This is a genomic window from Heyndrickxia sp. MSNUG (genome assembly GCF_049532715.1).
Taxonomy (GTDB): Bacteria; Bacillota; Bacilli; order Bacillales; family Cytobacillaceae; genus Mesobacillus.
Map to the genome: position 1 here is coordinate 415,515 of NZ_CP150978.1, position 57,487 is coordinate 473,001.

The following is a 57,487-nucleotide window of genomic DNA, read 5'->3' on the forward strand; positions in this document are numbered from 1 at the left end:
GGAGTGTGGGTTGTGCTCATGCTGCTCGTGATTTCTATGGCCTATGTCCTCCCAATCGTTGATATGATCATGAATGCACCTCCTGGATCACCGCCATTTAAAACCTGGTAATAGACTTCAATGGAGAGATAGCTCTTATGTCAGGGCTATCTCTTTCAAATAGGTAATGATCACATAGGCTTGTTAAAGAGTAATAATGAAAAAACTCAGCTGATCGGAGCGAAAATCAACAGTCAATTGTAACAGAGCCATCAGAAAAATAGATTTTGGGAAGTGATTTCCGTGATCAAAAATCGGCAAACCACCATTTCTTGTATTGTTGTGTTGGTGTTTGGTTTGAGCTTGTTTTATATAGGCACAGATGGTTTTACCGCTTATACAGCAGAAACGGCTAGAGTGACGAAGCTAATCGAGAATCAGCCCGAATTCCCTGATGTAACCTTTGAGGACAGCGAAGGCAGGAAATATTCGATTGATGAATTCGAAGGTAAATATGTATTCATTACCTTCATTTATACAGGCTGTACGACTATTTGTATCAAACTGGAAGAAAATATGGCTCAAGTGTACAATCAGATTCCTGATGAATATATAGGCAAGGATATTGTCTTTTTAAGTATTAGCTTTGACCCAGCCAGGGATGACCCCGCTACATTGGATAAGTATAAGGAATTATTTAAAAGTGACGGGGAGACATGGAGAATGGCTAGAATCCCAGATAAGAAGGAATTGGATTCCTTGTTAGGGAATTTCGGCGTCATTGTCGTTCCGGATGGGAATGGGAATTTTGCTCATAATTCAGCCTTCTATTTAGTAAATCCACAAGGCACTTTAGTAGATGTCATGGATTTTTCACAAGTAAATGAAGCGGCAGATAAGCTAATGAATACATTAGAAAGAGACAAGGGGGAGTGAACGATGAATCAATTTCTATTCGGTCTCGTCCTTTTAATCGGGTTAATGATTCCTCCGGTTGCTGACTTAATGGAATCCGTTATGATCATTCACATGCATATGCAAATGCCGATGCTGGTGATCGCCGGGTTTTTTATGGCTCGTCTTTTTCAGGAACGACTTTTTCGATTTTTTGATAAATATAATCAAAACGGAATACCTGGGATGCTCTTATTTCTTATCATCATGGCATATTGGATGCTGCCGCGGACGATGGATGAAGCTTTAACTGTTCAAAGCGTAGAGATCTTTAAGTTTATCAGTCTGCCATTTTTGGCTGGAGTTCCTCTCAGAGACTCCTGGAATAAACTTAGCAAGCACTGGAAAAACAATCTGATTACCCTGTTTACCGTCATGTTTTTAGTGCTGGGCTGGTTATATATTCAATCAAATGCCCAGCTATGTAACAATTATTTAATCATGGACCAAATTATCCTTGGGTGGGGATTTATTACGATGGCAATCTGTATGGTCATCTATTTGATTTATGTCTTGCTTGTGGATCCTTCACAATATGAATAAGAGTGAAAACTCTAGTAAATAGGATCGGTGGAATTCTATTGCTATGTGATATATAGGTAATTATTGCACGCCGTTCAACCCGAAAGACAAATGTTAGGGAAGGATGTGATCATATGATTCTATCTCAACGAAAATTTGACGAAGCGGATGAAATTCATACACAATGCAAACCGAACTTATTCTCTGATTTAATGTCTCTTTTTAAAGGAATTGTTCTAATTGCGAATGTCCTGCCTGTTTTTACTGGCCTGTGGTTAGCTATGTATTTTACCGATACAGTCTATTCAGACAACATCGATGTCGTTATATTAACGATTCTGGGCAGCACCTTAGTGATGGCTGGAGCGCTCGCCCTTAATAATTGGTACGATGCAGATATTGACGCTGTTATGGATCGAACGAAAACGAGGCCAACAGTAACAGGTACCATTCCACTTAAAGTCGTCTTAACGGCAGGAATTGTCCTAACGATCATCGGATTTATCCTTTTACTATTCACAACAGCTGAAACAGTCATTTATGCTGCGGTTGGCTGGTTCACCTACGTTGTATTGTATACAATGTGGTCCAAGCGCAGATATACTTGGAACACTCTTATTGGAAGTATTTCCGGAGCGGTTACTCCTTTAATTGGGTGGGCATCAATCGATTCAGCTTTTCATATTGTCCCGATCGTGTTGTTTTTCATCTTATTTATTTGGCAGATGCCGCATACTTTTGCAATTGCGATGAAGAAGTGCTCTGAATATAGAGCTGCAGGAGTTGCTATGCTTCCAGTTGTTCGCGGATTTGCCATCACAAAGAGACAGATTGTTTTATATATAGGCTGCTTGCTTCCGCTGCCATTTTATTTAGCACCGCTCGGAACAGCCTTTATTTCTTTAGCTACCCTACTAAATATAGGCTGGCTTGTGATGAGTGTCAGCGGGTATTTTAAAAAGGATGACCTAATATGGGCTCATATGAATTTTATCTATTCCGTCAACTATATAATGATTTTATTTTTGTTAATGATTATCTTCACATTTTTTAAATAGGGTGCAGGTATTGCTTCGTTCTAAAATATGGAAATTTATCCAATATAAACGTTTACAAATTTATGCAAACCTGAGATAATAAAGAAAATTTCAGAGGAGGGAAAGTAAGTTTATGGAACCAACATCTAATTGCTAATTATTAATTTTTAAAAAATTAATACGCGTTTTGTAATGAGTGTAAATCACCTAATTTGGTTAGGTTTATTTGTTATGCTCTTATGGAATGAAGGCAATTAGAAGGTAACTTACTTTACTGAACTCGGAATGATGATTGGGGATTCTTCAGGAGGTTTTGGAGATGGCATGGCATACGAATGTGCTTTTTTAGGCACGGGATTTTTTGTATGCTGACCCGGATCAATGATATTCACTGAGTATTCAAGACTGTAAGAAGACACCCTCTTCTTATGGTCTTTTTTAGTTTAATGACTGCTTATCAAGCAGCACTTTTTTAAAATGAATAGTAAAAGAAGTTCTTCTTTGTCCTGTCCATAAAAGCGTAGCTTACTATATGGATGAAAGAAGGAATTGGTATGTTTGAATTAAAGGTGCATGGCATTAAAAAATATATGGAAGCGACGCTTGTCGTAGAAAATTTTACAGTAGAAGCATTCGAAGGAGACCGGATTGGGATTGTTGGTGCGAATGGCAGCGGGAAGAGTACGATTCTCAAGCTGATTGCGGGGATTGAACACATGCACTATTATCCCGGATACCCGCAAACTTCAAGCCCTGGATATGATGAAGGCTTGATTCACAGTCCAAGAGGGGCGACGATCGCTTACCTTGAGCAAATCCCGTCGTATCCGGAAGGGCTGAAAGTTATTGATGTGCTGAATCTGGCGTTTGAAGAGGTTCACGAAATTGAGGCGCAGATGCGAGAAATCGAGGTGCAGATGCAGGTATTAGCAGATGCTGCTCTGGAGAAAGCGTTGAATAAGTACAGTGACCTCGTGCAGTTATATGAAGTGAAAGGCGGATATGACCAGGAAGAAAAGATGAGCAAGGTGTGCACGGGCTTGAAATTCAGCGAGAGCTTTTTAAATAAGGATTTTGATTTGCTGAGCGGCGGGGAAAAAACGACGGTGGGTCTGGGGAAGATCCTGATTCACCAGCCGGACATCCTGCTGCTTGATGAGCCGACCAACCACCTCGATATGGAATCGATCGAATGGCTTGAAGGCTTTTTGAAGAACTACAAGGGAATCGTGCTGATCGTCTCCCATGACCGCTATTTCCTTGATCATGTCGTGAACAAAATCGTTGAGATTGAGGATATGGAATCAATTTCTTATAAGGGGAACTATTCCGCTTTTATCAGCCAAAAAGAAGAAAATATGCGTATCCAATATGAGCATTTCCGTGAGCAGCAGAAAAAGCTTAACAACATGGAGAAGCAGGTCATGAGCTTGCGCGACTGGGCAATGCGGGCGGATAACAACAAGTTTTTCAAGCGAGCAGCAAGCATCCAGAAGAAGCTCGACAAAATGGAACGCATTGATAAGCCGGTTTTTGAACGAAGGAATATGAGGCTTCATTTTAACGATGCTGTAAGGTCGGGGAATGAGACGATCAAGGCGATTGGTTTGGAGAAAAGCTATGATGACAAGGTGATTTTTGATGGCGCCGATTTGATGATTCATTACGGAGAACGAGTCGGGCTCGTCGGTCCCAACGGCAGCGGGAAGACGACGTTCTTGAAGATGCTTTTAGGCGAAGAGCAGCCGGATAGCGGTGTGGTAGAGCTAGGTGCAAATGTGATGGCCGCCTATCTGCCCCAGAAGATTGTTTTTGAAAATGAAGAGCTTACCGTGCTTGAGTGCTTCCGCGAGGATATTTCAATCGTGGAGGGCAAAGCGCGTGAATACCTGGCAAAGTTCATGTTTTATAAAAAAAGCGTGTTCAAAAAGGTGAAGTTTTTATCAGGCGGCGAGCGGATCAGGCTTAAGCTTGCAATGCTGATGTTCCAGGATATCAATCTGCTGATCCTTGATGAGCCGACGAACCACCTTGATATCGATTCCATCGAGACCCTTGAGGCTGCGCTCGAGGATTTTAAAGGCACGATTTTCTTTATCTCGCATGACCGTTATTTTATCAATAAGATTGGTGAACGGGTTATCGCGGTTGTGGATTGTGGATTTAGGAGCTACGATGGGAATTATGATTTTTATAAGGGTGAGAAAGAGAAGGTCACTGTTGTTGAAGAGCCGGCTGCTGTAAAAGTGAAGCAGGAGCGGGTTCGGCCTGTTGATGGTAAGGCGGAAACTGTGAAAGAAAAGGCGCTGATCAAGATTGAAAGTTTGGAGAAGGAAATTTTCGAGCTGGATTTGGTGATGGCGCTTAACCCGATGGATTATGAGGAGGTTAATAAGTTATATTCTAAGAAGCAGGACTTGACTACGGAGCTGGATTCCGCGATGGAGTTGTGGCTGGGTTTTGGGGAGAGTTAGGACTTTGGTGTTTAGCGTTTGGCGGTGGATTGAGGAATGATGTTTGAGAGCTTGACGGGTTTTTAGATGAAATGCGCTTCTCCGGGGAGGAGCGCATTTTTGTGTTTTTCTTACAGTGAATTAGGAAAAAGTAAGAGAAACGAGGAAAGCAGGTGCATGGCGAATGAACATATTAGCAGTGGACGGCAAGGTTGAAAAAGGTAAATTGCTCAAGGAGATTTTGATCCCGGTTGTTGGCGGGATGGTGACCGGCATGGTAGCCACGAAAAATGCCAAGGAGATTTACAGCAAGCTTAAGAAACCTGCATATGCACCGCCATCCTGGGTGTTTCCAGTCGTGTGGACAGGCCTTTATGCAACGATGGGCCTTGCGAATTACCGGATATCGCTGAAAAAGAAACCAACCTCCACAGCGAATGCACTTTATGATATTCAGCTTGGCTTGAATTTCCTCTGGTCGTTCTTATTTTTCAGATGGGGATTGCGAGGAGCCGCCTTTGCCGAAATTGCGCTGCTTCTAGGCATGATCACATTAACCACTTATCAATATTTTCAGAAGGACAAAATCGCAGGCCGACTGATGATCCCTTATGTGGCTTGGGTTGCTTATGCGATGGGGCTTAATTATGGGGTTTGGCGGTTGAATGGATAGAAGTAGAAGGGGATCGACCCAAACTTGCTCTTCAATCGAGATTATTGGAACAATGAAAAGGGGAAAACTGCCCGCCCGATGTTCCAATAGTGGTCATTGGAACACTGAGCGGGTGAAAATGACTCATTTGATGTTCCAATAGGGGCTATTGGAACAATGAAAGGGCGAAAACGGGTCCTGCGATGTTCCAATAGGGGTTATTGGAACAATGAAAAGGTGAAAACTGATCCTTCGATGTTCCAATAGAGGTTATTGGAACAATGAAAAGGTGAAAACCGGTCCTGCAATGTTCCAATAGGGGTTATTGGAACAATGAAAAGGTGAAAACTGATCCTTCGATGTTCCAATAGGGGTTATTGGAACAATGAAAAGGTGAAAATCGGTCCTGCGATGTTCCAATAGGGGTTATTGGAACAATGAAAAGGTGAAAACTGATCCTTCGATGTTCCAATAGAGGTTATTGGAACAATGAAAAGGTGAAAACCGGTCCTGCGATGTTCCAATAGAGGTGATTGGAACAATGAAAGATTGAAAATGACTCAATCGATGTTCCAATAGAGATTATTGTACCGATAACATGATGAAAAATCGCTAACCGTATGTTCCAATAAGGGTTGTTAGATCGATAAAAGGGATAAGAAGCTGTTCAAGATTAAAGTTTCGATGCTTTAAAGGTTTATTCGTAATAAGTCCATTGACCATAGCCTGTTGCCTTAAGGTTCTTCTCTAGAATTGGCTTAATTGTTCTTTTAGGTATGATATAACCACTCCATTCAAATATAGTATTCGTGGTGATTTTTTCTTTTGGAAAGAGGAGTTTGTATTCTTCTATACTATGGAGAATCGCAGACTCTACATTTTCCTGAGTTCCGCATTTAGTACAAGTTAAACTCGGCCATTTATAGTCACTTAGAACTCCACCACACTCCACACAAAACACCCCCTTCCGCAACATCCCATACTCATACTCATGAATCCTTTCCATAGGTGACTCAGGTAAATGCAAGGACAATATTTTCTCTGCCAACTTGGTGTTTCGAACTGAAGTCTTGGATTTGATGTTATTGAGTTTTTTCATGAATCGGTTCAGTTGGGCGGGGAGAATGATGGGTTCGTCTTTGGGGGCGTGGAACAATGCGAATTCAGGATGGATATAGATGACGTCGCCTCTAAATGAGAAGTTGTAACCGAGGTTGTTCAGCAGCTGTCGCAACAGGGATTCGCTTCGTTTCAGCTGGAGGAGGGGGTCTTTGACCTCTTTGCCGCTAATGGTCCGCAGTTTCTCGCCATCGTAATAATAGTCCCCTTCGTAGTTTTTTACTTCAAAAAGGTAAATTGCGTCTTGAAAAATAACGAGGGAATCAATTTGGAATACGGAGCCGCTCACTTCTAACAGCAAATCGGTTAAAACAAGGTTTTCGGTTTCGAGTGCGGCAATACGGTGGTCGAATTGCAGCTCGCCTTCAAACCCTTTTTGCAGACTCCAATATTGCTGTTTTTCCTTTTCGGGCAAGTCCATGCGAGTGTTCAGTGCAGTCAGGATTTTTAGTTCTTTACTTTTAAAACGAGGTTTAATGAACATACTTCACCTTCCTATTCTCTCAAAATCGAGTACATTTTCATTGAATCATAAATAGTTAAAAGTGTGTGTGAATCTTTTTTGTCAAAAAATTTAAAGAAATCTGCAACATTTTCGAACTCGCCTGCGTCTAACTCTATGAAACCATAAATTGGTGGATTAAAAGATTGATAGGGTGGGAATACTATAACCAACAACAACAAAACAAGGAGGTCGGTTAAAGTGGATCATATTATCGAATTTATGAAGGAAGATGGTTTTGAGTTAAATGGCTACCTTTCACAACTGTTTGAAAAAGTTACAGATCATGAAGATAAACAAGAGAGCTGATCCTGATATGCTGATCAGCTTTTGTTCTGTCTAAAACTTCCTCTAAAGTCCTCACTTTTTTCCTCACATTATATTTTTTGTCAAAGGGAATTCTCAGGATAAATTATTTTTTAAAAGTGAATTTTAATTAATTCTTTCCTCAGGTTATATTATTTTTTCAAAGGGAATTATAATGAATATGAATTCATTTTGGAGGTGCTGTATGTCGTTTGAATTTGCAGAAGAAGTTGGTCGTTTTGTAGCGAAGGATGCTCAAGGTTTAGAAGTTGGTGAAGTTACGTTTAGCCGGGATGGAGAGAACGTGATTGTCATTGATCATACGGGAATAGATCCAGCCCAGCGGGGACAAGGACTGGCGGAGGAACTAGTGCGCCTTGTGGTCGAAAAAGCAAAGAAGGAAGGATTGAAGATTGTTCCTTTATGCTCCTACGCTAAAAAAGAATTTGATAAGAAAACAGAATACAAAGAGGTTCTCGCAGAAAAATAACCTTCGGGCCCCCCGAAGGTTTTTCTATAAATTGGGAGGATTAAAAGGTTAGTAGATTGGGAATAATATAACTAACAAACTAGTAAACGGAGGACAAACAAAATGAAACAGATTACTGAATTTATGAATGAAGAAGGCTTTGAGCTGAAAGGTTACCTTTCCGAGTTATTTGAGAAAGTGTCTGATGATAAGAACGAAGAACGCTGATTACGCGACTATAGCTGATCAGCGTTTTTTTTGTTCTTTTTTTACAATGAATGAGTGAGCGTATCTTGTTCAGCCTGTAAAAAGGTATAGATTGAATAACATTTGTTTGTTGGTCTATCTCAGATAAAAATCTCAAATTCGAGATATTTTCTAAAGGTTTGTTGACACACTAAAAAATACATGATATTATTATCTCGAATTCAAGATATTAAAATTTGAATTAAGTTGTTTTATCGAGTGCATGTTGGATAAAGTAAAGTTAGGTATTTTTTTATATAAATATCTCGATTTCGAGATAAAATAAAAGGAGAGATAATGATGAACCATTTAAAAGGGATCCATCACGTTACGGCGATTACGAGCAGTGCGGAGAAGAACTATGAGTTTTTCACTTTTGTGCTTGGCATGCGTTTGGTGAAGAAAACGGTGAACCAGGATGATATTCGCACGTATCACTTATTTTTCGCGGATGATAAAGGGTCTGCGGGTACGGATATGACTTTCTTTGATTTTCCGGGCATTCCGAAAGGATCTCACGGAACGGATGAAATTTATAAGACTTCATTCCGCGTGCCGACTGATGCGGCGCTTGAGTATTGGGTGAAGCGATTTGATAAATACAATGTGAAGCATACTGGCATCCAAGATTTGTTTGGCAAGAAGACGATTTCTTTCGCTGATTTTGATGACCAGCAATACATGCTGGTTTCGGATGAGTTCAATGAAGGGATTGCTTCTGGCACACCATGGCAAGATGGCCCGGTTCCTTTGGAGTTTGCGATTACCGGTCTGGGACCAATCCACATCCGTATCTCTCGCTTTGACTATTTTAAAGAAGTGTTAGAAAAAGTGATGTACATGCGGGAGATTTCCAATGAAGGTTCACTCCACCTGTTTGAAATGGGTGAGGGGGGAAATGGTGCGCAGGTTATTGTCGAGCATAATACCGTTCTGTCGGCTGGACGCCAGGGATTTGGTACCGTCCACCATACGGCATTCCGAGTGGAGGACACGGCGGTTCTGTATGAATGGATCGACCATATGAAAGGTGCTGGTTTCGGGGTATCTGGTTATGTTGACCGGTTCTTCTTTGAATCGTTATATGCACGCGTTGCACCTGGAATCTTATTCGAATGGGCGACAGATGGCCCAGGATTCATGGGAGATGAGCCGTACGACACGCTTGGTGAGAAATTGTCATTGCCGCCATTCCTTGAATCAAAACGCGAGCAAATCGAGAGTTTTGTCCGCCCGATTGATACAGTGCGCAGTACGCTCAACCTCGAAAAAGAGTATTTGTAATCATTCATAAAGGGCAACACCATAAGCTGCGTTGCCCTTTTAAAAAGAAGGTGTTTGATCGTGGAAAGGAAATGTACGAACCAGCCGTTCTTGCTGTTAATGCACACGTCAAAAGCGATTCAGGAAAAAATAAGAGACGGGATCAGTAAAAGCAAATTGAATATTACGGAGTTTTCGGTTTTAGAGGTTTTGTATCACAGGGGAAAGCAGACAATCCAGCAAATTGGCAGCAGTATCTTGATATCCAGCAGTTCGATGACTTACGTGATTGATAAGCTGGAGCAGCGGGGACTGTTGAGGCGGAGTCCGTGTCCGAGTGACCGCCGGGTGATCCATGTTGTGATGACTTCAGAGGGAACAGCATTAATGGATGAAATCATGCCAAAGCATCATGAAATGGTTGATTCAATGTTTGATTCATTCGATGATGATGAGGCACATGTATTAACTGAGCTTTTGAAAAAGATAAAGGTATAAATTTTTTATGGTTTAATATCTCGAACTCAAGATAAAATATTAGGAGGAAATAAAGATGATGAATATTGGTTTATTGATAATACGTTTGGTTATTGGAGTATTGTTCGTGGGGCACGGAGCGCAAAAGTTGTTTGGCTGGTTTGGGGGCTATGGCTTGAAAGGCACGGGCGGCTGGTTTGAATCCATTGGCATGAAGCCAGGAGTAACGATGGCGCTATTTGCAGGTTTGGCTGAATTGATTGGAGGATTCTTGTTTGCTTTAGGGTTATTGACTCCACTTGCAGGTGTGATGATTGCTGGCACGATGGTGATGGCAATCGTCAAGGTCCACGGTGCTAATGGTTTATGGTCAACATCAAATGGATATGAGTACAACTTAACATTGCTTGCAACAGCGATCGGAATTGCGCTAATTGGACCTGGTCTATATAGTCTTGATGCGTTTTTATTTTAATCAAACGTTTGATTAAAATAAATGCTGTGTTTTGGTAAAAGTATTAATGTGTATCGTATGAAAACGTCTAATCTAAGGAGTGTCCCGAATGAGCAAAAGAACGATGGGAATTCATCATATTACGGCTATTGTTGGCCATCCGCAGGAAAATGTTGATTTTTACGCAGGTGTTTTAGGCTTGCGCTTAGTGAAGCAAACGGTGAATTTTGATGATCCTGGCACGTACCATCTTTATTTCGGAAATGATGGCGGAAAACCGGGCACGATTATTACCTTTTTTCCATGGCCAGATGCATACAAAGGGAAAATCGGTGACGGCCAGGTTGGGGTGACATCATACGTCGTTCCGCCGGGGGCAATGGACTTTTGGGAAGAAAGATTGCAGAAGTTCCAGGTTGCTTTTACAAAAATGGAACGCTTCGGTGAGCAGTATCTCGAATTTGATGACCCGCATGGTCTTCATCTTGAAATTGTCGAGCGGACAGAAGGCGAATATAATATGTGGACGTTCGGGGGAGTAACACCTGAGGTTGCCATCAAAGGGTTTGGGGGAGCGACACTGTTGTCCGCACGTCCTGAACAAACGGCTGAGCTGCTGGAAAAGGTGATGGGGCTTGAAAAAGCAGGCGAAGCGGGAGATTTTGCCCGCTATCGTTCTGCTGCGGACATCGGAAATATTATTGATTTAAAATTGACCCCTATTGGCCGCGGGCAGATGGGTGTCGGCACGGTACACCATATTGCCTGGCGGGCAAAGGATGATGAGGACCAATTGGACTGGCAGAAGTATGTGGCAGCGAATGGGTATGGTGTTACTCCTGTCCAGGATCGGAATTATTTTAACGCGATTTACTTCAGGGAACATGGAGAAATCCTGTTTGAGATTGCCACTGATCCTCCAGGCTTCGCTCACGATGAGTCGCCTGAAACGATGGGGGAAGAGCTGAAGCTGCCGAAACAATATGAAAATCACAGAGAGACGATTGAGAATAGTTTGCTGCCAATTACTTTGAGGGAATTGGAGGAGGGATGAAGCAGTGATTTCAATCGATCCAGTCACAAACACTGAAAGGGATAATTATAAACTGCTGATCGGCAGTATTATCCCGCGTCCGATTGCATTCGTGACCTCCCTCTCTCAGGATGGTGTATTGAATGGAGCACCGTTCAGCTATTTTAACATTGTCTCCTCCAATCCGCCGATGATCTCTTTATCGATTCAGCGGGCAGAAGGAAGACAGAAGGATACAGCCAGAAACATCCTGGCGGCAAAGGAATTCGTCGTCCATATTGTTGATGAAGATAATGTTGAAAAAGTGAACGCCACTGCCGCTAGCCTCCCGCCAGACCAGAGTGAGGTTGAACTGGCGCAATTAACACCCGCAGCTAGTTTGAAAATTACTGTACCTGGAGTGAAGGAAGCGAAGATCAGGATGGAATGCAGATTGGAGCATGCTCTGGAACTGGGCGGCTCGGAGTCTCCTGGCTGCGATTTCATAATCGGAAAAGTGGTCCAATTCCATATAGACGAAGCCATTTATGAAAATGGAAGAATAGACCCTGCAAGACTGGCAGCTGTTAGCAGGCTTGCTGGCCAGGATTACGCAAAGATTGGCGAGATTTTTACGATTGAAAGACCGAAATGATTTTTTACCAGCAGTTGAAAGGAGGGGGAGCATGCTAAAGACAGCGGGAATCCATCACATCACCGCTATGGTGAACGACGCACAAAGGACGATTGATTTTTATGCAGGGGTACTAGGGTTGAGATTGGTGAAAAAAACAATCAACTTTGACCGTCCGGAAGTGTATCATCTTTATTTTGGCAATGAATCTGGTCAGCCCGGAACGGTGATTACCTTTTTTCCTTGGCCAAAACAGCTGAAAGGCCGGATTGGCATTGGGCAAGTAGGGGTGACGGGTTATGTGATTCCGGAGGGTTCTCTGGAATTTTGGAAGAACAGGCTCAAGAAATTCGGAGTAGAGTTTTCTGCGGATGTGCGATTTGGAGAAAAGTATGTAAAACTGCAGGATCCGGATGGTCTGGAAATCGAGCTGGTTGAACGCAATGGAGGGACAGTCAATGGCTGGAGCTTTGGTGCCGTGCGGTCCGAGGTGGCGATTAAAGGCTTTAGCGGTGCTACCCTCATTTCTGCACAGCCTCATAAAACGGCAGAGGTACTTGAGCATATTTTGGGACTTGAATGTGTTGGGCAGGAGGAGGGCTTCCTTCGGTTCAAAACGGATGCAGAGCTTGGTAATATAATTGTTATCAAGCTTACTCCATCTGTACGCGGGCTGATGGGCGCCGGAACGGTCCATCATATTGCCTGGAGAGCAAAAGATGAAGCTGAGCTTTTAAAGTGGAGAGCCCTGCTTCAGGAAAAAGGATATTACCCAACAGAGGTAAAAAACAGGAATTATTTTAACTCGATTTATGTTCACGAAGGTGGAGGAATCCTGTTCGAAATAGCAACGGACGCTCCTGGTTTTACAGTGGATGAACCTTTGGATAGACTGGGAGAAAGGATTATGCTGCCTTCCTGGCTTGAACCGAAAAGGGAAGAATTAGAAGCAATCTTAGCGCCTGTAGCGGTGCAGGAAATGGAGGAGATTGAATAGTGAAGCACGTTTTTAATAAGGGGACAAATGATAATAAGCCAACGCTGTTGCTGCTGCATGGTACGGGAGGAAATGAATTAGACCTGCTGCCGATCGCGGGAATGATTGATGAAAAGGCTTCTGTGTTAAGTGTAAGAGGGAATGTATTGGAGAATGGCATGCCTCGCTTTTTCCGCAGGCTTGCTGAAGGTGTATTTGATATCGAAGACCTGATTTTCCGGACGAAGGAATTAAATGAGTTTTTAGATGAAGCGGCGGTGAAGTATGGGTTTGACCGTCACAATGTGATCGCTGTTGGGTATTCGAATGGAGCAAATATTGCTGCTAGCTTGCTGTTTCACTACCAAAATGCTCTTAAGGGTGCGATTCTTCATCATCCGATGGTTCCTCGTAAAGGAATCGAGCTCCCGGATCTAACAGGGACGCCGGTATTTATTGCTGCCGGCACGAATGATCCAATCTGCCCTCCTTCCGAATCAGAAGAACTACAATCTTTGTTGGAAAAAGCAAATGCCAAAGTCGAATTGCATTGGGAGAACAGAGGCCACCAGTTAACGCTGCAGGAGGTTGAAGCGGCTGCACAGTGGTACAGGGGTTTGTAACTGCGAATAGAGTAAAATGAGAGTCTTATCTTTTTAAGGGATAAGGCTTTTTTTTGCCCAGAATGCTTAAAAACTGCTCATTCAGGTATATAGACTATGAGACAAAGAAAAGATAGCTTAGAAAGAATTTCATTGATAAAGGAGATGGATGAAATGGCGAATGTTAATCTAGCAGTGATTTTTTACAGCATGGGGGGAACGAACTTTCAACTGTCAAAATGGGCGAAGGAAGGGGCCGAGGAAGCTGGAGCGGAAGTGAAGGTTTTCAAGGTGAAGGAATTGGCTCCTGAATCGGCTATTGAAGGAAATCCGGCCTGGAAAGCGACGGTTGAGGCAACGAAGGATGTTCCTGAGGTTACACCAGAAGATTTGGAATGGGCAGATGCGATTATTTTCAGTGTGCCGACCCGCTTTGGAAACATGCCGTCACAAATGAAGCAATTCCTTGATATGACGGGCGGACTTTGGGCTAAAGGGAAATTAGTGAACAAAGTCGTGAGTGCGATGTCCTCCGCCCAGAACCCGCATGGCGGACAAGAAGCCACCATTTTATCACTTTACACAAGCATGTACCACTGGGGCGCGATTGTCGCTGCGCCGGGCTATACCGACCAGGTGACTTTTGCAGCCGGCGGAAACCCGTATGGAACAAGCGTGACCGTGGACCAGGACGGGAAAATGGTAGAAGATGTCCAGGCGGCTGTAAAATATCAGGCAAAGCGCACGGTTACTGTTGCGGAATGGGTTAAGAAGGGGAATCAGTAAGTTGGATTTTTAAAGGTAAATGGTGGAGGAGCACAAATCGGCTATATTTTTAGCCAACTGGTGAAAAAGAGTCCTAGCTAGTGAGAAAGCTAACTGGTGAAAAAGAGTCCTAGCTAGTGAAAAAGCTCAAACTGATGAAAAAAAGGTCCAACCGTGGATAAAAAAGGTCCCAACCGTTAATAAAAAGGTCCCAACCGTTAATAAAATAGTTCCAACCGTTAATAAAATAGTTCCAACCGTTTATAAAAAGATTCCAACCGTTGATAAAAAACCTCCGGCCATTGAAAAAAGTTCTAACTAGTGAAAAAAGCACCTCCAGCTGCATGTTGGGCTTTTACAATGGCAAGACAAATGGTTGGGATCACCATAAATCGCTAGAATAATGAAATTTAAATGATCCGACAGGTGGAAAATCTCCTACTGGTGATAAAACTTCATTTACTGGTAATAAAGCATCACTTACAAGTAATAAAGAATAACTTACTAGTAATAAATCTTCTCTTACTAGTAATAAACTTTCTTCAACTAGAAATAAAACGGTTTTCAGCTGAAATTACGTATTCAATCGAGCTGCAAAACTATAAAAAGAGCACATTTAAAGCATGAAGAGGCATATTTTAAATAAAAATAGACCAAAGATCTCATAAGATCGATGGTCTATTTTTATTTTAGCTTATAAATCTCACGGGCCATTGCTTCTAAAATATAAACAACGGGCACCTGTGTCGTGATGTTCGCTTCTTCGTGAAATTCCTCGGTTACATAGTATGCAATGTTTAAATCAGATATTTTTGCGATGGTAGAGAATTTATTGTTTGTGATGCTGATGATTTTGCTTCCTTCTTGTTTCAGCTGGTTGAGATGGGTGACGGTAAAGGGATTTTCTCCTGAGACAGATAATGCAATCGTGACACTGTTACTCCGCAATTTGGCGTGAATCGGAAAGTGGGGGTCCTTGATGTACATTGAAAAGGTGCCGAGGCTTGAGAAGTACCGCGCACCATATTCTGCGAGAATCCCGGAGCTTCCAATGCCGATGAAAATCACATTGTCTGCCTGGTTCACAAGATGGGCAGCCTGACTGATTTTTTCCTCAATATCGCCTTTTAATGTCCGCTCAAAAAACTCGACGACGGATTGCTGGGAGCTTTTAATGACGGTTTTTTTATTCTCTTCGAGATACATTTTCAGCTTCACTTTAAATTCAGTAAAGCCCTCACAGTTAAGTTTTTTGCAGAAGCGCAGAATCGACGCTGTTGATACATGGGTTTCATCTGCCAGTTCGCGAATCCGCATATAAGCGACTTTATCGCTGTTTTGGATGATGTAATTATATAAAGAAGTTTCTAATTCATTGAATGAGGCAATCATATCATTTGAGAACATGGGGGCTTATTCTCCTTTTAATAAGGCTCTGTAACAAGGCTGTTGATTTTCGTTCCAGGCGCTTCGCTTTCCGCGGGGCTGGCGCTGAGCCTCCTCGTCGCTTCGCTCCTGCGGGGTCTCACCTGCCCAGCTGAGCCCGCAGGAGTCTACGCGCCTTCCACTACAATCAACAGGGTATTAAAATCAACATTCAGCTTTAGCACAGCCTGTTATAAATCAATATCCTCATTTTATCATAAGTGATTCGCTAAGACACAAGGTGTGACATCTGTGAAACGAATGACTTCCTCTGTCATCCGAAACTAATTGCTCTGCGGTTATTTACTGCCTGGTCCGGCGAAGGTATGATTTTTTTATAGTTTGAAAAATGAGCGGGAGGTATTCAGATGAAGACATATCAATTTCCTGAAGGTTTTATGTGGGGCGGTGCTACGGCGGCCAACCAGATGGAGGGTGGCTTTTACGAAGGGAACAAGGGCTTGAATATCGCGGATGTCCTTCCTGGTGGGAAAGAAAGACTGGATATCCTGCAGACTCCTGGTTTCAATTTTGAAATTGACCGGGAGAAATATGGCTACTATCCAAATCATGAAGGCATTGATTTCTATCATCGCTACAAGGAAGACATTGCTCTTTTTGCGGAAATGGGTTTTAAGGTGTTTCGCATGTCGATCGCCTGGACAAGGATTTTTCCAAACGGGAATGAACTTGAAGCGAATGAGGAAGGGCTCGCGTTTTATGACCGGGTGTTCGATGAGCTGCACAAGCATGGCATTGAGCCGGTTGTGACAATTTCCCACTATGAGATGCCTGTCACTCTTGTAAAAGAATATGGCGGATGGAGAAATCGCGAAGTAGTTACTTTCTTTGAAAGATACGTCAAAGCAATCTTCAACCGTTATAAGAATAAAGTGAAGTACTGGATGACCTTCAATGAAATTAACAGCGGCTTGATCATGCCGATCATGGGACTTGGATTCGCCATCCAAAAGGAAGAGGATAAATACCAGCCTACCTTCCAGGCGTACCATCACCAGTTTGTTGCCAGCAGCATTGCGGTAAAAGCGTGTCATGAGATCATTCCGGATGCGAAAATCGGCTGCATGATTTTATATGCGCCGGCGTATTCCTATGATTCCAATCCGGAAAATGTCATGTATGCCCTTCAGGAGGAACGTTTCTTCAACTACTTCTGTGCTGATGTACAGGTTCGAGGGGAGTACCCTGCTTTTATCAAACGGTATTTCAAAGAGCATAACATCGAGTTGGACATTCGGGATGGCGACCTCGAACTAATCAAAGAGGGTACGGTCGATTACATTGGATTCAGCTACTATATGTCCAGGACTGAGATGAAAGACAAGTCTGGTTTTGGCAGCTCAGAAGGCAACCTGATTGGCGGAGTGAAGAATCCGTTCCTGAAGGCGAGCGATTGGGGATGGGAGATCGACCCGACAGGATTGCGTATCAGCTTGAATCAATTGTACGACCGTTACCAGGTTCCACTGTTCGTTGTTGAAAATGGATTAGGAGCCCGGGACCATGTGGAAGAAGACGGCTCGATCAATGACGACTACCGGATTGATTATCTTCGCGACCACATTAAAGCGATGGGTGAAGCGATTGAAGATGGTGTGGAATTGATGGGCTATACGAGCTGGGGCTGCATCGACATGGTAAGTATGTCAACTGGTGAGTTCTCGAAACGTTATGGCTTCATCTATGTCGACAAGCATGACGACGGCAGCGGGACACTGGAACGCAAACGGAAAAAGTCCTTCTTCTGGTATAAAGAAGTTATTGAAACAAACGGAGAAAAACTATAAGTGTAGGACCCTCAGTACATTTGCGTATTGAGGGTCTTTCTTTTAATAAAAAGGAATTCATGTTGGAATCAAGCTAAGTTTATTAATGCGTTAATTCAGGAAGGATTGACGCTCTTTATGTTGAAGTTACATTACAGTGCGAATGAATTGAACTGGGGTGGGAGGGCTCGTAGTGCCTGAGCTAGAGATAAGAAGACCAAAAATGGATGACATAAAGCAGTTAAATCAATTTTTTTCCATCGTGATCACTGATACGTTCATGAAAGAAGGGATCGGCGATAGGTTGGATGATATTAAGGCGGAAATTGAAATTAAGGAAAAATATATAAAAACCGATTTGGAAAGCAATGGCGAATTAAGATATTTTTTAATAGCGCTGGATGGTGATAAGGTTATTGGTTCGATTGAGTATGGACCAGCAAGCGAACTTATTAGGGATCATATTGACGACGCATCTGAAGAGATGTTCGAGGTAGGGACAGTGTTTGTCCATCCCGAATACCAACAGAATGGGGTAGCGAATTTACTATTGCATTCAATCTATCTTACCTTACAGGAAAAAGGCCTGGAGGAATTTTTTTTGGATAGCGGGTATAGGATTGCTCCAAAAATTTGGATCAAGAAATTTGGACAACCTGATTACTTATTAAAGGACTATTGGGGAGAAGGGTTTGACCATTTGATTTGGAGAATTAAAGTGAGCGATTGTTTGGGAGAGAAATAGAGACTCAAAAATTGGGTGCAAAGCTCCGGGGTCTAGTTTAGAAAAGAAAAAATATATTCCCATAAGGGTGCGCAATTATGGATATTGAGATAAGAGGTTATGAAGACAAAGATTATATGGAACTCTGTGGAATGGTGAACTCACTTTATAGTGAAGACACTGAAGGTCAGCCAATGAACACATCAAAATTGGCAGCAACAATGAATGAGTATAAGAAAAATCCAGAAAAAATTAGAATTGTCATTTTGGAAAAAAATAATGCAATTATAGGGTACTCCATATTTGTCTACCTTTGGAGCAATGAGTATGGGGGGAATATCTTAATAGTTGATGAGCTATACATTAAAGAGAAGGTTCGAAACGAAGGGATAGGCAGCTATTTTATTAAATGGTTAGAGGAAAGTGAAGAGTTCGTTGCGATTCAATTAGAAACTACTCCATCTAACAAGAGAGTATTTAATTATTATATTCGTTTGGGATTCAAAGTTGTGGAAAATGCTCATTTAATTAAGATTAGGCATTAATCTCCATTTTTGTTGAGATAAAGGATCGGGGCCTCCAATTAAACGAAGAAGCCCCTTAATCATTTTTTACTCGATTCTAAGAGCTTGGACATCACGACAGTCTACGAAAATAGTAGTACCTGGTTCTTCTTCTTCATCTCTAAAAGAAGCGCAGCAAGTATTGTTGTTAAAGCGCAGAAAAATGACATCTTCTAAGACTGTACCACCAGATAAAAATACGTCTACTTCTGTGCCGCGGCGCAACCTTCTTAGTTGATCGCACACACATTTATTGCATCGGCTGCTGCGGCTTGGACTAGTACGACTAGAATGGTCATCGTGAAATGAACAGTTATTACACATAGCAATTACCCCTTTCATATTTAATAGATTGTTTTGCATTATTAACATATGTAAGGAGCAATTAATAAGATTGGACAAAGAGTTTGGTGCAAGAGTACATTTTTATAGCGAAATGACGATGGACAGAGAGGGGACTTACTTTGAAAAAGAAATCGATCTTTGGGATGATCAGCTTTTTATTGTCATTCTTAGGCTTTTTCCTAATAGAAAAGATCTTTACGATTAAACCTGATGTGATTTCAGGTAATGGTAATCTCGGCCTCTTAATCATCATGCTTTTTTCACCTGTTTTCATTGCGAGTTACGTCTTAACGTTTAAGCTGGTAAAAGAAAAATCAAACCATGTTAACAATCGAAAAATTAACGCATGGATTTTACTTCTTTCGCTTATATTTTGTGTATTTTTGATAACAGCCATCGTAAATTACGCAAATGAGTTAGTCATTGCTTTAGGAGGAAGTCCAGCTGATCCTGACTCGAGGATTTATCGTTTCGGCTGGTTTAATCAATACACGAATAGTATGTATTTTAATGTTTATACCTTTCTAATGACTCATTTACTCGTTGTGATCGCAGCTGTGTTATCTGTAAAAAGTAACTTCAGTAAACCAGCTTCATTTTAATGAATGGCGGCCTGATTCTGGGGAAATGATCGTTGAAGGAAAAAATACTCGATGACAGGATGCGAAGGTTACGATGCACCGTATTTATTAGCAGAGAGTTTTTAAGGGAATCTCTGTTTTCTAATATGAGGCAGAGTTGATTTTTCAGGGGGAGGTTAAAGGAAATGGAAGCACTTTTAATAATTGACGTTCAAAATGGAATGTTTGAAGAAGGGGTATTCAACGGGGGAAACTTGCTTCTGAATATAAACCATTTAATTACCAAGGCACGGGCTGCGAATACAGCGATTTTTTTTGTGCAGCACAATGAAGCTCAGGGAGGGTCTTTGGAAAATGGAACAAAGGGGTGGGAAATCCATCCCGATCTTTCGCCTCAGACAGAAGATGTGATGATCCAGAAAACAACTCCTGATTCATTTTTCAAGACTTCCTTAGACGAAGAACTTAAAAGTCGCGGGATTGAAGAGCTGTATATTACAGGGATTCAAACGGAATTATGTGTTGATACTACGTGTCGGAGAGCTTTTAGTAAGGGGTATAAGGTAACTCTTGTTTCAGATGCGCACAGTACGTTTGATTCAGAGGAATTAGCAGCTCAGCAGATTATTAACCATCACAACAGTACTCTGCGCTGGTTTGCGGATGTTTATCCAAGCAGTGATATTCCTTTTAAGCATAGCGGCCCAGGTGAGAACTAGGAAAAATGATCTGTAAGGGTGGATCATTTCTTCCTAGGTCAAATTATCCCATCAGATTCCCCTCAGGAGCAAAGCGACGAGGAAGCTCACCTGACGCCCAAGGAAGAATACGATCTTTGAAAAAGCCGGCAGTAGGGCTTTTTCATATTTCTTCCCGCGGAAAACGAGTGCCTGGAGCGGAAATCAACATACCAGTTTAACACAGCCAAATATTAAAATAGTCTGTTAACTAAAGGAGGATTTACGACTTTTTTTTATATTTTTATTGAACAAACGGGGCAGTTGAAAAAACACACAGGGGAAAAGTAGATCCGCTGTGTGTTTTTTAAAATTAGTGCTACAACCTGCTTAGTTAATTTAAATATGTTGTGCAACTGTTTCTTTGCTTGAACGTTTATTTCCTTTATAGATAAAATAAAGGGCAATAATCATAAATAGTAATGCGAAAGCTCGTTTCATATCTAAGGCAATTACTAAACTATTAAACCACCCAAAATGATCAATAAGCACACCGATTACAAGCTGACCAGATATACCAGCAATATTGGTTGCTATGACACCGATTCTTGGTACCGCCATGACCGTGAGAAGTAAGTATAATGTGCCTAAAAACGCGGCACTTAATTGCCATTTAGGTGCTTCAAAAATTGCCAGCACATTTCCTTGACCAAAGAAAATGATAAAAATTGCTAAGAACATTGTCCCAGTTAGAAAGGTTAACAGTGTAGTTTCAAATGTTCCTGCTTTTCGACTTAATGTACCATTAATAGACGATTGAGCGCTTAGTGTAAGACCGCCGAATAAGGTGAATAAAATCATTATTATACCCATATTTAAAACCTCCTAATTTACTAATATAAGTGCTATTACCATTGAAATTACAGCATATATTTTTTCTTTATTGATTCTTGTTTTCTTGCTGCCAAGCCAACCATAGTGTTCAATAATCATGCTCATTACTAGTTGGCCGATGATTACTGCCACCATCGTTATCCCAACACCCACAAAAGGAACACTTACTACAATGGATGTTAAATAAATAACTCCTAACAAACCTCCAAGTAGTGTCCATTTAGGTGCTACACCCACATATGAAAGTTTACCTTTCCCAAAGAACAGCCATAATAGAACCAAAATTATTGACCCCATAAAAAAGTTATAAAAACTGGTCTCAAGCTGTCCAATAGTTTTCCCGAGTTCACCGTAGATCGCTCCTTCAAAACTTAGTGCAGCGCCTGCTAGTAACGCTAGTAAATATGAAAAGTAACGCATTTGATAGTTCCTCCTAAGCTGCTTATATTTAAATATCTAGAATAATCGATATAAGGTCTTTAATAAAAACAGAAATCACCAAACTTAGATTTCTGTTTGAAAATATTCAGCAAACTGACGAATAGTTTCTTCGTTTCTCCTATAATATGTCCATTGACCATGACGAACTGATTCAAGCAGACCAGCTTTCTGCATCATATTTAAGTAGTGGGACACCGTAGATTGAGAAGCTTTAGCCTTTTCTTGAATATCTCCTACACATACTCCGCCTTTGTAGCTTACCTCCTTTGGCAGGTGAGCGCCTTGTTTAGGGAAATGCTTCTCTGGTTCCTTCAACCACAGTAAAATGTTAAGTCGAGTTTCGTTTGATAAGGCCTTAAAAATATCAATTGGTTCCATGTTTCGTATTATATATCGATTTTTTTCGATATGTCAAATAGCAGACATTTCTTATAAAATAAACTAAAAGGGACGTGGATCCAAGAAGGGATTATTGCTTATTTTTGAAGAAAACTTTCTGCATGCTGGTTCAAAGGTCACATTCCCAACACAACAATCTTTTAGAAACAGCCTTTTCTATTGAATCATTTGAAGAATTTGCACATACTGCTTTCCTTTGAATAAGATTTTTCCCGTTACCGCAAGCTAAAAGAAAAGCTTTCATTGGTTTCGAAAAAAATGAGATTGGGGTACTCAATTATGACGGGAATTCTTTTAGCCCTGCTTGCAGCTGTTTCATGGGGCAGCATTGTGTTTGTCAGCAATAAGCTTGGCGGGGACGAAGACAGCCAGACGCTTGGCACGACAATTGGTGCCTTGCTATTTGCAATCGCAGTATTCATTTATAAAAGGCCGGATTTGTCTTCACTTATTTGGATCGTCGGTTTCATTTCAGGCTTGTTCTGGTCGCTTGGACAGAAAAATCAGTTTGGAGCTGTCCGGTACTTGGGCGTTGCTAAAACCGCTCCGATGTCGACCGGCCTGCAGCTGATTGGCACCACTTTTTTCGGCGTTTTTATTTTTAAGGAATGGGAAACAAGAATGAGCGTCATCATCGGCATTGCAGCATTAGTGCTGATTATTGCTGGTGCGGTGCTGACCTCGCTGAACCAGGAGAAGGATAAGGACAAATCGAAGAGCTTGAAAAAAGGCTTTCTCGTTTTGCTGCTTTCGACTGCAGGCTTTGTCGGCTATGTGGTGTTGATCCGCTGGTTCAATATTGATGGCTGGGCCGCAATCCTTCCCCAGGCAATTGGGATGCTTACAGGCGCGGTGCTGCTGACAATTCGAGAAAAGCCATACAATAAGTATGCAGTGAGGAATATCATAACCGGCCTGATGTGGAGTACAGGAAATCTCGGACTCCTGCTTGCATTGCCTAAAATCGGGGTAGCGACGAGCTTTTCACTATCACAAACGGGGATTGTCATTTCAACTATCGGCGGGCTGTTCTTTTTAAATGAACGAAAAAGCAAAAAGCAGGTATGGATGGTGCTGCTTGGCTGCTTGCTCATTATCGCAGGCGGAGTATTACTGGGTGTTACAAAAAGATAAGGGAGCGATTTGAATGTATCCAAGTCTTGAAGGAAAAGTTGTGGTTATTACTGGCGGTGCAACGGGTCTCGGGAAAGCGATGGCTGAGAGATTCGGGGCTGAAAAGTCTAAGGTAGTCATTAATTATTATAAAGAGGAACAGGAAGTACAGGCCATTATCGATACAATTGAAAGAGCAGGCGGAAGCGCGAGCGCGATCCAGGGGGATGTCACGAAGGAAGACGATGTGAAAAGGATGATCTCCCATGCCGTTAAGACATTCGGTTCCTTGGATATTATGATCAACAATGCCGGCATTGAAAACGAGGTCCCATCGGAAGATCTCACCCTGGAGGATTGGAACAAGGTCATTTCAACTAATTTGACAGGGCAGTTTTTAGGCTGCCGGGAAGCGCTTGACTACATGCTCGAAAATAAAATCAAAGGCTCGATCATTAACATGTCATCCGTTCATCAGAAAATTCCGTGGCCGCACTTTGTCCATTATGCAGCAAGCAAAGGCGGGGTCAAACTGATGACGGAAACGCTGGCGCTTGAATTCGCGCCACACGGAATCAGGGTGAACTGTATCGCGCCAGGTGCCATCGATACACCAATTAACGCGGAAAAATTTGATGACCCTGAGCTGACGAAAGGCGTTATCGAGCTGATTCCAATGGGGTATATCGGAAAGCCTGAAGAAATTGCCGCTTGTGCTGTATGGCTAGCTTCCAGCGAAGCCAGCTACGTCACCGGACTCACGCTGTTCGCAGACGGCGGCATGACACAGTATCCAGGGTTCCAGGCAGGGAAGGGATGAGGTTTCCCTTTTTTTAAAAAAAGAAATCCCTGGCAATGGAATTATTGCTTGGAATGCCGCGGTACGTGTGGGATAATACTTGTGCTCAATGATGGATGATTGAGCACGAGTTTTTTATGTAAAAACGATGGCGATGCTTTTAAAGTGATATAGAATGCGGCATTGTTAGGGAGGGTTATAAATGGAGAACAATGATATATTAATTCGATTACGATATGCACAAGATATAAAAAATATAGACATGGTCGAAATTTTTAAGCTGGGCGGCGTGAAAGTAACAAAAGAAGACGTGCTGAACATGCTCAGAAAACCAGAGGAAGTGTATGGCGAGATTGATGTGGAAGAAGACGAAGAGTACATAAAATGCAATAATCGGATGTTAGAGTCGTTTTTAAATGGCTTCATTACGTTTAAAAGAGGAAAGCAGGATCCGAAGCCTGGCCAGCCGGAAACACCGCCGCTGACGAATGAACATGTGAATAACATGCTTCTTAAGAAGCTGAAAATTGCGCTTTCAATGACAAGCGAGGACATGCTTGATATCTTTAAATTGGCTGGCATTACCGTTACAAAAGGTGAACTAGGCGCATTGCTGCGTAAACCAGGACACAAGAATTACAAAGAATGCGGCGATAAATTCGCCCGGAACTTCCTTAAAGGACTGGCCGTCAAGTATAGGGGATAGCTGGAACATGGGGACGGTTCTCGTGTTCCTATTTGGCTGGTAGTCGACATTGGGGGACTTATTGAAAATGGAAGTAAGTGAATTTCACGTGTTTCATTTCTTCTTATGAAAGTCAGTATCCGAATTATGACTCCAAAATAAGTGAATAAAGACAAACAAAACGCTTAGAATTCCCTAAGCGTTTTGTTTATTATCCGCCAATTGCTGGTACTGTTCGGATTCGAAGATATCATCTTCGATTAGAATATAAGGGTGTGTTTCCATCAAAATCCTTGTGAGGTAGTCTGGCATTTTCTCGCCTTTGTACGCACAAATTAATGGGAAGGACAGTAAGTTTACAGCTTCGTCTACAATTTTCTCGAAATCTTCTATTAAATGCAACGGATCTTCCATAGTGCTCCACTCCACATGTGCCCATGATCGGAAGGAGATTTTATTTTCAACGTATGGCTGGACCATTTTATTAAAGTATTCAGTGATGGCAGGCGGGTGATAACTGCCACTTGAATAATAGAAATCGTAGTTGTTTACCATGTGAACCAATTTCATTTGCTCAGCGGTTAATCGAGTGCTTATTTCTTTATGGATTAAAGGGTAAATCCGTTCATTTTCAATAAAAATAACGTAATCTCCCGATTCGACGCCATCTTTTATAAAACTTGCTGCCTGTTCAATGTAACTCTCCATTCCATTATAAGAATACAGAACATGAACACATCTTCGGTCGTCAAACAACTGGTTCATTTTGCTTCTCAAGTGATCACCCCTCTTCTTCTTTGTACTCTACAATTATACAGGGAAACAGTGATGAAAATGGTGATTATTTTAATTTGCTGAAACATGAGAACCGTCCCCATGTTCCTATGCATTAAAAAAAACTGCCAACAATTTTGGCAGCTTTTGATAAGGATTAGTTCATTTCTTCCTTTTGTGTCCATTTCCTGATTCCACCCATCAAGAACCTTACTGCTAAAAATGTAGAGGCGATTGAGGTAAAGCTATGGATTGAAGTCCAACTTTTTTTGTACTTTATTAAATCGGTTTTCTTTTCAATCCAGTGTTCCGCAATGGCGGAGGGAAGACTAAAGAGTATAGACTTTAAAAAAATCGCAATCAGTCCGTTGTTTTTTGTGACCTGGTTAAAATATATACAGGTTACAGGAAACAGAATATAACTGAATAACACGCTGATATCGAACGTTTTAAATAAGGAAACAGGATATTTCAAATAGCCTTTTTTCACTAATAAATTATCTAATATGGAGGCGATGTATCCTTTCAGCAAAAAGATCATGAGCCAATCTTTCAAAGGAGGCTTTTTTACTAGCTGGAAAAAGGAAAAGATACCGAAGATAAACAGTGCCCATAAAATATTCTTCTCATGGTTTCTTCCCAAAATCTGATGACCTCCTTTTTTGGCTAAGGACATTTTGTGTATTCCTGCAGTTGTTTTAAACTGATTTAAAAAGCCTGTCCATTATAGCGGAAGCTTTTGCTAAAAATGACCTATGTAAGTATTTTTCCTTCAACAATGGATATTATTCGGATGTAAGGCATGTATCCCCATGGAAAATAGTTTAATCAATTTTTGGCTATAATAACATGAAGATTCCTTTATTTGTAAAACAAGGGTTGTGTCTGGCAGTTATGATTAATTCATTATATGGATTGAGCTGGTTAGCCATTTTATTCATATGGGGAGATTGGAAAAATTGGAAGAGGTACTATCCAACCATCCTATTTTTCATTCTGGGGGATTTTCTATACTTATATTTATTGTCGGATGAATATCCAATGTGGAGGTATGCACCTCCTGCTGCGGATAAGGACTTGGGACTGACGAATACGCATATATCGTTATCAATCATCGCGATTAAATATCCTGCCACTGTCCTTGTTTATCTGTCCCATTTCCCGCAAGGCAAATTATTGAGCAAAGTTTTGTATTACTTTGGGTGGCTGATTTTATATCTTGTAAATGAAATGATTGATCTGCATTTTGGTCTTATTGACTATTTTAATGGCTGGAGCTTATGGTGGTCAGCGGTCTTTAATGCCGTGATGTTTTTCATCCTTAAAGTCCATTTTGAGAAACCGATTTACGCCTGGCTGCTATCCGCTATTTTTATAATCTTTTTGTGGAATCGTTTTGATGTCCCATTAAGAGTGTTTAGATAAAAGCAGTTGTCTAAAAAAGTAACGGGTTCTTTTTTGAACAGAAGATAGTAATGCAAATAGCCAACCAACTCGTATAAGAATTGGTTGGCTAATTTTTGTTGGTATATCAACGCTTATTTGATTTTTATCCTCACATTCACACATGAATTCGCCCCATTTTAGCAAGATGACAGTAATTATTGTCATACGGTTATTTGAAATGATAATTCACTTGCTAAGTGACTTACCAATTAACGTGCAAAATTAGGATGGAAAGGATTAAACGGTTCATAAATCGAATAGATAATATGATGATAATGAGCGGAACTTATTCCACTAACAGGCTGAATTTTAGAATAAGAGAAGACATTGCTTAATTAGATAGAGTGAGGTTAAACAAAATGAATGAAAATGAATTGGATTTTGTATTTGTAGACATTTTAGATTTATCTAGAATGTGTAAATTTACTAATTGCTCTCATACCAAAGAGCCACATTGTGCCGTTAAAAAAGCTATATCGGAAGGTGTCCTTTCTAAAGATAAATTCTATGCCTACTATAGAGAACAAAACGAAGAAGAACATATTTTGAAACAAAAGAATAGAACAAAAGCTGTTGATTATATGAAACAGAGGAAACTTTTTCAAGAACCTTAGATAAGATAATACTCCGCCAAATAAGTAATACTATTAAACAATCGGGTGCGATTACTTGATAAGCATAAAAAATTGGGAACAAATTTGATACACATACAAATGTTAAAAGCACTTCAAATTTCAGTGCTTTTTCACTTGAATTTATATGCGATTTACGATGGTTATTACCTTTTTGGACTTCTTAAGAGAACCGGTTACTAAAAAAGACTATTGCTTTTTTGTCGAATGAAATATTTTCTAATATATTGCAATTTTATAAAAAATAAAAATATAATAAACCATACAGTCGGTTTATTTACATCACCAATAAGCTGACTCTTTACTAGGTACTTATAAAGGGGGCAAAGGGGTTGCCATTTGTATGTTTTTTTGAAAAATCATCCCTTGGGTTTTACACACCATTTACAGTTCATAATAACGGGCTGTATTGATAAGGTTCAGGATGGCGCTATGAGTAATTCAGATAGGAAGAGATTCTAAGAGGGTCAATATAAAAAAATTTTACCTAAAAATAGACCGGTTAGTCGGTTTTCTGGAGGTTAAACCATGGACAAAAGGATTCTCGAAATGATGAAGGAATTAACGGAAGTGCCTGGGGTCGTTGGGGATGAGAGCAAAGTCCGAAAAGTAATGGAGAATCATATAAAGCCGTATGCAGATGAAATCCATCAAGATCAATTAGGCAGCTTGATCGCTGTAAAAAATGGAAATGTGCAAGGGCCCAAAATTATGATTACAGCCCACTTGGATGAGGTTGGTTTCATGGTGTCTGATATAACGGATGATGGATTCATAAAATTCATCCCGCTTGGGGGCTGGTGGTCCCAAGTTCTTTTAGCCCAAAGGGTCCACATTGCAGCCGAAGATAGACTGATTACTGGAGTAATAGGTTCGAAGCCGCCACATATTTTATCGAACGAAGAACGGAATAAGGTCGTTCAAATCAAGGATATGTTTGTTGATATTGGGGCGTCATCTAGGGAAGAAGCCTTAAGCTTTGGCGTGAAGCCGGGGGATACGATTGCTCCGATCTGTCCGTTCACGGTTATGGATAATCCTAAACTGTTGATGGCAAAAGCCTGGGATAACAGGCTGGGATGTGCGATTGCGGTAGAAGTTCTGAAGAGGCTGCAGGATAAGCAGCACGAAAATATTGTGTATGGGGTGGCAACTGTCCAGGAAGAGGTTGGAATCAGAGGAGCCAAAACGGCAGTGAATATGATCAATCCCGATATTTCTTTTGCGATTGATGTAGGGATTGCCGGAGATGTGCCGGGTGTTAACAGGAATGAAGCAAGAGGTGTGATTGGGAAAGGTCCTCAAGTTGTACTGTACGATTCTTCTATGGTCCCACATAAAAAACTTCGGGAGTTCGTAGTGGAAACAGCGGAGGAGTTGAATCTGCCTTTCCAATACGAAGCACTGACAGCAGGGGGAACGGATGCCGGTAATACTCACCTTCATGGAAATGGCGTACCTTCGCTGGCATTTACCATACCGACAAGGTATATCCACAGCCATGCATCCATCATTCATAGCGATGATTTTGAAAATACGGTCGAGCTTTTTGTTAATCTTATTGAAAAATTAACGTCCGAAACAGTGGAAAGCTTAATTAAATAATATGAATGCTATTAATTAAGTTTAAAATCACACATAGAAGTGATTTATTCCGGTGTTGTTCACTGTTTAGCTAACAAATTCTGCTTGTAAAAACTGGGGGAAAACGCATGCGAATTGAAATAAAGAGATTAAGTGATTGTCCATTAAATGATGGTGTAGAAGCTTATAATCGCGGGTTTGAGGGTTATTTTTACGATCAGACGAAGGATATTGATTCGTTTTCGAAGCGCTTTGGGCTGGATGAACTTTGTCCAGAGTATTCTGTTTTAGCATATTATGAGGGCCGGCCAGCTGGAATTGTATTGAGCGGAATCAAAAATATCAATGGCAAGCTGGTGGCCTGGAATGGAGGCACCGGAGTTGCGAAGGAGCTGCGAGGCAAGGGTGCAGGGAAAAAACTAATGAATGCGGTAATGGATATTTACAGGGAAAACAAGGTGGAAACAGCAACCCTTGAGGCGATCTCGAGAAATGAAGGTGCTATCGAGCTCTATAAAAAAATAGGGTATGACGTGAAGAAGCGATTAAAGTTTTTGCAATTTAATGAGGTTTTATATGCGGAGGTTTTTGATACTCCGAATTCAAAATATCAAATTGAATATGTATCGCCGCAAGAATTAACAGGTATTCCTTTTTACCAGCATCAATCACCGTGGCAAAATCAGAACCTGCATGATGCGAGTGCGATTGTTCTGCACGATGAACATAATCAAATAGCCGGTTACTCTCTCTATAAAAAGATGTACAAAGAAGGGGAGATTGCCAGTATTGGCCTGCTGCAGCTGGAAGCCGCTGAAAACAGGTCAGATTCAGCGGATATAATCAAAACTTTGCTGAAGCATTCATTTTTCCCATTGAACCGTGCTTTCCAGCGGACGACGGTCAATACACCTGACGACAAGACGCAACTGCTTGAAGTTTTACAAGAGTGCGGGTTTAAGGAATGGGAGGAGCAGGTGTGGATGGTGAAGGATCTTGGTGCTGAAAAAGCTTAATAATTATTAATATTTATTTTCACATTATTTACAATTCCTTAAAACCCCGTTAATAACAGTCTAGTAATCTTGTACTAGTAGGAACGTTATAACATTAGGGGGATTAAGGAAATGAAGAGACTTAAAAAATTAGGTATGTTCACAATGCTTGCCTCAGTTATGGTTTTTGGAGCTGCTTGTTCTGATGGTGAAAAAAGCGCAGAAACGACGAACGGAAACGACAGTCAGCTAGAGGGCGCGATCGCAATTGACGGTTCAGGGACAGTATATCCTTTCATGGCTAAAATGGCTGAAAACTATATGACAAATGAACAAGAGAATGTCTCTGTTGAAGTAAGCCGTGCCGGTACTTCTGCTGGTTTCAAAAAGTTCCTTGAGAAAGATGGCACAGACTACAATGATGCTTCCCGCCAGATCAAAGATGAAGAAAAGGCTAAAGCGGAAGAGCTTGGAATCGAAGTAAAAGAAATGAAAGTTGCATTGGATGGCATCACGATTGTCATTAATAAAGATAACGATTGGGCGAAAGACCTGACGAAGGAAGAAGTCATCGATATCTTCCTTGCTGAGTCTGGAAAGAAAAAATGGTCAGATGTACGACCTGACTTCCCAAATGAAGAAATCAAGACTTACGGTCCAAATGAAAACCACGGTACGTATGAATTCATGTTTGAAAATATTCTAGAAGAAAAGCCGCTTGTAGAAGGAATTAACTTGCAGCAGGACTACTCAACACTTGTGGACCTAGTATCAAAAGACAAGAATGCCATCGGTTTCTTCGGATATGGCTACTATGCAAATAACAAAGATAAGCTGTCTGCTGTAAATGTTGATTTTGGCAAAGGCCCGGTTGAACCTTCACTTGACACAATCAAAGAAGATGGCGACTACGCTCCATTCACACGCCCTGTATTCACATACTTGAACGTGAACAACGCGAAAGAAAAAGCGCAAGTATTAGACTATGCAATCTACACAATGAAAAATGCACAGGATGTTGCAAAGGAAACAGGATTTGCTCCATTAGCTGACGAAGATATCGATTCAGTTGTGAAAGAATTGGAAGAATTGAAGTAATTTCATGAATGTGAAAAGAAGGCCAATGTCCAGGTAATGGATGTGGCCTTCTTTTTTTTTCGAGAGGCGGGATGAAAATGGAGCCATCCAGGTGGGGGCTGGATTGCTCCGGTGTTGCAAGATCGAGTGAGGCCACAATTTAAAATGGCATGTTGAGGAGCAGTTCTGGTCAGGGCAGTGGCCAGGGTTATAAAGGAGGGCTCTGTTTTTCATCTAACGCTGAAATGAATTTAAAGCGCCGCTTTGCTTTATTCAGCAGCTGTTCAATTTCTTTGAGCGCGGAATGCCGCTCTGTTTCATTCTGTGTGTTGATCAGAAGTCGCTTTAACTCTTTTAATTTCAGGTTTTCTTCTGGGGAAAGACTACTTTTAGTACTCACGATTTCATCCTCCTTTAGGTTGGTAAAACAATTGATCATGAGAAGCCTTGTTAGAACCACTCAACTCGATATTTTGCTCGCGAATGGTCATGAGAAGACTCAACATAACATTCAACCCGCGGTAGTAGATTGATCCTGTCAATTCCTATCATAAATTCAGAATATTAATTATTTTATGGGTTTTTATTAAGTTATTTTTAAAAGTATAAGGCTGAAATAAATTAGAACATGAGAACCGTCCCCATGTTCACGCCCCATGTTCACGCAAAAAAAAGAACGCTCATTCATAAGCGTTCTTCCGAAGTTTTATAACATTTCCTTAGCCATCCCAATCATCTGCTTTTTAAGTTCTGCAGCTGATATATTGTCATTGTTATAAGCGATAGAGTAGTAGATTCCGTCTTTTATGAAAATAAGCGAGTTGCCTTTATAATTGCCTGTAACTCCATTCGTCAATTCAACGTCTTCTCCGGCTGGCTCGGCATATTCGACTTTGAAATTATGGACAGAGATGATTAACATGATTTTTTCCTCTTCATTTTTGGAAATGGAGTTGAAATCGACTCTTAATTCCTTGCCGTCGTGTTTAAAATCCTCGATCGAAGTCAATTTCAGCGGCATTGCATCAAAGGGCAGTTCTTCTGGCAGGTTTATTTTAAATGGAAGAGCTTCTAATCCTTCCTTGAGCGAAGGAGCTTGATAAACGATCGGAACATTATCTAATTCTTCTGCCTCTGGGTTGGTTTTCACCAGGTTAGTCGTGTCGAGCGATCCGTTGGCGTTTTGCTGGCAGCCGGTCAACAGTATAAGGAATATGAGAGCTGCAATCCAAATTTTTTTCATGAGCGTCCTCCCTTCTGTATTTCTATTTTATACGGATGGAGGCGTGAATGAGTTTCAATATTTGTAAAAATATAACAAATATCATAACGAAAAAACAGTAGCCATCGAACTTTGTACCTTACATTTTAACAGTTCCTTTTTTAAAGTCCCATTCTCTTAAAAACTCACAGAATGCTTTTATTACAACGTTATTAGAATATTCCTTTTTATAAATTAACCAAGTTTTTCTTGTTACTGGAGATCCTTGTTGAGTCAGGCAAGGTATTTTAAATAACTCTTCGTCTCCTTCGAGAAGTATGTTAGGCAGAATTGCGTATCCTAGGCCATTTAAAACCATTTCTTTGCAGGTTTCCATATTATCGACTCTCATTGTAATTGTAGGAGGTAACATATAATTTTCAGTCCACCAATTATCGATTAATGTTTTTAATGAGGTATCGGTATTGTAATAAATTCTCGGTAAATGGGCTAAGTTCTCCATATCCACTTCTTTTTTTGAAACAATTAACAGATTCTCTTCCATTAGTAATTGTTTTTCATGGGAAAAATTATGGCTGCCTCTCAAAATACCTATTTGAGATTGTTCCTTGTATATTGAATTTATAACTTCTTCGCTCCATCCAGTATTTAAATGAAATTCTACCAGCGGATATTTTTCGTTAAACTTACCTAAAATTGGGGGGAGTTTGTACCTGGAAAAGATACTGGAAGCACTAATTCTTAGTGTTCCTTGAATATTATTTTCGAAGTTTAAGACATCTTCCTTTACCTTCTGAAAATCTCTCTGCATTTTAGCTGCATATTCTGCTAAATATTCTCCCTGTGGAGTAAATGCAACTCCTCGGTGTCCACGATGAACGATTTTAATCCCAAATTCATCTTCTAATCTTTGTAATCTATAAGATATTGCAGGCTGAGAAATTCGAAGTACTTCGCTCGTCTTTGTAATATTTTTATATTCGAATAATGTTGTGAGTAAATTCCAATCTAAATGATCCATATTACACCTCAAAGAAAATATTTTACTATATTAATTTATTTGGATATAAAAAAATTTTATCGATTATAATAAAAAATTGATATTTTATTTATCTCTGAATATTCAATATACTCTTCTTATACCATGGTATCAATCTTTTTTATGAGGTGTTTTACCTGTGAACATTCACGGCCAGTTATATAAAGTACCAAGTGTTTTAATGAGAGGAGGCACCAGCAGAGGTTTAATCCTAAAGGATGTTGATTTGCCCAAGGATCCACACGAAAGAGATTTAGTCATAGCAAAAATTTATGGCAGCTCTAAGAATGGACAAATAGACGGGATTGGTGGCGGGACCCCTTTAACGAGTAAAGTGGCAATCGTAGGTGTTACAAACAAGTATAATTGCGATATTTTTTACACTTTCGGTCAAGTCAGTACTAATAGTCAGAAGGTTGACTATAAGGTAACTTGCGGTAATATGGCCTCAGCAGTCGGATTGTTCGCAGTTGAAGAGGGCTTAGTAGAGTTAACAGAAGGCATAACCAAAGTGAAAATCTATAACACTAATACTGAAAGAGTTATGGAAGTTGAAATTCCAGTTCATAATGGCCATATTGTGTACGATGGTGACTTTTCCATTTCAGGAGTTTCGGGCTCTGGGTCATGCATTATGGTGAATTTTCTGGATTTCGGAGGAGCTATTACAGGAAAGTTATTACCCACTGGAAATGTTATTGATTTTATAAAATTAACAGACGAGAGCAGTATTGGAGTTTCTATAGTAGATGTAGGAAATGTTTTAGTTTTTCTAAAAGCATCTGATTTAGGGTTAAACGGTACTGAATTATCTGATAAAATGAATAGTAAAATAATTCAAGAAAACATCGAGAGAATAAGAGTCAGATGTGGAAGACTAATTGGTTTATTTGATGAAAAAGAAATAGTAACCCCAGAAACTCATGCCTTACCTAAGATGGTTATAGTATCACAACCGGAAGACTATATTGGTGAAACAGGTGAAGAGATTACTAAATCTGACATTGATATTGTTGGCAGGTATATTGCAATGGGAACATTACATCGCGCTTTTGCAGTAAGTGGAGCAATCGGGCTAGGGGTTGCATGTAATATTGATGGGTCTATACCAAATGGATTAGTTTCCTCTGATGTTTCAAACAAAATCAGGATTGGACATCCTTCAGGCACTATTTTAGTTGATGTTGAAATAGAGGTAGAAAACTCCACTTCATATAAACTTATTAAAGGTGGAATTGGTCGAACTGCAAGAAGAATCATGGAAGGAAATACACTTGTTCCAATTGATTTAATGGGATCGTAATTTAGTCTACAAATTAAAAGCGCTTACAGTAAAGGGGAGAGACCATAATGAAGAGAAATACCCTACTTATCCTATTGGCAATTGCTAGTTTAGTATTAGGAGCATGTTCGAACGAGTCTGCAGCAGGTGCAGGTGGAAAAGATTTTCCAAAACGGCCGATTGAACTAGTTGTTCCATTCGGAGAAGGAAGTTCAAGTGATACATTTGCAAGAAAGTATGCGGAAATTATGTCTAAAAATATGGAGAAGCCTCTTCAACCCGTTAACAAAGATGGAAGCGGCGGATTAGTAGGTATGGTATATGCACATGGGCAATCTAATGATGGATATACCGTTCTTGAAGTAACACCATCCCACGTGATTGCAGATGTTCTCGGTAAGGGCAAAAACATGAAATTCTTAGAAGACTTTGAGCCCTTAGCTCGTATTCAGGAAGATATTTATGTACTTTCCGTTACAGCTAACAGCCAAATTAAAGATTTTGATGATTTATTAAAAATCGGTAAGCAAAAGGAAATTTCATTTGCAGGGGTAAGTCCAGGTGGACTAGATGACTTAACACTTAATGCACTGGCAGATGCAACTGGTATGAAAGTAAAGTTTATTCCTTATGGCTCAGGATCTGAAGTTAAGGCAGCAGTGCTTGGCGGGGAAGTTGATGTTTATTTGGATAAATTAATTAATACTGTAGGTTATATAAAAGATGGGAAAGTAAGGCCTATGGTAGTTTTAAATGATGAAAGAATTACTCAAATCCAAGAGTTGAAAGATACTCCTACAACAGTTGAAAAAGGTTATGATGTAACGATTGGGTCTTGGAGAGGATTTGTTGTCAAAAAGGGTACTCCAAAAGAAGTTAAAGACTATTTAATAGATCAAATGAAAAAAGCGTCTGAAACTGAAGAATATAAAAAGTTTAACGCTGAATCATTGACAAATATTCGCGAAGGTTTTTTAGGTCCTGATGAATTTAAAGCTGCTATGTTAGAAGACTATGAAATGTTTGATAAGGTAGCAAAGAAAACGGGACTAAAATAATTATAAAGGGCGGCTTCTATAGCCGCCCGTTTTTGAAGGAGGCAGGGTTATGGGAGAAGTATTGTTTCATATAATTTTGATTGTAATAATGGGGCTTTTCTTCAAAGAGTCTTTCGCAATTACATCCGGACGATCCGCCGATCCAATTGGGCCAGCTGGGTTTCCACAAGGGATTACGATAATTATTATAGTGTTGCTTCTTATTTCTTTATTTAACGCCTTAAGAAAAATGAAACTAAATGTACAAAAAGAAGATGCATTTAAGCTAAACTCTACTTATTATGGAATTTTAATTTCAATTGTTTTATTTATCATACTAAATGAATTAATAAGTTTTACTCTTGCTTCAGTTGTATTTTGTTTTGCTTTGTTCTTTTTGCTAGGTCAAAAAAAATATTTAAGAATGCTATTTAATTCAATAATTGTTGCAGTAGTATTCACATTTGTATTTGGAAATATTTTAACCGTTCCTTTACCAAGAGGGTTGGGAGTAATAAAAGAATTAAGTTATTTTTTATATTAATGTAAAGGGGGGACGACTATGGATTTCCAACTATTGACTGAAGGCTTTCTAACGACAATATCTCCAGCTAATTTGACGCTAGTTATTGTGGGTATGTTAATTGGTGTGTTTTTTGGTTCACTTCCTGGAATTAGTTCTTCTATGGGTATCGTATTAATGTTACCATTTACATATTACATGGGTATCATTCCATCCATTATTTTACTTGTCGCCTTATATGCGGGTTCATCTTACGGTGGCTCAATTACAGCAATTTTGTTTAACACACCAGGTACGCCCGAGGCTGTGGCCACAACTTTTGATGGATATCCAATGACGAAAAAAGGGCAGGCAGGGAAGGCTCTTAGTCTTGCTATTAGTGCATCAGCTTTTGGAGGAGTTTTCTCCGTTCTTATAATGTTATTTTTGGCTCCACCTCTATCCTCAGTAGCATTAGAAATACAGAGTGCTGAGTACTTTGCTTTAACTATATTAGGATTAACGATTATTTCATCTATTGGAACAAAGTCACCTACTAAAGCGATTGCTTCAGGAATGATAGGGATAATGATTGCAATGATCGGTATGGACCCGATTGTAGGCGCGGATCGTTTTACTTTTGGAAACATCGAACTTATGAATGGACTTGAGATGATTCCTATTATGATAGGTGCATTCGCACTGGCTGAAGTATTAAATCAAGTAACTGAAAATCATAAAAATTTAAACATAAGCAACAAAGTTTCCTTAGCTACAATAAAGTTTAAAGAATTACTTAAATTCAGATGGGTAATGTTAAAGTCTGCCATCATCGGAACAGTTATAGGTATTCTCCCAGGTACAGGAGGCTCTATAGCATCCATAGTAAGCTATGGAGAGGCTATGCGCTCAAGTAAGAATAAAAATAATTTTGGACAAGGAGAAGAGGAAGGTGTTGTGGCACCAGAGACAGCAAATAATGCTGCAGCAGGCGGAGCGATGATTCCTACTCTTGTTTTAGGAATACCCGGAAGTCCCACAACGGCTATAATATTAGCAGCACTTGCGCTTCAGGGATTACAACCAGGTCCACAATTGATGACTGATCAGCCTTTAATGTTATACGCTATTTTCTTTTCAATGTTAATTGCGAGTATAACTGTATTTATCGGAGGGCGTATAGGTGTTAAAGCATTTGCGGCCATCTTAAAACTTCCATATTCTGTCCTGGGTACATTGATTGTTTTATTGTCAATGGTAGGATCTTATGCAGTTGGTAATTCGATGTTTAACGTGTGGATTATGTTCATCTTCGGTGTTTTTGGATATTTCATGAAGAAATATCATTTTTCTCCTGCATCATTAGTTTTGGGCTTAGTATTAGGGCCAATGATGGAAGAGAATTTCAGAAGACATCTTCTTGTAACGGAAGGGGACTATTTATCCTTCATCACGCAGCCGATTTCAGGAATCATTTTATTACTGTCAGCGCTTGCACTAATTTATCCGTTGATAGTTAAAAAGTTTAAAAAGAAAGAATTTAAAGACCAAGAAAATAAAGCTGTCTAAAAAATGAAAATATCAAATTGATAGAAGCAGCCTTTTGGGCTGCTTTTAACGTTACAAGGGTTATGGGGGTAAACTGGGGGAAGCCTATTCTGAAGCTATGAATTTAGTTGTATTCTATAAGGGTTTTTATTCACCATCATTATCGAATAATAACTTACTAATCATGGACAATATAGCTTCACTATTAACTGGAAAGGGTATAATAATGAAGTTAATGTATACATTAATTGGAATGAAATATAGGAACTTATAGGTAGATAGAAGAGGAGGGATAAGATGCAAAACAATCATGCAGGCTGGAACTTTGATAACAGCTATTCCCGCTTGCCGGGAATATTTTATAAAAATCAACTCCCCACACCGGTTCGCGAGCCGAAGTTGATTATTTACAATGTATCACTTGCAGCCACATTGGGTTTGGATGCCAATGCGCTTAAAAGTAAAGATGGCGCAGCGGTGATGGCGGGCAACCAAATTCCTGAGGGCGCTGAGCCGCTTGCACAGGCATATGCGGGACACCAGTTTGGACATTTTACAATGCTGGGAGACGGCCGGGCGGTACTGCTTGGTGAGCAATTGACTCCACAAGGGGAGCGGGTAGATATTCAGTATAAGGGTTCTGGAAGAACACCTTATTCTAGGGGCGGTGATGGCCGTGCTGGAATAGGACCGATGCTGCGTGAATATATCATCAGTGAAGCGATGCACGGGCTGGGAATTCCGACTACGCGCAGTCTGGCGGTTGTGGAAACGGGGGAGGAAATCATCCGTGAAACGATGCTGCCTGGTGCGGTGTTAACCCGTGTGGCAGCCAGCCATCTGCGCGTCGGCACATTTCAATACGCAGCTAACTGGGGCAAAGAAGAGGATCTCCGGGCTCTGGCAGATTATGCGGTTGAACGCCACTATCCTGAAGTCAAGGCGAGTGATAACCGTTATCTATCTTTGCTTAAAGAATTGATCAATCGCCAGGCAGGATTGATTGCCAAGTGGCTCCATGTCGGCTTTATTCATGGCGTGATGAATACCGACAACATGACAATCAGCGGTGAAACGATCGACTATGGGCCTTGCGCGTTTATAGATACGTATGATCCGGCAACTGTGTTCAGTTCAATCGATCGGGATGGACGCTATGCCTTTGGCAATCAGCCTTATATTGGCGGCTGGAATCTCACTCGTTTTGCGGAATCGATTTTACCGCTGCTTCATGATGACGAGGACGAAGCTGTAAAACTGGCGGAGGGGGCTCTGTCCGAGTATTCCGACGTATTCCAGGCTCACTGGCTGGCAGGAATGAGAGCAAAGCTGGGAATGATGAACGAAGAAGCAGAGGACAAAACGCTTATTGCCGACCTTCTCAATATGATGCAGAAGCATCGTGCGGACTACACGAATACCTTCCGTGCTCTTACTTTCGATCAGCTGGAGGAAATCGATTTATTCAAAACCGAGGAATTTACCCAATGGCATGAAAAATGGCAGGCTAGGCTTGGCAGGCAGGAGGGAGCGAAAGACGCTGCTCATGAGTTGATGCGGAAAAGCAATCCTGCCGTCATCCCGCGGAATCACCGGGTAGAAGAAGCTCTTGAAGCTGCAGTGGAAAAAGGAGATTACAGCGTGATGGAAAAACTGCTAAAAGTACTTTCTGATCCATACGCACACTCCGAAGAACAGTCCGAATTTTGCACGCCGCCAGCTCCGTCTAAGCTTCCTTATCGCACGTATTGCGGAACATAAAATCATACTTTAAAAGCAGGGATCTTTAATGGTAACGGTTTCAGTTTTGAAGTACAAAACTCGGAAAAAGCAGTGTCTTTCGCATATGAAGTCGCATTAGAATAAACAAGCAATTCGGTAAGGAAAATAGCAAATAAAAATGCTTGGAGCTCAATGACTTCAAGCATTTTTTTCCAATCTTTATTGGAGATAAGCACTCGTTAGCTTAAGTGTAAATCAAATCTATTAAACGCAATATATAACTGTTGTAAAATGAAGGTTATCAGTTGAAACGTGTAAAAAACCTAAAAAATAAAACGCAGTACATAACTTGTTTTACTGCATTAAATGTTTGGTAAAAATAATACATTTAAAACTTTAATATAGAGTACACTTTTAAATCCTTATGTTCCCCTTTAACATACATTGCCTTTCTACTTATACCTTCGAAAGACATACCTAACTTTTTCATAACACGTTCTGAACCCTTGTTTTCTAAAAAACATCTCGCTTGAATACGAACTAAGCTCATACTTTCGAAACCAAAAGAAATGATTGCCATTGCTGCTTCGGTAATTAAACCTTTGCCCCAGTATTCTTTAGATAGAACATATCCAATTTCAGCACTATTGTGTTCTGGCTGCCACCAAACAAAGTGAACTGTTCCAATAAATTTACCGTTGTCTTTAAGCTCAATCCCCCAAAGAGCATCATATTGAGGTAAAAACGTATTTATAAATTCAATTGTATCTGATAATGAAGGATGAGTATCCCAAGTTACATATCTCGTTACTTCTTCATTCGAAGCATATAAATACATATCTTCTGCATCATCAAGTGTGATTTTTCTAAGTATGAGACGTTCCGTTTCTATTTTAGGTACATCAGCAAACTTCTCTAAAATTTTCATAAATCCACCACTTTACAAAATATTATCGACTGATAATAATTCTATCATTTATTAAAATTAATTTATTCAAATAAACTGCATTGTTTGTTCATTAGGGACTCCAACAAGAGCATTGTCCTAGGCAACAAACCTCATTAAAACCTTGGCCTTCACGGATATTCTCTTTAAGTGACTTTACTCTTCCCTTTATATCCTACTGTAAATTATGATTCTAAAAATTAATTCCTTCACAAAACCGAATAAGGTTATTTTTTTCGGAAACATTAAAGTTAATGAAAATGAAAGGGGTGAAATATGATGCTTAAGAGAATTCTTAATTTGTTTGTTGCACTTACAATTTCTTTTGTCATGGTATCTGAGTTAAATGTTAACGCGCAAAATAATAACAATAACAATAATACCAACGGAGTCGCTCGAATATCCCAAACAGGAGATGTTAATGATGACGATGATACCGATTGGGGTTGGGTTGGGTTACTTGGATTAGCAGGCCTGTTAGGATTAAGAAGAAGAGATGACAGAAGAGATTAAACATAGTTTAATTCTAACGATTAAATTCTAATCAAATTAAAATTAAACTCATATTAAAAAATGGGATCCTCTGGGTCCTTTTTCAATTTTTGCATTATCTTTATGAAACTCGATATTATTAATTGTAAATGCACCGCAGGACTATTTTTTTGACTTCAAGTATCCTGCACCGTACAAAACTGCCCCTATAGTTAAATAAGCTCACCTTCAATTTTAACATAAATTTCCAATAAACCTTCGTGTTAAATTCAGTACTTCATTTACCATTGCAATTAGCATAAAAATTAGAAAACGAACAAACCTGTCAAAAGGGATGCGAATGAGGGTGCTAGTTCGACTGTGAGGTGATTAAAAACCAGCTATATCAACAAAAATAAGCATTTCAGTTCAGTTGTGAATTGGAATGCTTATTGGTGTCCTAATATTGGATTTATGCTCGGTTACCGAACCCGTTACTTTAATGGGTTCCTGATTTTTTTCGTGTTTTGTTTAGGAACTCGAAAAAATAGATTGCGAGCAGTCTTGGGGAGATTTAAAATAAGGAGGAAAATGATAGAGAGAGAAGGATTCAGCATGTGGATGGCCGCAGCATTGGTCACGACTTTAAGCTTTGGCATGAATAATACGATTTTTAAATGGAGCACAGGGCACGGCTTGTCGAAAGTACATATTCAGTTTTTCTTTTATATCGTGGCGTTTATGCTGACGCTGGGGTACGGAATATCAGTGGATGCGTTGCAGTTCAACCTACTTGCTATCCTTCTTGGTGGCTTGATCGGCGTATTGAATGCGAACGGCAATATTCAAATGTCGAAAGCATTTGAGAAGGGTCCTGCCAGTCTGACGTCGCCGTTGATCGGTGCGAATGCTATTTTTCCGATCCTCGGCGCAGCGATTATTTTTCAAGAACACATCAGCCTTCTGCAGTGGATCGGCATTGTCTTTATTCTTGGCTCTGCGATCATGATTCAATATACACCAGGAGCGAAACGAAATACTGATTACGCGCCTTGGCTGATCAGGGTGCTCTTGGCGATCTTGTCCTTCGGAATACTGGGGATTTTGATGAAAACGACTTCGTATTTTCATATCAGTTCGCTGAATACATTAATTTGTATGTATGGTGGCGGGAGCATTTATCTTGGGATATCAAGCATCCGGGAAAAGGAACACTGGCAGCGGTCTGAAGCAAATATTGGATCTCTTGTCGGTTTGATCAGCGTCATCGGCTATAGCTGTTATTTCTATGCGCTGCATGAAGGGACCGCAAGTATTATATTCCCGATCGTCAGCCTGAATTGCCTCGTTGTTGTCCTTGCAGGCTGCTGGCTTTTTAAGGAGAAATTAAAGCTATATCAGCTTGTTGGGATTTTTTCAGCGCTTGTCGGCATTATTTTTACAAAAATTTAAGGATGTAAACAGCCGGACTATTTAACTGTTTCCTATAGAAATAAAATCCCTGGATACGATTCAGGGATTTTTTAATAGGTACTGCTTATAACAGAAATCGCTCGCTAACCTGGTCTGATCCTTATTCATTTTTATCAAGGGTGTGTCGGGTAAGAATAGGAGATACCTAAGGAATGAAGAAATTATGATTTATCCATGAATGGTAAGGAACAATAAGCACCCCGCATAATCGTGCACGAAATGTCGGATGGATGCATTTATATCCTGCTAATCTATTGATAAAGGAGGTCATCGAATTGGATTTGCTTAAGAATATGAACAGTGCCATTCGTTTTATCGAGGAAAATCTGACGAACGAGATTGATTTTAAAGAGGCGGCAAGGCGGGCTTACTGCTCGGAATATCATTTTAAAAGGATGTTTTCCTTTCTTGCAGGCATTTCGCTGTCCGAGTATGTCCGCCGCAGACGTTTGACGCTTGCAGCATTTGAGCTTCGGGAACCAGGCATCAAGGTCATAGATATCGCCGTGAAGTATGGCTATAACTCCCCGGACTCTTTTACGAGAGCGTTTCAGCATTTGCATGGAATCACGCCAACAGAGGCAAGAACGAATGGCCATTCCCTCAAAGCATTTCCTCCGATGAGCTTCCAATTATCCATTCAAGGAGGCAGTGAAATGAATTATCGAATAGAAGAAAAAGAAGCCTTTCGCATTGTCGGAATAAAGAAGCGCGTACCCATCATTTTTAACGGTGTTAATCCTGAGATCAGTGCCATGTGGCAAAGCTTAGACATGGATAAAATCAATGAGCTGAAAAATCGGTCGAATGTCGAACCGTTAGGATTGATCAGTGCATCGACCAATTTTTCAGAGGACAGGATGGAGGAAAAAGGGGAGCTTGACCATTATATTGGAGCAGCTACAACGAGCGAATGCCCTGAACATCTGACATCGTTAGAAGTGGCTGCCGGTACATGGGCAGTATTCGAAGCGGTAGGACCTTTTCCGGCCACACTGCAAAATATATGGGGACGCATCTATTCAGAATGGTTCCCGTCCTCTAACTATCAACAGGTTGAAGGACCAGAAATCCTTTGGAACGAAAGTAAGGATGTTTCCTCGCCAACGTTTAGAAGTGAGATCTGGATTCCGGTTTTGAAAAAGTAATGATCAAAAGAGCTGTATATTGCAGCTCTTTTTTTATCCAGTTTCCAAATACAGGCTTCATTCTGACAGGTCTGGAACACTTTCCAGCAAAGCTGTCCAAATACAGGCTTCATTCTGACAGGTCTGGAACACTTTCCAGCAAAGCTGTCCAAATACGGGCTTCATTCTGACAGGTCTGAAACACTTTACAGGAAAGCTGTCCAAATACGGGCTTCATTCTGACAGGTCTGGAACACTTTACGGGAAAGCTGTCCAAATACAGGCTTCATTCTGACAGGTCTGGAACACTTTCCAGCAAAGCTGTCCAAATACAGGCTTCATTCTGACAGGTCTGGAACACTTTCCAGCAAAGCTGTCCAAATACGGGCTTCATTCTGACAGGTCTGGAACACTTTACGGGAAAGCTGTCCAAATACGGGCTTCATTCTGACACAGGTCTGGCACACTTTACCGGAAGGCTGTCCAAATACAGGCTTCATTCTGACAGGTCTAGAACACTTTCCAGCAAAGCTGTCCAAATACGGGCTTCATTCTAACAGGTCTGGCTCCCTTTCCAGCAAAAAGCGGTTGTTCAATACACAGTAATGTTGAAACTTTTAGAAATGGTTAACGTCAATTTAAGAAAGGAGGAGTTTGATGAAGGATCAGGGGTATCTACGTTACTGTTTACTATCATTTCTATTATTAACCTCATTAGTATTGCCAGGTAAGTCCTCAGCAACCTCTTGGGCATATTCTTTTGTAGTTTGGAACGGTTATATTTATGTAGTAAGCGATGAGCATGTTACCGAAGTAGGAAGCGAGATTGGCCATGTCACTAAGTATTCTGATATGGAATCCTATCCCGGAAACTTCTCAAACTCCTTTGCTAAAGGGACGAAATATTATTCCATTAAAGGCATTAGTAAAAATGAAGCCATAGCTGTTGAAAAGTCAAAGGGACAATACATTAAGGCATATAGAGAAGCTGAGTATGAGGTAAGAGGTGCATTTGATGGCTATTTTGATGGACAACAGGGACCCATTAAAATTTTTGTTTTATTTATCATTGGCATTTTGGCTGTTATTTTCTTTTATAGAATGAAAGGCAAAAAAAACCCCTGATTTCCAAACAGGATTAAGGGGTTTTGCTATGTATGTGTTTAAGTATTCCGAAGCACCGTAATGAACCCATCAAGGATCTGGTGACTGACTTTAAAGCCTTTCTTCTGATAAAAATCCAACGCTGCATCATTTCCATTGGAAACATAGATGAAGCGGTCATCAGTATCCTCAAATGAATCCAGCCATTTCATGGAGCGGTTGAACAGTTCAGAACCGATACCCATGCTGCGATAGCCATCTTTTATGTAAAACTGTGAAAGGCAGCCGACATCCTCAGATGCAACAGAATCCATATCGAAAAAAGTAGCGAAATCATTGGAATAGACTTGTTTTGGGGAAATGTTGCTGTACACATAAGCAACGATTTCGTCACCATCATAAGCGGCAAGAATAAAATTGGCCTTCGCATTTTTAACGGAAGGAACCATACGTGTTTCAAAATTCATGCTGTCAAAAAGCTCGGGACGAATATGGGCCAACGATTTTTGATAGGCCATTAATTCATTGCACAATCCCTTGACGGAGCTGATATTTTCTTCTGGAATCAATTCGTAATGGATACTCATATTCCACATCCTTTCCATCATTTGTTTGATAGAATTATAGTTGAGTTTCAAAGACTTTTTCAAGAGTAAAAAGCCGGACATGAAGAGTTTCTTTTACCTGAAAGATATAATTTATCTAAGATAGTTTGCATATTTGTGAGAACTTTTTTCGGAAGGTAAATTGTGAATTTACGTTAATGTTAAATTATAGATGTTGAAACTATCAGTTTACCAAGGAAATAAATTGAACTTTTATCATAAACACTCGTCTAATTTGATAAAGGGGGATTTAATATGAAAGTAGAAGGTATATTCTTTGTTTTAATTACATTGGTCTTATTTATGATTACAGGATGCTCTAATAACGGAGGTACAACCGAAGTAACAATTGACAGTATCGATGCCGAAGAAGTCTTAACATTGGACCCTGATGCTGATATTTTTCAGTTTGATGGAGTTATCTACAAGACTAATATTGACTGGGTAGAAGAATTATCTTTAACAAAAAATGTTCAAATCGGTGAAATAAAAACAAGAAATGACGCTAATACAGATTTTAATAATGAAATGTCGAATAAACTTCCTGTTGGTGCAAAGATTTTTTCAGCAAAAGAAAGAGGAGATATTTTACTTGTTGAAATCAATGAAGATATCTTGAAATACCTTGCAATCGTTGAAGGATAATACAGTTCGTTAAAAAATTAAACCACTATATGTTAAAAACGCTTGGAGTTATCCAAGCGTTTTTATGTGATAAATATATTGCTAATTACGATGCTAATAGAAAACACTTTTTGAATGTGATTTCAATTATTAAATTTTGTTTTTCTCCACATTATCTGAACTACTTATTCAAAAGAAGACGTGCTTATTTGTGTTAATTGGAAGACGATTCTTTATCATCATTAAACTTATCCAGCATATTGATCGTTTCGACTAAATGGTTATTGAAGATCTGTCTGGCAACGGCCAGAAGGTCAACGATCATGGGGTCACGAAGGGTATAAATGACACGGTTTCCTTCTTTCGTGCCTGTAACGATATTTTTCCCGCGGAGGATGGTCAACTGCTGGGAAACGGCTGATCCTTCGCTTCCGGCGAGACTCTGGATTTCGTTCACACTTTTATCTCCGTCAGCCAGTAGCTCAAGGATCTTTATCCTGAGTGGATGGGCTAGTGCTTTGAAAAATTCTGCTTTAAATTGCTGCATCTCCAGGTTCAATCAAATTTCCTCCTTTCTCAATTTGGGAGCATGAGAAACGTCCCTGTGCTTCGGAGCATGAGAAGCTTCCCTGTGCTTCCGCTGCGCCTGAGAGGGTTGAACATTCTCTGAATGCAAAGTGTTTGCAGCCGAGGCACTGGTGTTTGTTTATTTGCGATAATCCGTGATTGATGGCGTCGCCGGTGTGTGCAAAGAAATGGTTTTCTCCTATTAATTGATATAGGCCTGTTTTTATTAATACTTTTTTAGGCTGAGGGTTGATCCCCGATATGAGGACCATTCCATTTTTTGAAAAATGGCGGACGATGCTTGATAAATGGGCTTCCCCGGTTGTATCCATGAATGGAACTTTTCCCATTCTTAAAAGAAGGATTCTTGGTTTGAAATGTATCGTTTCCATGATGGTTTGTTCAAATGTTTGCGCAGCACCGAAAAATAGCGGTCCTTCCACGTTATAGATACTGATTTGCGGACAATCATGCGTATCAGAAACGATCTGAGGCTGGACTTTATCTTGCTTGCTATTCGGGTTTGGCAAAGCCTTTGCCGTTACCATTATATCACTCATTCTTTTCGTGAAAATAATAACCGCTAAAACGAGACCTGCCTCGACAGCCAGCGTCAGATTGAAAAAAACGGTTAACAAGAAGGTAATGGCCAGGACGAGTGTATCTTCCGTGCGTGTTTTTACCATATGGAAAAATACGTGACGTTCACTCATATTCCAGGCGACGATCATTAAAATCGGTGCCATGCTAGCCAAAGGAATCCTTGAGGCGAAAGGTGCAAAAAGCAATAGAACGAAAAGCACGACGATTCCATGGGTAATCCCGGAAAGAGGGGAAGCGGCGCCATTTTTAATATTAGTAGCTGTTCGTGCAATCGCTCCGGTTGCAGGGATTCCCCCGAATAGAGGAGTGACCATATTGGCGATGCCCTGCCCGACTAATTCTCGATTGCTGTTGTGCTTGCTATTTGTCATGCCATCAGCCACTACAGCAGATAAAAGCGACTCAATCGCACCAAGCAAGGCAATCACAAATGCCGGACCGATAAGCGTCTGCACCCGATCGAAAGACATCTCCGGTATCGCAAACTTAGGCAAAGTGCTGGGAATGTCACCAAAGGTTGAACCAATGGTCGCGACATGCTGCGGGTAAAATAAGCTTGCAGCCAGGGTAGACAAAACCAGGCCAATCAGTGGTCCCGGGATTTTCGGAAATAGCTTGGGAGTAAGCAATACCGTGAACAAGCAAATTCCGGAAGTAAGGATACTGTAAAGATTAATCGTATCAATATGAATAATGATTTCATTCAGATTCTCAAGAAAGTATTCGTGTTTTTCAACACCGGTCAGTCCTAAGAAATTTGGGATTTGCCCAGCAAAAATAATCACCGCAATCCCTGAGGTAAAACCTATCGTTACCGGCCGGGGAATGAATTTGATGAGAGAACCCATTTTTAAAAGCCCCATAAGAACTAAAATGATCCCCGCCATAAATCCAGCGATCAATAAGTTCTCAAAGCCATAGGTCATAACGATCCCAAACAAGATGGGAATAAATGCACCAGTTGGCCCGCCAATCTGATACCTGGAACCTCCCAATAATGAAATCAGGATTCCTGCAATAATCGTCGTATAAATTCCGTGCTCGGGCTTAACACCTGAAGCAATGGCAAACGCCATTCCCAGAGGAATCGCAATAACGCCTACAACAATCCCGGATATAATGTCTTTTTGAAAAGACTGAACGGAGTAACCCTGATACCTTCCGCTAAAAACCCACTTACGATGCATTTTAACCCTTCCTTATTTTTAATATTTGTATATTTGATTATTTGAATATACTTAGTTAAAATCTACACCTGTTCGAGATTTATGTAAAGTCTTTTTTAGAAGGCTTATTGAAGTGATATTTTTGGTATTTAACATAAAAAGAAGACCATCTTTTTGATAACGGGTTCTCTTTTGTAGTACAAAACATTAAAAAGGAGTACAAATAGCCACCTGATTCGGATATGAATAGATGGCTGGTTTTTGCTGTAATATCAATGATTTTTGAGTTTTTATACTTAAATTTGCATCTGCATTTGCACGTGATTTAGCACGATGATCATATGCTCAAATTCTGTTGAAAAGGATTAAACGGTTCCTAAATCGAATATAAAATAAGGTTATGACGAGTGGATCTTATTCCACAAACTTAGCTGTATTGTTGAATAAGGGATTTTAAGGTTAATGTTTCTTTAAAAATGAGAAATGTCTTTTTTTATTGAAGCGAAGAGCGATAAGGTATGAAGCGGGGGTACAAACATTGGATAATAAAAATCAAATTGTAGGTAAAGTGAAAGAAATCCGAAGATTCCCTGTAAAATCAATTTTAGGGGAGCTATTACAAACCGTTTCAATTGATAAACGAGGACTCATTGGGGATCGTCTGTGGGCGATAAAAAATATGAATGGGAAATTTGGCAGCGGTAAAACAACACGGCGTTTTCAACAGATGGATGGTTTATTTAATTATAAAGCAAGATATGAAGATACTACTCCAATTATAACAATGCCCGATGGCACAGATTATCGAGGTGACGATAATGCCGTTAACGAAAAGTTGTCTGAGAGGCTAGGATATCGAGTAACTTTGGCACGAGAGGAGTCAATATCCCATTTTGATGAAGGTCCAATTAGCATCATTACTACTTCTGCGTTACGAAAGGTGAGTCAGGAACTAGGAGAGGCAGTTGACCCTCGACGTTTCAGAGCAAACTTATTGATTGATACAGAATCAACGGGATGCCTTGAAGATCATTTGGTGAATCAACTAATCCTAGTTGGCCCGTCAGTTATCCTAAGAGTTGTTGCACCTCTTCAACGATGTATAATGGTGAACAATTCTCAAGAGGAACTAAAACAGGATACACGGTTACTCCGATACTTGGTTAATAACCATGAATCTACTTTTGGTGTATGGGCAAAGGTTGAACGCTTTGGTAAGATAAATATTGACGATAAGATAATCTTAGTATAAGTCAATCGTTGTTCAACAATTGGGTGCGATCCCTGAATAAGCGTAAAAAAAATCATTTCACATTTGAACACATAAAAACGTTAAAAGCACTGCAAAATTGCAGTGCTTTTTTACTTGCTAATTTATACGCGATTTACGATGTTATTCACTTTTTGTACTCCGAAAGAGAACGCCGTTTTTTTAATAGTCTTCTTTAATTTTTGTTTGTCACTTTTTTAAAATATTATTTTTCCCGTAATCTATCCCGAATCCTACCAGCTTGTATTATCCTAAATATATGAAGTTTTCCAGGATGTTGAAAAAAATAACAATGAACGTGAACCTAATGGGCGTGTCTGCCATCTAATAGATAGAATTAAATGAGGAGGGGAACATTTGTCCAGTGAACGAGATGTGAAAAAAGCACAAAAGGGGGATAAGAAAGCCTTTGTGAGGATTGTGAAGGATGCCGAAGAAATGCTCTATAAGGTAGCAAGCTCCATCCTGCAGAACGATGATGACTGTGCCGATGCGATCCAGGAGGCTATATTAAAAGCCTACAGTTCTATCACTACTTTACGTGATGTACGAATCTTCAAAACGTGGATGGTGAGGATCGTGATTAACTGCAGCTATGAGATTTTGAGGAAAAATAAGAAAGTCATTCCGATGCAGGAGTGGATGGAGCCTGCTTCGCCGGATGACCGTTCAACCTTTGAGCTGAAGGATGCCCTGAAATCATTGGAGGAAGACTTGCGGATCCCCGTAACGCTGTATTACCTTGAGGAATGGAATGTGCGGGAAATTGCAGAAGCAATGGAGATTCCGGAGGGTACCGTGAAATCACGACTCAGCAGGGCACGGCACAAACTATCGCAATATTTGGGTTCGGAAACTGAAGGGAGTGTTCAAAATGGCAGGAAATCATGATCAGAAATTGAGAGAAGCGTTACAAAAGGTGGAAAATAGTATGCCAGATCAAGTACGCCACCGAATTGATGAAACACTGTCAAGCCTTCCAGAACGGAATAAGAAATGGAAGAAGCCATCCATGATTGCTGGCGGAATTGCGGCAAGCTTAGCCATTCTTTTAGGAACCGGATTCACTAATACCACGATGGCGCAGGTGCTGCAAAGCATCCCGTTCGTGGAATCGGTCTTCAAGCTGGCAGGAGACAGTACATTGAAAACGACCGTTGAAAAAGGGCTCGCTGAAAAAGTGAATAAGAGTGCTGCGGATCAAGGGGTTACCGTGACCGTGAGTGAAGCTTTTTATGATGGGACGGGCATTTCTGTCGGGTATGTCGTTCAGTCCGACGCCGTTCTTGATAAAAACATGAATACCTCCATAGATTTTACCATCGACGGAAAACGAATTGAAAATTATGGTGTGGGTGGAAGCAGTGAACGATATGACGACCATGTCGTGCTCGGGGTCATGCACCTGGATGTATCAGAACCACTCCCGAATGAATTCGACCTGGGAATGAAGATCAAAAAGCTTGGTGAGAGTGAAGGGGAATGGAATGTTCAATTTCCAGTGAGAGAAATAAGTTCAGAGAACAAGGTCATTCTCCCAGTAGAGAAGAAATCAAGCGGTGACATCACGGTGATCCTTGAGAAGGTCACGTTTGCTCCGACGGCAACAGAGGTTGTTTATAAGCTGAAGCAGCCAAGCGACCGAGAAATGGAGTTGAGCTTCGAGTTGTTGGGAAGCAACGGGGAACACGTGGAACCACTTTCTCTGTTCAAAAAAGATGATACATTCAAGGTGTCATACGAACCATTCAGCACGATTCCTGAAACGATCACATTTCAGCCTCAATCCCGGCATGATAATGAAATAGATCAGATTCTTGAGAAACTGAAGATCACTGTAGGAGTAAACTAGGGGAAAAACCAAATCCGATGAGGGTTTGGTTTTTTTTCGTGTTCGAGACGATTCTATGCAACTTTATTGACAATCCCAGGAACCCAACCTGCCCGTTAGCCCTGAATTGGAGCTAAATGTAACCAAAGAAATTTGATATAATGAATCCAAGGAATGAACTGAAAGGAGCACGGCCAGAATGACAGTAAGAAGAATGTCCGCCGAGGAACTATATGAAAAAGTGAAGAACCATGATGACATCATGCTTTTAGACGTAAGGGCGGAGGAAAAATACAAAGACTATCATATAGATGAAGCAGGCATTAAGAATATCAACCTGCCGAAGAACTTCATTTTTGAAAACAATGAAGAATCTATCAAAGCATTGCCTAAGGATAAAGAGATCATTGTGACATGTACAACTGGGAATTCTGCTACAAAGTGTGCGAACATCTTGTCTGAAAAGGATTATGATGTGGTCGTACTTGATGGCGGGATTACTGCCTGGAAGAGTTTTTTAGAAACGAAGAGTGAATGATTAGCTAAAGGAGCAAATGAGATTCGCTCTTTTATGTTTTTGTTTTTGGTAAAGGGTAAGTTAAAAATAAGGTTTCATAAAAAAATTGTTTGTCTATATCCATTTTTTACATTATACTCAAAAGTGTAATTTTACACTAAAAGGGTGAATGGGTATGAGGAGATTATTCATTATTCTATTGTTCATTTTTATTGCATGGGGCGGGTACAAGCTAAACTTTTTACAGTATGAAAAACGGGCTGATGAAAGAATCGCAAAGGTAATCGAGTTGCAAAAAGCTACCATGAAAAATAGTGAAATACTTGTCGATGTATATGACTATAAAAATGAGTGCTGGTATCAACGAATCCTCTTTAAGGATGATCCGGAAATCACCTATGACTACGAATATACAAGATCAGAAAATAAAGTAAGAGTTTCTGCCAGGTTTCATAATATGTCGTTAGATTTAGCTAAGAAACACGCTAAATATCCTTTGTATGATATTTATTTTGATGAAGATAAAATAACCGATGTTAATGAGCGTTAATTTTGTTCATTTACCATTTGGCCAGCTTTATGAGTCCAAGAAATTACTACATAACATATCCCTTAATGGGGTGAATAAAACCAAGGAGGATCCGCATATGGCAAAGGGAAATAAGCAGTTGTCACCAGATCAAAGTGAAGAACTACTTGCAAGATTGAAAGACCGTTTTGAGAAAAACATGAACCGGCATAATGGTCTTGAATGGGCGAAAGTACAAGATAAGCTCGAAGCGAACCCTGAAAAACTATGGTCGCTGCATGAAATGGAAGGAACCGGCGGGGAACCGGATGTTATGGGCCTTGATGGAGAGACGGGCGAATACATTTTTTATGATTGTTCAGCGGAAAGTCCTAAAGGGCGCAGAAGTGTTTGTTATGACCGGAAAGCGCTGGAGTCAAGGAAACAGCACAAACCAGAAAATAGCGCTATGGATATGGCCGCTAGCATGGGCATTGAACTGTTAACGGAAGAACAATACCGGGAGCTGCAGGAACTAGGGGATTTCGATCTGAAAACGTCTAGCTGGGTGCAAACACCTGATAATATTAGAAATCTAGGCGGGGCCATCTTTTGTGATCGGCGCTACAACACTGTCTTTGTCTACCACAATGGTGCAGACTCCTACTATGCGGCAAGGGGTTTCCGTGGCTCGCTAAGAGTCTAAATTTGGCACAGACAGCTAGATCTGAAACAAATGGGACGGGTTAAGTGAAAAAAGAATAGATTCCAGAAGATCGCCATGAGTGGCGATCTTTTTTCTTTGTCACTGTTTTAGATAAGAGTTACTATTTTAAGCACGTTGGATCAGATTTATAGTGATAATATTTTACGGATTGGAAAAAATAGGATCAGGAAAGGAGGGATTACGAATGCCTGTGAAAAAGTGGTTAACTGGATTGGTCGTTATGCTAGCGATGACTGTGGTTGTAACAACTCAAGGATTACTAAGTGTATTTGCCGAATCGGGTGCCGTAACACAGCCTATTGAGCCAGTCAAAGCGATTGAAGTCGAGATAAACGACGATTATTTTAATCCGAAAGTCATCACCATTCCGAATGGAATAACGACAACGTTGATATTGAAAAACAAAGGTACGAAAGAGCACACCTTCACAGTGGAAAAACTCAGAATTGACGCCGAAATTCAGCCTGGAAAAGAAAAAATGATTACCGTGGAACCGAAAACGCCCGGTACATATGAACTGATCTGTCGGTTCCATTTTCAGCAAGGAATGGTTGGACAGGTAATAGTCAAATAACAAGCAGGGCCAATCGGGCTTTGCTTTTTTTGATAGGGTAAAGGAACGTACTTATGATTTATCCAGTTTGAGCCATGAAATATTAAGTTGAAATCTTTATTGTGCTAACCTGGCAGTTTGAAAGATGGCTTACAATATACAGAATGGTTTCGTTCCCTCAAAATAGAACCGTTTATTTTTTAGTGATTTTACCCTATAAATCGTTCGGATTTTTAGGCCATTCACACATTTCTGTCTGGCCATTTTCTATATGGCTTTATTACTGTGGTGGCTGGAGCAGAACGTATAAAAATCATATGTACGGGACACCTTATGTTTGTTCCATAAACAAACTAGGGGTGGAATTAATGGGATGGTTTGGCCTAGATAATACATCGTTTGATTTTGATATGTTTTCTAGAAGTCATTTTGTTGTATTGGCCCTCTTTTTTCTTACTATAGCGGTTATTTACCTATATCGAGAAAAAATGAAGGGAGACAAATGGAGAAGCGTTGAAATAGGAGTAACTTTTACTTTGATTTTAATAGAGGTCATAAATCACGTATGGATGTACATGAATGGAATCTGGAAATTAGGTCGCTCCATGCCGTTGGAATTGTGTAATATTGGCCTTATATTATGTGTGATTTTGCTTTTGACTAGAAAAAAAGTAGTCTTTGAATTATTATTTTTTATTTCCTTATTTGGTGCTACACAAGCGATCATAACTCCTGCCTTAACATACGATTTTCCTCACTTTCGATTTTTTCATTTCTTCTTTGCGCACATGATGATTGTGTGGGTAACCTTATATTTTACCTGGGCAAAAGGGTATTACCCGACATTCCGCTCTGTGATCAAGCTTATTGTTTTTATTAATTTGTTATTGCCTGTCATTTTGTTCGTTAACAAACGAGTGGAAGGCAATTATTGGTTTCTGCGTCACAAACCTGAAACTCGTAGTTTCCTGGATGTGCTTGGACCTTATCCATGGTACATTTTTTCATTGGAAAGTTTATTAATCGCTTCAAGTGTAATCTCGTGGTTAATCATACGAAAAAGGGAGAAGAGCCATTTGAAACGTTCTCAAGCTGAGTATTAGGTCCAATTTTGTTTTGGTGTGTCAAAGTGCATAACGAATTTTAAAAGATGATTAAATAAAAGGATTCAGTACTGATAAGGTCTGAATCCTTTTTCTGTTCCATTCTAGACTGTCAGTTAAAATTTCATGGAAAAGCACTCAGAAAAGAAAGCGGAAATCGCTTAATACACGATTTCTGAAAATTACTAATATAATTACTTCAATTTATTTTGAAATCGTTTTCATACCTAAAAGCTTGGTAGCTGCCGCGTTTTTTCTCGGATTTTATTTCCCGTACTTTCCTTGAAACGACATGGAATCTTTGTTAGGTTAAGTAACCGTAGCCCCTTTGAGGCGGCAAAAGAAACTTGGACGGCATAATTAACATAAAAACTTTCGAGCGTGGTCGGCCGCATTCTTATAAAAGAATCTAATCGCCTGTGTACAAACCACTATGTTAATTATTTCGTTTAGGGAAAACGAAAAGGAGAGATTTGGTGAATTTTGAAGTATTTGTTTCTTTGGGAATTTATTTTATCGCGATGATCATGATTGGGGTATATGCTTACCGGAAGACATCTAACCTAAATGATTATATGCTTGGAGGCCGTGGACTTGGGCCATCTGTAACAGCTCTTTCTGCAGGTGCGTCTGATATGAGCGGCTGGATGCTGATGGGATTGCCTGGCGCCATGTATACGACTGGACTTTCAAGTGCCTGGCTGGCAATCGGGTTATCGATTGGTGCCTATTTAAACTACCTCATTTTAGCTCCAAGACTGCGAGCTTATACAGAATTAGCAAATGATTCAATTACGATCCCCGATTTTCTTGAAAACCGCTTTTCGGATCATACTAAGATTCTTCGATCGGTTTCAGCTATTGTAATTATCGTCTTCTTTACGCTTTATACATCTGCAGGTTTTGTCTCAGGCGGTACGTTATTCGAATCAGCATTCGGGCTGGATTATCGACTTGGCCTATTCGTTACAGCTGGAGTGGTCATTGTCTATACGCTGTTCGGCGGTTTCCTTGCGGTGAGTTTGACTGACTTTGTGCAGGGTTTGATCATGTTTGTTGCACTTATCCTTGTACCGGTCGTGGCTTTTACCGACCTTGGAGGTACAGCAAATGTAATGGATAGTGTTCAAAAGATTGATCCTACATTAATGGATATCTTTAAAGGAACATCCGTGATTGGCATTATGTCCTTTTTAGCATGGGGCTTAGGTTATTTCGGCCAGCCTCACATTATCGTTCGCTTTATGGCAATTAACTCTGTGGAAGAGCTTAAGCCTGCCCGCAGAATCGCAATGGGCTGGATGATCATTTCCATTATCGGCGCATTAGCTGTCGGACTTGTTGGTATTGCCTATGTTTCAAAGAACAATGTCGCACTTGAAAATCCAGAAACGATATTCATCCTGTTTTCAAATATCCTTTTCCATCCTTATATCACTGGTTTCCTGCTTGCGGCAATTTTAGCTGCGATCATGAGCACGATTTCTTCTCAATTGCTTGTAACATCCAGTGCATTAACGGAGGACTTTTACAAAGCGTTCTTCCGCCGCAAAGCATCGGATAAGGAATTAGTGTTTGTCGGCAGAATGTCCGTTTTGCTTGTAGCGTTAGTTGGGATCGGACTTTCGTATACGCCAAAGGATTCCATTCTTTCTTTAGTAGGAAATGCATGGGCAGGATTCGGCTCTGCATTTGGACCAGCTATCTTGCTAAGCCTTTACTGGAAGCGAATGAACCGCTGGGGTGCATTGGCAGGTATTGTCGTTGGTGCAGCCACAGTCATGGTTTGGATCAGCGTTCCAGCATTGAAAGGCTTTATGTATGAAATGATTCCTGGCTTCTTCCTTAGCCTTATTGCTGTAATTGTCGTAAGCCTTATGACAAATAGACCAGGAAAAGCCGTACGAGAAGAATTTAATGAAATGGAAGAGATTATGTCTAACTAATATGAACATGGGGACGGTTCTCGCGTTGTAAGTGAAACGCGAGAACCGTCCCCATTTTTTTACCCGTTTTTTTATGCAAAATGATTAAGAATGATGGATGCTAACAGGCCAAGGGCTGTGACAAGGCCTGTTATTGGTCCGCTTTCTTCGAAGGCTTCAGGCATCATCGTTGAAGCGATCATCGCGATGATACCTCCGCCAGCGAAGGCTGATATCCCGGCCATAAGAGCATCCGATGCGCCATCAAGGAAAAAGAATCCTGACCAAGAGGCAAAGGTGGAAATGGCCAGTACCGCTAACCACATGACCGTAATTTTTGTTTTGGAATAGCCGTTTTTCCTCATCCCAGCAGTACTAGAGAGACCCTCAGGGATATTACTGATAAAAATGGCGACTACGAGGAGGAAGCTCACCGTTTCCTGCTCAAGAAGGCTTGCGCCAATCATAATCGATTCTGGAACGGCATCGATGATTGTCCCAATGAATAAGGCAATTCCTGCACTCTCAGCAGCCTGTGTTCCTGATCTTTTTCGATGCGAAGCTCCCTTTTTGGAAACAATATAATCAAATATAGTAAAAACTGCAGCACCTGAAAGGAATCCAATAGCGGTGGAATTGATGCCGCCCGTAC

Annotated in this window: 63 protein-coding genes (2 of these 63 only partly in view); 47 read left to right on the forward strand and 16 right to left on the reverse strand. The window is 40.4% G+C overall.

Annotated elements, in window-relative coordinates:
* The 6 genes from AABM38_RS02065 to AABM38_RS02090 form a co-directional block, all read left to right on the forward strand.
* A protein-coding gene (locus AABM38_RS02065) for a cbb3-type cytochrome c oxidase subunit I (protein ID WP_423408900.1) crosses the window boundary here: on the forward strand, positions 1–111 show its end. The gene continues 1,575 nt to the left of window position 1, outside the view; only the last 111 of its 1,686 coding nucleotides appear in the window; the start codon falls outside the window, past its left edge; it ends in the stop codon at positions 109–111.
* Between the two features lie 171 nt (positions 112–282).
* On the forward strand, positions 283–915 hold the full coding sequence (locus AABM38_RS02070; protein WP_423408901.1) for an SCO family protein: 633 nt from the start codon (positions 283–285) through the stop codon (positions 913–915).
* A 3-nt stretch (positions 916–918) separates the two neighbouring features.
* Positions 919–1,476 carry a hypothetical protein gene (locus AABM38_RS02075; RefSeq protein WP_423408902.1) on the forward strand — a complete coding sequence of 186 codons (558 nt, stop codon included), beginning with the start codon at positions 919–921 and terminating at the stop codon, positions 1,474–1,476.
* Positions 1,477–1,589: 113 nt separating this feature from the next.
* The gene (cyoE, locus tag AABM38_RS02080) at positions 1,590–2,513 is read left to right on the forward strand and encodes a heme o synthase (protein WP_423408903.1); all 924 of its coding nucleotides are present in this window, start codon (positions 1,590–1,592) and stop codon (positions 2,511–2,513) included.
* A 533-nt stretch (positions 2,514–3,046) separates the two neighbouring features.
* Positions 3,047–4,966 (forward strand): ribosomal protection-like ABC-F family protein, encoded by a 1,920-nt coding sequence (abc-f, locus tag AABM38_RS02085; protein WP_423408904.1) that lies wholly within the window; start codon positions 3,047–3,049, stop codon positions 4,964–4,966.
* 163 nt (positions 4,967–5,129) lie between these two features.
* Positions 5,130–5,618, forward strand: a complete 489-nt coding sequence (locus AABM38_RS02090; protein WP_423408905.1) for a TspO/MBR family protein — start codon at positions 5,130–5,132, stop codon at positions 5,616–5,618.
* 676 nt (positions 5,619–6,294) lie between these two features.
* On the opposite strand, the gene AABM38_RS02095 is transcribed toward AABM38_RS02090, so the two are convergent.
* A complete protein-coding gene (locus tag AABM38_RS02095; RefSeq protein ID WP_423408906.1) occupies positions 6,295–7,200 on the reverse strand; it encodes a nuclease-related domain-containing protein in 906 nt (301 codons plus the stop codon).
* Positions 7,201–7,729: 529 nt separating this feature from the next.
* Here AABM38_RS02095 and AABM38_RS02100 point away from each other — a divergent pair.
* The 9 genes from AABM38_RS02100 (at position 7,730) to wrbA (ending at position 14,443) form a co-directional block, all read left to right on the forward strand.
* On the forward strand, positions 7,730–8,014 hold the full coding sequence (locus AABM38_RS02100; protein WP_423408907.1) for a GNAT family N-acetyltransferase: 285 nt from the start codon (positions 7,730–7,732) through the stop codon (positions 8,012–8,014).
* A 525-nt stretch (positions 8,015–8,539) separates the two neighbouring features.
* A complete protein-coding gene (locus AABM38_RS02105) occupies positions 8,540–9,523 on the forward strand; it encodes a ring-cleaving dioxygenase (protein ID WP_423410627.1) in 984 nt (327 codons plus the stop codon).
* Positions 9,524–9,583: 60 nt separating this feature from the next.
* The gene (locus AABM38_RS02110; RefSeq protein WP_423408908.1) at positions 9,584–10,000 is read left to right on the forward strand and encodes a MarR family winged helix-turn-helix transcriptional regulator; all 417 of its coding nucleotides are present in this window, start codon (positions 9,584–9,586) and stop codon (positions 9,998–10,000) included.
* A 55-nt stretch (positions 10,001–10,055) separates the two neighbouring features.
* Positions 10,056–10,454, forward strand: coding sequence for a DoxX family protein (locus AABM38_RS02115; protein ID WP_423408909.1), 399 nt, complete (start codon positions 10,056–10,058; stop codon positions 10,452–10,454).
* Between the two features lie 88 nt (positions 10,455–10,542).
* Complete coding sequence (locus AABM38_RS02120; RefSeq protein ID WP_423408910.1) at positions 10,543–11,487, forward strand: ring-cleaving dioxygenase; 945 nt, start codon at positions 10,543–10,545, stop codon at positions 11,485–11,487.
* A 4-nt stretch (positions 11,488–11,491) separates the two neighbouring features.
* Positions 11,492–12,100 carry a flavin reductase family protein gene (locus AABM38_RS02125; RefSeq protein WP_423408911.1) on the forward strand — a complete coding sequence of 203 codons (609 nt, stop codon included), beginning with the start codon at positions 11,492–11,494 and terminating at the stop codon, positions 12,098–12,100.
* 31 nt (positions 12,101–12,131) lie between these two features.
* Complete coding sequence (locus tag AABM38_RS02130) at positions 12,132–13,076, forward strand: ring-cleaving dioxygenase (protein ID WP_423408912.1); 945 nt, start codon at positions 12,132–12,134, stop codon at positions 13,074–13,076.
* Positions 13,076–13,678, forward strand: a complete 603-nt coding sequence (locus tag AABM38_RS02135; protein WP_423408913.1) for an alpha/beta hydrolase — start codon at positions 13,076–13,078, stop codon at positions 13,676–13,678. The genes AABM38_RS02130 and AABM38_RS02135 overlap by 1 nt, the downstream gene beginning before the upstream one ends.
* Positions 13,679–13,831: 153 nt before the next feature.
* Complete coding sequence (gene wrbA / locus AABM38_RS02140) at positions 13,832–14,443, forward strand: NAD(P)H:quinone oxidoreductase (protein ID WP_423408914.1); 612 nt, start codon at positions 13,832–13,834, stop codon at positions 14,441–14,443.
* A gap of 663 nt (positions 14,444–15,106) precedes the next feature.
* Here wrbA and AABM38_RS02145 read toward each other — a convergent pair.
* Entirely contained in the window at positions 15,107–15,829 is a 723-nt protein-coding gene (locus AABM38_RS02145) for a MurR/RpiR family transcriptional regulator (protein ID WP_423408915.1), read from the reverse strand.
* A 386-nt stretch (positions 15,830–16,215) separates the two neighbouring features.
* Between AABM38_RS02145 and AABM38_RS02150 the strand changes: the two genes are divergently transcribed.
* The 3 genes from AABM38_RS02150 to AABM38_RS02160 all read left to right on the forward strand — a co-directional run bounded on the left by AABM38_RS02150 (position 16,216) and on the right by AABM38_RS02160 (position 18,903).
* Entirely contained in the window at positions 16,216–17,655 is a 1,440-nt protein-coding gene (locus AABM38_RS02150; protein ID WP_423408916.1) for a glycoside hydrolase family 1 protein, read from the forward strand.
* Positions 17,656–17,827: 172 nt separating this feature from the next.
* A complete protein-coding gene (locus AABM38_RS02155; protein ID WP_423408917.1) occupies positions 17,828–18,379 on the forward strand; it encodes a GNAT family N-acetyltransferase in 552 nt (183 codons plus the stop codon).
* Positions 18,380–18,456: 77 nt separating this feature from the next.
* Positions 18,457–18,903 (forward strand): GNAT family N-acetyltransferase, encoded by a 447-nt coding sequence (locus tag AABM38_RS02160; protein WP_423408918.1) that lies wholly within the window; start codon positions 18,457–18,459, stop codon positions 18,901–18,903.
* A gap of 66 nt (positions 18,904–18,969) precedes the next feature.
* On the opposite strand, the gene AABM38_RS02165 is transcribed toward AABM38_RS02160, so the two are convergent.
* Complete coding sequence (locus AABM38_RS02165) at positions 18,970–19,245, reverse strand: hydrolase (RefSeq protein ID WP_335376954.1); 276 nt, start codon at positions 19,243–19,245, stop codon at positions 18,970–18,972.
* A 140-nt stretch (positions 19,246–19,385) separates the two neighbouring features.
* On the opposite strand from AABM38_RS02165, the gene AABM38_RS02170 reads away from it, so the two are divergent.
* Entirely contained in the window at positions 19,386–19,868 is a 483-nt protein-coding gene (locus AABM38_RS02170; protein WP_423408919.1) for a hypothetical protein, read from the forward strand.
* A gap of 164 nt (positions 19,869–20,032) precedes the next feature.
* Positions 20,033–20,566, forward strand: a complete 534-nt coding sequence (locus AABM38_RS02175) for a cysteine hydrolase family protein (protein ID WP_423408920.1) — start codon at positions 20,033–20,035, stop codon at positions 20,564–20,566.
* A 357-nt stretch (positions 20,567–20,923) separates the two neighbouring features.
* Here the strand turns inward: AABM38_RS02175 and AABM38_RS02180 are convergent, their stop codons facing one another.
* The 3 genes from AABM38_RS02180 to AABM38_RS02190 all read right to left on the reverse strand — a co-directional run bounded on the left by AABM38_RS02180 (position 20,924) and on the right by AABM38_RS02190 (position 22,237).
* Complete coding sequence (locus AABM38_RS02180) at positions 20,924–21,397, reverse strand: DMT family transporter (protein ID WP_423408921.1); 474 nt, start codon at positions 21,395–21,397, stop codon at positions 20,924–20,926.
* 12 nt (positions 21,398–21,409) lie between these two features.
* On the reverse strand, positions 21,410–21,838 hold the full coding sequence (locus tag AABM38_RS02185; RefSeq protein WP_423408922.1) for a DMT family transporter: 429 nt from the start codon (positions 21,836–21,838) through the stop codon (positions 21,410–21,412).
* Positions 21,839–21,922: 84 nt separating this feature from the next.
* On the reverse strand, positions 21,923–22,237 hold the full coding sequence (locus AABM38_RS02190; RefSeq protein ID WP_423408923.1) for an ArsR/SmtB family transcription factor: 315 nt from the start codon (positions 22,235–22,237) through the stop codon (positions 21,923–21,925).
* 300 nt (positions 22,238–22,537) lie between these two features.
* Between AABM38_RS02190 and AABM38_RS02195 the strand changes: the two genes are divergently transcribed.
* The 3 genes from AABM38_RS02195 (at position 22,538) to AABM38_RS02205 (ending at position 24,876) form a co-directional block, all read left to right on the forward strand.
* The gene (locus tag AABM38_RS02195; protein WP_423408924.1) at positions 22,538–23,392 is read left to right on the forward strand and encodes a GRP family sugar transporter; all 855 of its coding nucleotides are present in this window, start codon (positions 22,538–22,540) and stop codon (positions 23,390–23,392) included.
* A 13-nt stretch (positions 23,393–23,405) separates the two neighbouring features.
* On the forward strand, positions 23,406–24,191 hold the full coding sequence (locus AABM38_RS02200; protein WP_423408925.1) for a glucose-1-dehydrogenase: 786 nt from the start codon (positions 23,406–23,408) through the stop codon (positions 24,189–24,191).
* Positions 24,192–24,372: 181 nt separating this feature from the next.
* Positions 24,373–24,876 (forward strand): DUF1456 family protein, encoded by a 504-nt coding sequence (locus AABM38_RS02205; RefSeq protein ID WP_423408926.1) that lies wholly within the window; start codon positions 24,373–24,375, stop codon positions 24,874–24,876.
* A 174-nt stretch (positions 24,877–25,050) separates the two neighbouring features.
* On the opposite strand, the gene AABM38_RS02210 is transcribed toward AABM38_RS02205, so the two are convergent.
* Both AABM38_RS02210 and AABM38_RS02215 read right to left on the reverse strand, forming a co-directional pair.
* Entirely contained in the window at positions 25,051–25,632 is a 582-nt protein-coding gene (locus tag AABM38_RS02210; RefSeq protein ID WP_423408927.1) for an MEDS domain-containing protein, read from the reverse strand.
* Positions 25,633–25,786: 154 nt separating this feature from the next.
* Positions 25,787–26,272 carry a CBO0543 family protein gene (locus AABM38_RS02215; RefSeq protein WP_423408928.1) on the reverse strand — a complete coding sequence of 162 codons (486 nt, stop codon included), beginning with the start codon at positions 26,270–26,272 and terminating at the stop codon, positions 25,787–25,789.
* Positions 26,273–26,523: 251 nt separating this feature from the next.
* Here AABM38_RS02215 and AABM38_RS02220 point away from each other — a divergent pair, with 251 nt between their 5' ends.
* From AABM38_RS02220 to AABM38_RS02240, 5 genes are all read left to right on the forward strand, one after another.
* A complete protein-coding gene (locus AABM38_RS02220; protein ID WP_423408929.1) occupies positions 26,524–27,054 on the forward strand; it encodes a CBO0543 family protein in 531 nt (176 codons plus the stop codon).
* Between the two features lie 380 nt (positions 27,055–27,434).
* On the forward strand, positions 27,435–27,689 hold the full coding sequence (locus tag AABM38_RS02225; RefSeq protein ID WP_423408930.1) for a hypothetical protein: 255 nt from the start codon (positions 27,435–27,437) through the stop codon (positions 27,687–27,689).
* 546 nt (positions 27,690–28,235) lie between these two features.
* Entirely contained in the window at positions 28,236–29,312 is a 1,077-nt protein-coding gene (locus AABM38_RS02230; protein ID WP_423408931.1) for a M42 family metallopeptidase, read from the forward strand.
* 107 nt (positions 29,313–29,419) lie between these two features.
* Positions 29,420–30,307 (forward strand): GNAT family N-acetyltransferase, encoded by an 888-nt coding sequence (locus AABM38_RS02235; protein ID WP_423408932.1) that lies wholly within the window; start codon positions 29,420–29,422, stop codon positions 30,305–30,307.
* A gap of 111 nt (positions 30,308–30,418) precedes the next feature.
* Positions 30,419–31,384: a PstS family phosphate ABC transporter substrate-binding protein gene (locus AABM38_RS02240; protein WP_423408933.1), complete on the forward strand. Its 966-nt coding sequence runs from the start codon at positions 30,419–30,421 to the stop codon at positions 31,382–31,384.
* A gap of 187 nt (positions 31,385–31,571) precedes the next feature.
* Here the strand turns inward: AABM38_RS02240 and AABM38_RS02245 are convergent, their stop codons facing one another.
* From AABM38_RS02245 to AABM38_RS02255, 3 genes are all read right to left on the reverse strand, one after another.
* On the reverse strand, positions 31,572–31,763 hold the full coding sequence (locus AABM38_RS02245; protein WP_423408934.1) for a hypothetical protein: 192 nt from the start codon (positions 31,761–31,763) through the stop codon (positions 31,572–31,574).
* Between the two features lie 306 nt (positions 31,764–32,069).
* Complete coding sequence (locus AABM38_RS02250) at positions 32,070–32,606, reverse strand: hypothetical protein (RefSeq protein WP_423408935.1); 537 nt, start codon at positions 32,604–32,606, stop codon at positions 32,070–32,072.
* A 118-nt stretch (positions 32,607–32,724) separates the two neighbouring features.
* Positions 32,725–33,606, reverse strand: coding sequence for a LysR family transcriptional regulator (locus AABM38_RS02255; RefSeq protein WP_423408936.1), 882 nt, complete (start codon positions 33,604–33,606; stop codon positions 32,725–32,727).
* Between the two features lie 157 nt (positions 33,607–33,763).
* Here AABM38_RS02255 and AABM38_RS02260 point away from each other — a divergent pair, with 157 nt between their 5' ends.
* From AABM38_RS02260 to AABM38_RS02280, 5 genes are all read left to right on the forward strand, one after another.
* The gene (locus tag AABM38_RS02260) at positions 33,764–34,927 is read left to right on the forward strand and encodes a PrpF domain-containing protein (protein WP_423408937.1); all 1,164 of its coding nucleotides are present in this window, start codon (positions 33,764–33,766) and stop codon (positions 34,925–34,927) included.
* A gap of 47 nt (positions 34,928–34,974) precedes the next feature.
* On the forward strand, positions 34,975–35,964 hold the full coding sequence (locus tag AABM38_RS02265) for a Bug family tripartite tricarboxylate transporter substrate binding protein (RefSeq protein WP_423408938.1): 990 nt from the start codon (positions 34,975–34,977) through the stop codon (positions 35,962–35,964).
* Positions 35,965–36,013: 49 nt separating this feature from the next.
* Positions 36,014–36,487, forward strand: a complete 474-nt coding sequence (locus AABM38_RS02270) for a tripartite tricarboxylate transporter TctB family protein (protein WP_423408939.1) — start codon at positions 36,014–36,016, stop codon at positions 36,485–36,487.
* A gap of 18 nt (positions 36,488–36,505) precedes the next feature.
* Positions 36,506–38,014: a tripartite tricarboxylate transporter permease gene (locus tag AABM38_RS02275; RefSeq protein WP_423408940.1), complete on the forward strand. Its 1,509-nt coding sequence runs from the start codon at positions 36,506–36,508 to the stop codon at positions 38,012–38,014.
* A 276-nt stretch (positions 38,015–38,290) separates the two neighbouring features.
* Positions 38,291–39,754 carry a protein adenylyltransferase SelO gene (locus AABM38_RS02280; protein ID WP_423408941.1) on the forward strand — a complete coding sequence of 488 codons (1,464 nt, stop codon included), beginning with the start codon at positions 38,291–38,293 and terminating at the stop codon, positions 39,752–39,754.
* Between the two features lie 349 nt (positions 39,755–40,103).
* Here the strand turns inward: AABM38_RS02280 and AABM38_RS02285 are convergent, their stop codons facing one another.
* Positions 40,104–40,643 (reverse strand): GNAT family N-acetyltransferase, encoded by a 540-nt coding sequence (locus AABM38_RS02285; RefSeq protein WP_423408942.1) that lies wholly within the window; start codon positions 40,641–40,643, stop codon positions 40,104–40,106.
* A 294-nt stretch (positions 40,644–40,937) separates the two neighbouring features.
* Between AABM38_RS02285 and AABM38_RS02290 the strand changes: the two genes are divergently transcribed.
* The 4 genes from AABM38_RS02290 to AABM38_RS02305 all read left to right on the forward strand — a co-directional run bounded on the left by AABM38_RS02290 (position 40,938) and on the right by AABM38_RS02305 (position 44,857).
* Positions 40,938–41,174 (forward strand): WGxxGxxG family protein, encoded by a 237-nt coding sequence (locus AABM38_RS02290; protein ID WP_423408943.1) that lies wholly within the window; start codon positions 40,938–40,940, stop codon positions 41,172–41,174.
* Positions 41,175–41,723: 549 nt separating this feature from the next.
* Positions 41,724–42,584 carry an EamA family transporter gene (locus AABM38_RS02295; RefSeq protein ID WP_423408944.1) on the forward strand — a complete coding sequence of 287 codons (861 nt, stop codon included), beginning with the start codon at positions 41,724–41,726 and terminating at the stop codon, positions 42,582–42,584.
* A gap of 296 nt (positions 42,585–42,880) precedes the next feature.
* On the forward strand, positions 42,881–43,753 hold the full coding sequence (locus tag AABM38_RS02300; protein WP_423408945.1) for an AraC family transcriptional regulator: 873 nt from the start codon (positions 42,881–42,883) through the stop codon (positions 43,751–43,753).
* Between the two features lie 636 nt (positions 43,754–44,389).
* The gene (locus AABM38_RS02305) at positions 44,390–44,857 is read left to right on the forward strand and encodes a hypothetical protein (RefSeq protein ID WP_423408946.1); all 468 of its coding nucleotides are present in this window, start codon (positions 44,390–44,392) and stop codon (positions 44,855–44,857) included.
* A 38-nt stretch (positions 44,858–44,895) separates the two neighbouring features.
* On the opposite strand, the gene AABM38_RS02310 is transcribed toward AABM38_RS02305, so the two are convergent.
* A complete protein-coding gene (locus AABM38_RS02310; protein ID WP_423408947.1) occupies positions 44,896–45,423 on the reverse strand; it encodes a GNAT family N-acetyltransferase in 528 nt (175 codons plus the stop codon).
* 273 nt (positions 45,424–45,696) lie between these two features.
* On the opposite strand from AABM38_RS02310, the gene AABM38_RS02315 reads away from it, so the two are divergent.
* Entirely contained in the window at positions 45,697–46,086 is a 390-nt protein-coding gene (locus AABM38_RS02315; RefSeq protein ID WP_423408948.1) for a hypothetical protein, read from the forward strand.
* A 193-nt stretch (positions 46,087–46,279) separates the two neighbouring features.
* Here the strand turns inward: AABM38_RS02315 and AABM38_RS02320 are convergent, their stop codons facing one another.
* Both AABM38_RS02320 and AABM38_RS02325 read right to left on the reverse strand, forming a co-directional pair.
* The gene (locus AABM38_RS02320; protein WP_423408949.1) at positions 46,280–46,624 is read right to left on the reverse strand and encodes an ArsR/SmtB family transcription factor; all 345 of its coding nucleotides are present in this window, start codon (positions 46,622–46,624) and stop codon (positions 46,280–46,282) included.
* A complete protein-coding gene (locus tag AABM38_RS02325; protein ID WP_423408950.1) occupies positions 46,599–48,422 on the reverse strand; it encodes a SulP family inorganic anion transporter in 1,824 nt (607 codons plus the stop codon). The genes AABM38_RS02320 and AABM38_RS02325 overlap by 26 nt, the downstream gene beginning before the upstream one ends.
* Before the next feature lie 517 nt (positions 48,423–48,939).
* Between AABM38_RS02325 and AABM38_RS02330 the strand changes: the two genes are divergently transcribed.
* From AABM38_RS02330 to putP, 9 genes are all read left to right on the forward strand, one after another.
* On the forward strand, positions 48,940–49,653 hold the full coding sequence (locus AABM38_RS02330) for an MOSC domain-containing protein (protein ID WP_423408951.1): 714 nt from the start codon (positions 48,940–48,942) through the stop codon (positions 49,651–49,653).
* A 375-nt stretch (positions 49,654–50,028) separates the two neighbouring features.
* Positions 50,029–50,562, forward strand: coding sequence for an RNA polymerase sigma factor (locus AABM38_RS02335; protein WP_423408952.1), 534 nt, complete (start codon positions 50,029–50,031; stop codon positions 50,560–50,562).
* A complete protein-coding gene (locus tag AABM38_RS02340) occupies positions 50,546–51,523 on the forward strand; it encodes a DUF4179 domain-containing protein (protein WP_423408953.1) in 978 nt (325 codons plus the stop codon). Before AABM38_RS02335 ends, AABM38_RS02340 begins: the two co-directional genes overlap by 17 nt.
* A gap of 178 nt (positions 51,524–51,701) precedes the next feature.
* Complete coding sequence (locus tag AABM38_RS02345) at positions 51,702–52,040, forward strand: rhodanese-like domain-containing protein (protein ID WP_423408954.1); 339 nt, start codon at positions 51,702–51,704, stop codon at positions 52,038–52,040.
* Positions 52,041–52,194: 154 nt separating this feature from the next.
* Positions 52,195–52,569, forward strand: coding sequence for a DUF3139 domain-containing protein (locus tag AABM38_RS02350; RefSeq protein WP_423408955.1), 375 nt, complete (start codon positions 52,195–52,197; stop codon positions 52,567–52,569).
* A gap of 97 nt (positions 52,570–52,666) precedes the next feature.
* Positions 52,667–53,233 carry a DUF4256 domain-containing protein gene (locus AABM38_RS02355; RefSeq protein WP_423408956.1) on the forward strand — a complete coding sequence of 189 codons (567 nt, stop codon included), beginning with the start codon at positions 52,667–52,669 and terminating at the stop codon, positions 53,231–53,233.
* A 205-nt stretch (positions 53,234–53,438) separates the two neighbouring features.
* On the forward strand, positions 53,439–53,828 hold the full coding sequence (locus tag AABM38_RS02360) for a cupredoxin domain-containing protein (RefSeq protein WP_423408957.1): 390 nt from the start codon (positions 53,439–53,441) through the stop codon (positions 53,826–53,828).
* Positions 53,829–54,175: 347 nt separating this feature from the next.
* Positions 54,176–54,910 carry a TIGR02206 family membrane protein gene (locus tag AABM38_RS02365; protein WP_423408958.1) on the forward strand — a complete coding sequence of 245 codons (735 nt, stop codon included), beginning with the start codon at positions 54,176–54,178 and terminating at the stop codon, positions 54,908–54,910.
* A 476-nt stretch (positions 54,911–55,386) separates the two neighbouring features.
* Positions 55,387–56,856 (forward strand): sodium/proline symporter PutP, encoded by a 1,470-nt coding sequence (gene putP, locus AABM38_RS02370; RefSeq protein WP_423408959.1) that lies wholly within the window; start codon positions 55,387–55,389, stop codon positions 56,854–56,856.
* Between the two features lie 71 nt (positions 56,857–56,927).
* Here putP and AABM38_RS02375 read toward each other — a convergent pair whose 3' ends face one another.
* Positions 56,928–57,487, reverse strand: the 3' portion of a protein-coding gene (locus tag AABM38_RS02375) for a ZIP family metal transporter (RefSeq protein ID WP_423408960.1). Its footprint extends 169 nt past the window's final position; only the last 560 of its 729 coding nucleotides appear in the window; the start codon falls outside the window, past its right edge; the stop codon is at positions 56,928–56,930.

What these genes read in the sequence shown, in the direction of transcription:
- AABM38_RS02175 (WP_423408920.1), top strand. Translation starts at nt 20,033, where the DNA reads ATGGAAGCACTTTTAATAATTGACGTTCAAAATGGAATGTTTGAAGAA.
- AABM38_RS02095 (WP_423408906.1), bottom strand. Translation starts at nt 7,200, where the DNA reads ATGTTCATTAAACCTCGTTTTAAAAGTAAAGAACTAAAAATCCTGACT.
- AABM38_RS02105 (WP_423410627.1), top strand. Translation starts at nt 8,540, where the DNA reads ATGAACCATTTAAAAGGGATCCATCACGTTACGGCGATTACGAGCAGT.
- AABM38_RS02365 (WP_423408958.1), top strand. Translation starts at nt 54,176, where the DNA reads ATGGGATGGTTTGGCCTAGATAATACATCGTTTGATTTTGATATGTTT.
- AABM38_RS02230 (WP_423408931.1), top strand. Translation starts at nt 28,236, where the DNA reads ATGGACAAAAGGATTCTCGAAATGATGAAGGAATTAACGGAAGTGCCT.
- AABM38_RS02145 (WP_423408915.1), bottom strand. Translation starts at nt 15,829, where the DNA reads ATGTTCTCAAATGATATGATTGCCTCATTCAATGAATTAGAAACTTCT.
- AABM38_RS02240 (WP_423408933.1), top strand. Translation starts at nt 30,419, where the DNA reads ATGAAGAGACTTAAAAAATTAGGTATGTTCACAATGCTTGCCTCAGTT.
- AABM38_RS02235 (WP_423408932.1), top strand. Translation starts at nt 29,420, where the DNA reads ATGCGAATTGAAATAAAGAGATTAAGTGATTGTCCATTAAATGATGGT.
- AABM38_RS02205 (WP_423408926.1), top strand. Translation starts at nt 24,373, where the DNA reads ATGGAGAACAATGATATATTAATTCGATTACGATATGCACAAGATATA.
- abc-f (WP_423408904.1), top strand. Translation starts at nt 3,047, where the DNA reads ATGTTTGAATTAAAGGTGCATGGCATTAAAAAATATATGGAAGCGACG.
- AABM38_RS02160 (WP_423408918.1), top strand. Translation starts at nt 18,457, where the DNA reads ATGGATATTGAGATAAGAGGTTATGAAGACAAAGATTATATGGAACTC.
- AABM38_RS02250 (WP_423408935.1), bottom strand. Translation starts at nt 32,606, where the DNA reads ATGAAAAAAATTTGGATTGCAGCTCTCATATTCCTTATACTGTTGACC.
- AABM38_RS02165 (WP_335376954.1), bottom strand. Translation starts at nt 19,245, where the DNA reads ATGTGTAATAACTGTTCATTTCACGATGACCATTCTAGTCGTACTAGT.
- AABM38_RS02315 (WP_423408948.1), top strand. Translation starts at nt 45,697, where the DNA reads ATGAAAGTAGAAGGTATATTCTTTGTTTTAATTACATTGGTCTTATTT.
- cyoE (WP_423408903.1), top strand. Translation starts at nt 1,590, where the DNA reads ATGATTCTATCTCAACGAAAATTTGACGAAGCGGATGAAATTCATACA.
- AABM38_RS02280 (WP_423408941.1), top strand. Translation starts at nt 38,291, where the DNA reads ATGCAAAACAATCATGCAGGCTGGAACTTTGATAACAGCTATTCCCGC.
- AABM38_RS02350 (WP_423408955.1), top strand. Translation starts at nt 52,195, where the DNA reads ATGAGGAGATTATTCATTATTCTATTGTTCATTTTTATTGCATGGGGC.
- AABM38_RS02275 (WP_423408940.1), top strand. Translation starts at nt 36,506, where the DNA reads ATGGATTTCCAACTATTGACTGAAGGCTTTCTAACGACAATATCTCCA.
- AABM38_RS02325 (WP_423408950.1), bottom strand. Translation starts at nt 48,422, where the DNA reads ATGCATCGTAAGTGGGTTTTTAGCGGAAGGTATCAGGGTTACTCCGTT.
- AABM38_RS02360 (WP_423408957.1), top strand. Translation starts at nt 53,439, where the DNA reads ATGCCTGTGAAAAAGTGGTTAACTGGATTGGTCGTTATGCTAGCGATG.
- AABM38_RS02100 (WP_423408907.1), top strand. Translation starts at nt 7,730, where the DNA reads ATGTCGTTTGAATTTGCAGAAGAAGTTGGTCGTTTTGTAGCGAAGGAT.
- AABM38_RS02130 (WP_423408912.1), top strand. Translation starts at nt 12,132, where the DNA reads ATGCTAAAGACAGCGGGAATCCATCACATCACCGCTATGGTGAACGAC.
- AABM38_RS02150 (WP_423408916.1), top strand. Translation starts at nt 16,216, where the DNA reads ATGAAGACATATCAATTTCCTGAAGGTTTTATGTGGGGCGGTGCTACG.
- AABM38_RS02355 (WP_423408956.1), top strand. Translation starts at nt 52,667, where the DNA reads ATGGCAAAGGGAAATAAGCAGTTGTCACCAGATCAAAGTGAAGAACTA.
- AABM38_RS02120 (WP_423408910.1), top strand. Translation starts at nt 10,543, where the DNA reads ATGAGCAAAAGAACGATGGGAATTCATCATATTACGGCTATTGTTGGC.
- AABM38_RS02295 (WP_423408944.1), top strand. Translation starts at nt 41,724, where the DNA reads ATGATAGAGAGAGAAGGATTCAGCATGTGGATGGCCGCAGCATTGGTC.
- AABM38_RS02340 (WP_423408953.1), top strand. Translation starts at nt 50,546, where the DNA reads ATGGCAGGAAATCATGATCAGAAATTGAGAGAAGCGTTACAAAAGGTG.
- AABM38_RS02310 (WP_423408947.1), bottom strand. Translation starts at nt 45,423, where the DNA reads ATGAGTATCCATTACGAATTGATTCCAGAAGAAAATATCAGCTCCGTC.
- AABM38_RS02290 (WP_423408943.1), top strand. Translation starts at nt 40,938, where the DNA reads ATGATGCTTAAGAGAATTCTTAATTTGTTTGTTGCACTTACAATTTCT.
- AABM38_RS02190 (WP_423408923.1), bottom strand. Translation starts at nt 22,237, where the DNA reads ATGGAACCAATTGATATTTTTAAGGCCTTATCAAACGAAACTCGACTT.
- AABM38_RS02345 (WP_423408954.1), top strand. Translation starts at nt 51,702, where the DNA reads ATGACAGTAAGAAGAATGTCCGCCGAGGAACTATATGAAAAAGTGAAG.
- AABM38_RS02220 (WP_423408929.1), top strand. Translation starts at nt 26,524, where the DNA reads ATGATTAATTCATTATATGGATTGAGCTGGTTAGCCATTTTATTCATA.
- AABM38_RS02285 (WP_423408942.1), bottom strand. Translation starts at nt 40,643, where the DNA reads ATGAAAATTTTAGAGAAGTTTGCTGATGTACCTAAAATAGAAACGGAA.
- AABM38_RS02270 (WP_423408939.1), top strand. Translation starts at nt 36,014, where the DNA reads ATGGGAGAAGTATTGTTTCATATAATTTTGATTGTAATAATGGGGCTT.
- AABM38_RS02265 (WP_423408938.1), top strand. Translation starts at nt 34,975, where the DNA reads ATGAAGAGAAATACCCTACTTATCCTATTGGCAATTGCTAGTTTAGTA.
- wrbA (WP_423408914.1), top strand. Translation starts at nt 13,832, where the DNA reads ATGGCGAATGTTAATCTAGCAGTGATTTTTTACAGCATGGGGGGAACG.
- AABM38_RS02115 (WP_423408909.1), top strand. Translation starts at nt 10,056, where the DNA reads ATGATGAATATTGGTTTATTGATAATACGTTTGGTTATTGGAGTATTG.
- AABM38_RS02075 (WP_423408902.1), top strand. Translation starts at nt 919, where the DNA reads ATGAATCAATTTCTATTCGGTCTCGTCCTTTTAATCGGGTTAATGATT.
- AABM38_RS02200 (WP_423408925.1), top strand. Translation starts at nt 23,406, where the DNA reads ATGTATCCAAGTCTTGAAGGAAAAGTTGTGGTTATTACTGGCGGTGCA.
- AABM38_RS02255 (WP_423408936.1), bottom strand. Translation starts at nt 33,606, where the DNA reads ATGGATCATTTAGATTGGAATTTACTCACAACATTATTCGAATATAAA.
- AABM38_RS02180 (WP_423408921.1), bottom strand. Translation starts at nt 21,397, where the DNA reads ATGGGTATAATAATGATTTTATTCACCTTATTCGGCGGTCTTACACTA.
- AABM38_RS02305 (WP_423408946.1), top strand. Translation starts at nt 44,390, where the DNA reads ATGAAGGATCAGGGGTATCTACGTTACTGTTTACTATCATTTCTATTA.
- AABM38_RS02185 (WP_423408922.1), bottom strand. Translation starts at nt 21,838, where the DNA reads ATGCGTTACTTTTCATATTTACTAGCGTTACTAGCAGGCGCTGCACTA.
- AABM38_RS02090 (WP_423408905.1), top strand. Translation starts at nt 5,130, where the DNA reads ATGAACATATTAGCAGTGGACGGCAAGGTTGAAAAAGGTAAATTGCTC.
- AABM38_RS02195 (WP_423408924.1), top strand. Translation starts at nt 22,538, where the DNA reads ATGACGGGAATTCTTTTAGCCCTGCTTGCAGCTGTTTCATGGGGCAGC.
- AABM38_RS02225 (WP_423408930.1), top strand. Translation starts at nt 27,435, where the DNA reads ATGAATGAAAATGAATTGGATTTTGTATTTGTAGACATTTTAGATTTA.